The sequence below is a fragment of the Achromobacter sp. MYb9 genome (assembly GCF_002975275.1).
GTDB lineage: Bacteria > Pseudomonadota > Gammaproteobacteria > Burkholderiales > Burkholderiaceae_B > Achromobacter.
Genome location: NZ_PCOQ01000033.1, coordinates 1 through 55,187, shown reverse-complemented (window position 1 = coordinate 55,187; position 55,187 = coordinate 1). Strand labels below are relative to the sequence as shown.

General features: G+C 66.4%; 55 protein-coding genes (1 of these 55 running past the window's edge). 24 read left to right on the top strand and 31 right to left on the bottom strand.

Annotated features, from left to right (window positions below; all coding sequences use genetic code 11):
- From CQ050_RS28495 to CQ050_RS28420, 16 genes are all read right to left on the bottom strand, one after another.
- Nucleotides 1–476: the 5' portion of a class II aldolase/adducin family protein gene (locus tag CQ050_RS28495; protein WP_255410204.1), read on the bottom strand. The gene continues 298 nt to the left of window position 1, outside the view; the window shows 476 of its 774 coding nt (coding positions 1–476); it begins with the start codon at nucleotides 474–476; its stop codon lies off the left edge, out of view.
- Nucleotides 469–1,491: a tripartite tricarboxylate transporter substrate binding protein gene (locus CQ050_RS28490; RefSeq protein ID WP_105560188.1), complete on the bottom strand. Its 1,023-nt coding sequence runs from the start codon at nucleotides 1,489–1,491 to the stop codon at nucleotides 469–471. The genes CQ050_RS28495 and CQ050_RS28490 overlap by 8 nt, the downstream gene beginning before the upstream one ends.
- Nucleotides 1,492–1,710: 219 nt before the next feature.
- Nucleotides 1,711–3,210 carry an aldehyde dehydrogenase gene (locus CQ050_RS28485; protein ID WP_105560187.1) on the bottom strand — a complete coding sequence of 500 codons (1,500 nt, stop codon included), beginning with the start codon at nucleotides 3,208–3,210 and terminating at the stop codon, nucleotides 1,711–1,713.
- A complete protein-coding gene (locus tag CQ050_RS28480) occupies nucleotides 3,207–4,460 on the bottom strand; it encodes a Zn-dependent hydrolase (RefSeq protein ID WP_105560186.1) in 1,254 nt (417 codons plus the stop codon). Before CQ050_RS28480 ends, CQ050_RS28485 begins: the two co-directional genes overlap by 4 nt.
- 35 nt (nucleotides 4,461–4,495) lie before the next feature.
- Entirely contained in the window at nucleotides 4,496–6,208 is a 1,713-nt protein-coding gene (locus CQ050_RS28475; protein ID WP_105560185.1) for a thiamine pyrophosphate-binding protein, read from the bottom strand.
- Nucleotides 6,205–7,134 carry a CoA ester lyase gene (locus CQ050_RS28470; protein ID WP_105560184.1) on the bottom strand — a complete coding sequence of 310 codons (930 nt, stop codon included), beginning with the start codon at nucleotides 7,132–7,134 and terminating at the stop codon, nucleotides 6,205–6,207. The genes CQ050_RS28475 and CQ050_RS28470 overlap by 4 nt, the downstream gene beginning before the upstream one ends.
- Nucleotides 7,131–8,414 carry a TRAP transporter large permease gene (locus tag CQ050_RS28465; protein ID WP_105560183.1) on the bottom strand — a complete coding sequence of 428 codons (1,284 nt, stop codon included), beginning with the start codon at nucleotides 8,412–8,414 and terminating at the stop codon, nucleotides 7,131–7,133. Before CQ050_RS28465 ends, CQ050_RS28470 begins: the two co-directional genes overlap by 4 nt.
- A gap of 4 nt (nucleotides 8,415–8,418) precedes the next feature.
- Complete coding sequence (locus CQ050_RS28460; RefSeq protein WP_105560182.1) at nucleotides 8,419–8,898, bottom strand: TRAP transporter small permease; 480 nt, start codon at nucleotides 8,896–8,898, stop codon at nucleotides 8,419–8,421.
- Nucleotides 8,898–9,893, bottom strand: a complete 996-nt coding sequence (locus tag CQ050_RS28455) for a DctP family TRAP transporter solute-binding subunit (protein WP_105560198.1) — start codon at nucleotides 9,891–9,893, stop codon at nucleotides 8,898–8,900. The genes CQ050_RS28460 and CQ050_RS28455 overlap by 1 nt, the downstream gene beginning before the upstream one ends.
- Nucleotides 9,894–9,957: 64 nt before the next feature.
- A complete protein-coding gene (locus CQ050_RS28450; protein WP_105560181.1) occupies nucleotides 9,958–11,088 on the bottom strand; it encodes a YncE family protein in 1,131 nt (376 codons plus the stop codon).
- On the bottom strand, nucleotides 11,085–11,888 hold the full coding sequence (locus CQ050_RS28445) for an ATP-binding cassette domain-containing protein (protein WP_105560180.1): 804 nt from the start codon (nucleotides 11,886–11,888) through the stop codon (nucleotides 11,085–11,087). The genes CQ050_RS28450 and CQ050_RS28445 overlap by 4 nt, the downstream gene beginning before the upstream one ends.
- Nucleotides 11,885–12,883 (bottom strand): ABC transporter ATP-binding protein, encoded by a 999-nt coding sequence (locus CQ050_RS28440; protein WP_105560179.1) that lies wholly within the window; start codon nucleotides 12,881–12,883, stop codon nucleotides 11,885–11,887. Before CQ050_RS28440 ends, CQ050_RS28445 begins: the two co-directional genes overlap by 4 nt.
- A gap of 4 nt (nucleotides 12,884–12,887) precedes the next feature.
- A complete protein-coding gene (locus tag CQ050_RS28435; protein ID WP_105560178.1) occupies nucleotides 12,888–13,739 on the bottom strand; it encodes an ABC transporter permease in 852 nt (283 codons plus the stop codon).
- Nucleotides 13,736–14,653 (bottom strand): ABC transporter permease, encoded by a 918-nt coding sequence (locus tag CQ050_RS28430; protein ID WP_105560177.1) that lies wholly within the window; start codon nucleotides 14,651–14,653, stop codon nucleotides 13,736–13,738. The genes CQ050_RS28435 and CQ050_RS28430 overlap by 4 nt, the downstream gene beginning before the upstream one ends.
- A gap of 101 nt (nucleotides 14,654–14,754) precedes the next feature.
- Nucleotides 14,755–16,260: an ABC transporter substrate-binding protein gene (locus tag CQ050_RS28425; RefSeq protein WP_105560176.1), complete on the bottom strand. Its 1,506-nt coding sequence runs from the start codon at nucleotides 16,258–16,260 to the stop codon at nucleotides 14,755–14,757.
- Between the two features lie 221 nt (nucleotides 16,261–16,481).
- Nucleotides 16,482–17,213 carry a FadR/GntR family transcriptional regulator gene (locus CQ050_RS28420; RefSeq protein ID WP_105560175.1) on the bottom strand — a complete coding sequence of 244 codons (732 nt, stop codon included), beginning with the start codon at nucleotides 17,211–17,213 and terminating at the stop codon, nucleotides 16,482–16,484.
- 351 nt (nucleotides 17,214–17,564) lie between these two features.
- On the opposite strand from CQ050_RS28420, the gene CQ050_RS28415 reads away from it, so the two are divergent.
- Together CQ050_RS28415 and CQ050_RS28410 are read left to right on the top strand one after the other, a co-directional pair.
- Nucleotides 17,565–18,209, top strand: coding sequence for a TetR/AcrR family transcriptional regulator (locus CQ050_RS28415; protein ID WP_105560174.1), 645 nt, complete (start codon nucleotides 17,565–17,567; stop codon nucleotides 18,207–18,209).
- 40 nt (nucleotides 18,210–18,249) lie between these two features.
- The gene (locus CQ050_RS28410; RefSeq protein ID WP_105560173.1) at nucleotides 18,250–18,717 is read left to right on the top strand and encodes a ketosteroid isomerase; all 468 of its coding nucleotides are present in this window, start codon (nucleotides 18,250–18,252) and stop codon (nucleotides 18,715–18,717) included.
- An 86-nt stretch (nucleotides 18,718–18,803) separates the two neighbouring features.
- On the opposite strand, the gene CQ050_RS28405 is transcribed toward CQ050_RS28410, so the two are convergent.
- Nucleotides 18,804–19,772: an alpha/beta hydrolase gene (locus CQ050_RS28405; protein ID WP_105560172.1), complete on the bottom strand. Its 969-nt coding sequence runs from the start codon at nucleotides 19,770–19,772 to the stop codon at nucleotides 18,804–18,806.
- Nucleotides 19,773–19,955: 183 nt separating this feature from the next.
- Between CQ050_RS28405 and CQ050_RS28400 the strand changes: the two genes are divergently transcribed.
- A complete protein-coding gene (locus CQ050_RS28400) occupies nucleotides 19,956–20,537 on the top strand; it encodes a DUF4202 domain-containing protein (protein ID WP_105560197.1) in 582 nt (193 codons plus the stop codon).
- A 91-nt stretch (nucleotides 20,538–20,628) separates the two neighbouring features.
- On the opposite strand, the gene CQ050_RS28395 is transcribed toward CQ050_RS28400, so the two are convergent.
- The 6 genes from CQ050_RS28395 to CQ050_RS28370 all read right to left on the bottom strand — a co-directional run bounded on the left by CQ050_RS28395 (nucleotide 20,629) and on the right by CQ050_RS28370 (nucleotide 26,778).
- Entirely contained in the window at nucleotides 20,629–21,417 is a 789-nt protein-coding gene (locus CQ050_RS28395) for a ProQ/FinO family protein (protein ID WP_105560171.1), read from the bottom strand.
- A gap of 82 nt (nucleotides 21,418–21,499) precedes the next feature.
- Nucleotides 21,500–22,966, bottom strand: a complete 1,467-nt coding sequence (locus tag CQ050_RS28390; RefSeq protein ID WP_105560170.1) for a hypothetical protein — start codon at nucleotides 22,964–22,966, stop codon at nucleotides 21,500–21,502.
- A gap of 10 nt (nucleotides 22,967–22,976) precedes the next feature.
- On the bottom strand, nucleotides 22,977–24,119 hold the full coding sequence (locus CQ050_RS28385) for a metallophosphoesterase (protein WP_105560169.1): 1,143 nt from the start codon (nucleotides 24,117–24,119) through the stop codon (nucleotides 22,977–22,979).
- Between the two features lie 186 nt (nucleotides 24,120–24,305).
- Nucleotides 24,306–24,503 (bottom strand): hypothetical protein, encoded by a 198-nt coding sequence (locus CQ050_RS31040; RefSeq protein ID WP_199196954.1) that lies wholly within the window; start codon nucleotides 24,501–24,503, stop codon nucleotides 24,306–24,308.
- 17 nt (nucleotides 24,504–24,520) lie between these two features.
- Nucleotides 24,521–25,510, bottom strand: coding sequence for a tripartite tricarboxylate transporter substrate binding protein (locus tag CQ050_RS28375; protein WP_105560168.1), 990 nt, complete (start codon nucleotides 25,508–25,510; stop codon nucleotides 24,521–24,523).
- Nucleotides 25,511–25,539: 29 nt separating this feature from the next.
- Nucleotides 25,540–26,778, bottom strand: a complete 1,239-nt coding sequence (locus CQ050_RS28370; RefSeq protein WP_105560167.1) for a CaiB/BaiF CoA-transferase family protein — start codon at nucleotides 26,776–26,778, stop codon at nucleotides 25,540–25,542.
- Nucleotides 26,779–26,985: 207 nt separating this feature from the next.
- Between CQ050_RS28370 and CQ050_RS28365 the strand changes: the two genes are divergently transcribed.
- The 6 genes from CQ050_RS28365 to CQ050_RS28340 all read left to right on the top strand — a co-directional run bounded on the left by CQ050_RS28365 (nucleotide 26,986) and on the right by CQ050_RS28340 (nucleotide 32,373).
- Nucleotides 26,986–28,203 carry an MFS transporter gene (locus CQ050_RS28365; RefSeq protein ID WP_105560166.1) on the top strand — a complete coding sequence of 406 codons (1,218 nt, stop codon included), beginning with the start codon at nucleotides 26,986–26,988 and terminating at the stop codon, nucleotides 28,201–28,203.
- A gap of 123 nt (nucleotides 28,204–28,326) precedes the next feature.
- The gene (locus CQ050_RS28360; protein WP_105560165.1) at nucleotides 28,327–29,097 is read left to right on the top strand and encodes an ABC transporter ATP-binding protein; all 771 of its coding nucleotides are present in this window, start codon (nucleotides 28,327–28,329) and stop codon (nucleotides 29,095–29,097) included.
- Nucleotides 29,098–29,161: 64 nt separating this feature from the next.
- On the top strand, nucleotides 29,162–30,160 hold the full coding sequence (locus CQ050_RS28355) for an ABC transporter substrate-binding protein (protein WP_105560164.1): 999 nt from the start codon (nucleotides 29,162–29,164) through the stop codon (nucleotides 30,158–30,160).
- Complete coding sequence (locus tag CQ050_RS28350; RefSeq protein ID WP_105560163.1) at nucleotides 30,157–30,930, top strand: ABC transporter permease; 774 nt, start codon at nucleotides 30,157–30,159, stop codon at nucleotides 30,928–30,930. Before CQ050_RS28355 ends, CQ050_RS28350 begins: the two co-directional genes overlap by 4 nt.
- Nucleotides 30,931–30,945: 15 nt before the next feature.
- A complete protein-coding gene (locus CQ050_RS28345) occupies nucleotides 30,946–31,752 on the top strand; it encodes a transporter substrate-binding domain-containing protein (RefSeq protein ID WP_105560162.1) in 807 nt (268 codons plus the stop codon).
- A 33-nt stretch (nucleotides 31,753–31,785) separates the two neighbouring features.
- Nucleotides 31,786–32,373, top strand: a complete 588-nt coding sequence (locus tag CQ050_RS28340; protein ID WP_105560196.1) for a YigZ family protein — start codon at nucleotides 31,786–31,788, stop codon at nucleotides 32,371–32,373.
- Between the two features lie 60 nt (nucleotides 32,374–32,433).
- On the opposite strand, the gene CQ050_RS28335 is transcribed toward CQ050_RS28340, so the two are convergent.
- The 3 genes from CQ050_RS28335 to CQ050_RS28325 form a co-directional block, all read right to left on the bottom strand.
- The gene (locus CQ050_RS28335; RefSeq protein WP_006222300.1) at nucleotides 32,434–32,808 is read right to left on the bottom strand and encodes a co-chaperone YbbN; all 375 of its coding nucleotides are present in this window, start codon (nucleotides 32,806–32,808) and stop codon (nucleotides 32,434–32,436) included.
- Between the two features lie 258 nt (nucleotides 32,809–33,066).
- Nucleotides 33,067–34,089 carry an LLM class flavin-dependent oxidoreductase gene (locus CQ050_RS28330; protein WP_105560161.1) on the bottom strand — a complete coding sequence of 341 codons (1,023 nt, stop codon included), beginning with the start codon at nucleotides 34,087–34,089 and terminating at the stop codon, nucleotides 33,067–33,069.
- Nucleotides 34,090–34,341: 252 nt separating this feature from the next.
- Nucleotides 34,342–35,634 carry an NCS2 family permease gene (locus CQ050_RS28325; protein WP_105560160.1) on the bottom strand — a complete coding sequence of 431 codons (1,293 nt, stop codon included), beginning with the start codon at nucleotides 35,632–35,634 and terminating at the stop codon, nucleotides 34,342–34,344.
- A 110-nt stretch (nucleotides 35,635–35,744) separates the two neighbouring features.
- Here CQ050_RS28325 and tsaD point away from each other — a divergent pair, with 110 nt between their 5' ends.
- Nucleotides 35,745–36,779, top strand: coding sequence for a tRNA (adenosine(37)-N6)-threonylcarbamoyltransferase complex transferase subunit TsaD (gene tsaD / locus CQ050_RS28320; RefSeq protein WP_105560159.1), 1,035 nt, complete (start codon nucleotides 35,745–35,747; stop codon nucleotides 36,777–36,779).
- Between the two features lie 41 nt (nucleotides 36,780–36,820).
- Here tsaD and plsY read toward each other — a convergent pair whose 3' ends face one another.
- Nucleotides 36,821–37,462: a glycerol-3-phosphate 1-O-acyltransferase PlsY gene (plsY, locus tag CQ050_RS28315; RefSeq protein ID WP_105560158.1), complete on the bottom strand. Its 642-nt coding sequence runs from the start codon at nucleotides 37,460–37,462 to the stop codon at nucleotides 36,821–36,823.
- Between the two features lie 190 nt (nucleotides 37,463–37,652).
- Here plsY and surE point away from each other — a divergent pair, with 190 nt between their 5' ends.
- From surE to CQ050_RS28285, 6 genes are all read left to right on the top strand, one after another.
- Entirely contained in the window at nucleotides 37,653–38,411 is a 759-nt protein-coding gene (surE, locus tag CQ050_RS28310) for a 5'/3'-nucleotidase SurE (RefSeq protein WP_105560157.1), read from the top strand.
- Nucleotides 38,396–39,220 (top strand): protein-L-isoaspartate(D-aspartate) O-methyltransferase, encoded by an 825-nt coding sequence (locus tag CQ050_RS28305; RefSeq protein ID WP_233214350.1) that lies wholly within the window; start codon nucleotides 38,396–38,398, stop codon nucleotides 39,218–39,220. The genes surE and CQ050_RS28305 overlap by 16 nt, the downstream gene beginning before the upstream one ends.
- A 17-nt stretch (nucleotides 39,221–39,237) precedes the next feature.
- Nucleotides 39,238–40,098, top strand: coding sequence for a peptidoglycan DD-metalloendopeptidase family protein (locus tag CQ050_RS28300; protein WP_105560156.1), 861 nt, complete (start codon nucleotides 39,238–39,240; stop codon nucleotides 40,096–40,098).
- On the top strand, nucleotides 40,095–40,874 hold the full coding sequence (locus CQ050_RS28295; RefSeq protein ID WP_105560155.1) for a 3'-5' exonuclease: 780 nt from the start codon (nucleotides 40,095–40,097) through the stop codon (nucleotides 40,872–40,874). The genes CQ050_RS28300 and CQ050_RS28295 overlap by 4 nt, the downstream gene beginning before the upstream one ends.
- Nucleotides 40,875–41,040: 166 nt before the next feature.
- A complete protein-coding gene (locus CQ050_RS28290) occupies nucleotides 41,041–41,667 on the top strand; it encodes a hypothetical protein (RefSeq protein ID WP_105560154.1) in 627 nt (208 codons plus the stop codon).
- Between the two features lie 379 nt (nucleotides 41,668–42,046).
- A complete protein-coding gene (locus CQ050_RS28285) occupies nucleotides 42,047–42,799 on the top strand; it encodes a TorF family putative porin (protein ID WP_105560153.1) in 753 nt (250 codons plus the stop codon).
- 93 nt (nucleotides 42,800–42,892) lie between these two features.
- Here CQ050_RS28285 and CQ050_RS28280 read toward each other — a convergent pair whose 3' ends face one another.
- Complete coding sequence (locus tag CQ050_RS28280; protein WP_105560152.1) at nucleotides 42,893–43,771, bottom strand: LysR family transcriptional regulator; 879 nt, start codon at nucleotides 43,769–43,771, stop codon at nucleotides 42,893–42,895.
- A gap of 98 nt (nucleotides 43,772–43,869) precedes the next feature.
- On the opposite strand from CQ050_RS28280, the gene CQ050_RS28275 reads away from it, so the two are divergent.
- The 5 genes from CQ050_RS28275 (at nucleotide 43,870) to rlmD (ending at nucleotide 49,754) form a co-directional block, all read left to right on the top strand.
- Entirely contained in the window at nucleotides 43,870–45,423 is a 1,554-nt protein-coding gene (locus tag CQ050_RS28275) for an MFS transporter (protein ID WP_105560151.1), read from the top strand.
- A 105-nt stretch (nucleotides 45,424–45,528) separates the two neighbouring features.
- Nucleotides 45,529–45,876: an Imm51 family immunity protein gene (locus tag CQ050_RS28270; protein WP_233214348.1), complete on the top strand. Its 348-nt coding sequence runs from the start codon at nucleotides 45,529–45,531 to the stop codon at nucleotides 45,874–45,876.
- 41 nt (nucleotides 45,877–45,917) lie between these two features.
- On the top strand, nucleotides 45,918–46,826 hold the full coding sequence (locus CQ050_RS28265) for a LysR substrate-binding domain-containing protein (RefSeq protein WP_233214346.1): 909 nt from the start codon (nucleotides 45,918–45,920) through the stop codon (nucleotides 46,824–46,826).
- Between the two features lie 97 nt (nucleotides 46,827–46,923).
- Nucleotides 46,924–48,105 carry an MFS transporter gene (locus CQ050_RS28260; RefSeq protein WP_105560149.1) on the top strand — a complete coding sequence of 394 codons (1,182 nt, stop codon included), beginning with the start codon at nucleotides 46,924–46,926 and terminating at the stop codon, nucleotides 48,103–48,105.
- 95 nt (nucleotides 48,106–48,200) lie between these two features.
- Nucleotides 48,201–49,754, top strand: coding sequence for a 23S rRNA (uracil(1939)-C(5))-methyltransferase RlmD (gene rlmD, locus CQ050_RS28255; RefSeq protein ID WP_105560148.1), 1,554 nt, complete (start codon nucleotides 48,201–48,203; stop codon nucleotides 49,752–49,754).
- A gap of 60 nt (nucleotides 49,755–49,814) precedes the next feature.
- Here rlmD and cueR read toward each other — a convergent pair whose 3' ends face one another.
- Nucleotides 49,815–50,207 (bottom strand): Cu(I)-responsive transcriptional regulator, encoded by a 393-nt coding sequence (gene cueR, locus CQ050_RS28250; protein WP_105560147.1) that lies wholly within the window; start codon nucleotides 50,205–50,207, stop codon nucleotides 49,815–49,817.
- A gap of 202 nt (nucleotides 50,208–50,409) precedes the next feature.
- Between cueR and CQ050_RS28245 the strand changes: the two genes are divergently transcribed.
- The 3 genes from CQ050_RS28245 to CQ050_RS28235 all read left to right on the top strand — a co-directional run bounded on the left by CQ050_RS28245 (nucleotide 50,410) and on the right by CQ050_RS28235 (nucleotide 53,178).
- On the top strand, nucleotides 50,410–50,610 hold the full coding sequence (locus CQ050_RS28245) for a heavy-metal-associated domain-containing protein (protein WP_105560146.1): 201 nt from the start codon (nucleotides 50,410–50,412) through the stop codon (nucleotides 50,608–50,610).
- Between the two features lie 170 nt (nucleotides 50,611–50,780).
- The gene (locus CQ050_RS28240) at nucleotides 50,781–51,509 is read left to right on the top strand and encodes a glutathione peroxidase (protein WP_105560145.1); all 729 of its coding nucleotides are present in this window, start codon (nucleotides 50,781–50,783) and stop codon (nucleotides 51,507–51,509) included.
- A gap of 232 nt (nucleotides 51,510–51,741) precedes the next feature.
- Complete coding sequence (locus CQ050_RS28235; protein ID WP_105560144.1) at nucleotides 51,742–53,178, top strand: dihydrolipoyl dehydrogenase; 1,437 nt, start codon at nucleotides 51,742–51,744, stop codon at nucleotides 53,176–53,178.
- Between the two features lie 77 nt (nucleotides 53,179–53,255).
- On the opposite strand, the gene CQ050_RS28230 is transcribed toward CQ050_RS28235, so the two are convergent.
- Both CQ050_RS28230 and ugpQ read right to left on the bottom strand, forming a co-directional pair.
- Nucleotides 53,256–54,146 (bottom strand): 23S rRNA (adenine(2030)-N(6))-methyltransferase RlmJ, encoded by an 891-nt coding sequence (locus tag CQ050_RS28230; RefSeq protein WP_105560143.1) that lies wholly within the window; start codon nucleotides 54,144–54,146, stop codon nucleotides 53,256–53,258.
- 13 nt (nucleotides 54,147–54,159) lie between these two features.
- Complete coding sequence (gene ugpQ / locus CQ050_RS28225) at nucleotides 54,160–54,909, bottom strand: glycerophosphodiester phosphodiesterase (protein ID WP_105560142.1); 750 nt, start codon at nucleotides 54,907–54,909, stop codon at nucleotides 54,160–54,162.
- Between the last annotated feature and the right edge of the window lie 278 nt (nucleotides 54,910–55,187).

Sequence of the window (55,187 nt, the reverse complement as noted above, 5' to 3'; positions counted from 1 at the left end):
CGTTCGCTGAGGTCGATGGCCACGCTTTCGTAGTCGTGATACGGAATCTTGGCGAAGCGCATGGCGGTCTGGGTCAGCGGCAGCAGGCCGCATTTCAGGGCCGATACCGCCATGCCGGCGCGGGTGTGCGTGTGGATCACGCATCCCACGTCCGGCCGGGCGCCATGCACCGCGCTGTGGATGACATAGCCCGCGGCGTTGATGCCGTAGCCGGTGGACGACGGCGCCAGGATATTGCCGGCCAGATCGATCTTCACCAGGCTGGACGCGGTGATTTCGTCATACATCATGCCGTACGGGTTGATCAGCAGGTGATCGTCCGTGCCGGGAATGCGCGCGGTGATGTGGTTATAGATCAGGTCGCTCATGCCGAAATGCGACACCAATCGGTAGCAGGCGGCCAATTGGACGCGGGTGTCGCGTTCCTGCGGGCTCATGTCGGGGCGGGCTTGCATGGTGGTGTCCTGTTCAGTCATTGGCTTTGACCTTGAATTCGCTGACGATGGCGCCCCAGGCGTCGTATTCGGACTTCATCATGGCGCCGAAGGCGGCGGGCGTGGGCGTGGTGCGCACCTGGGCGCCCAGCTCACCCAGCTTGTCGCGCACCGCGGTGTCGGCCAGCACGGCGTTCATCTCGCGGGCCAGCCGTTCCTGGATGGCGGGCGGGATGCCGGCGGGTGCGATCAGGCCCAGCCAGGCACCCATGTCGAATCCCGGGAAGCCTTGTTCGGCCACGGTCGGCACGTCCGGCAGCATGGCCACGCGTTCCGGCGTGCTGACCGCCAGCGCTTTCAGCCGTCCCGACTTGACCATGGCCAGCGAGGACACCATCGTGTCGAAGGTTGCGGTGGTGCGGCCGCCGACGATGTCGGTCTGGCCCTGGCTGCTGCCCTTGTACGGCACGTGGACCATGGTTGCGCCGGCCTTGGACAACAGCACGGCCGTGACCAGATGGCTGGTCGTGCCCATGCCGGTGGTGGCGTAGGTCAGCTGACCGGGCTTGGCCTTCGCCGCCGCCAGGAAGCCCTTCAAGTCTCGGGCGGGGTTGTCGGGGCTGACGACGAACAGGTACGGCAGCCAGGTGATCAGGCCGATAGGCGCGAAGTCCTTGCGGGCGTCGTAGTTCAGGTTGGGATAGACGTGCGGGTTGATGGCCTGGGGCGCCGAGGCGCCGATCATCAGGGTGTATCCGTCGGGCTTGGCGCGGGCGCCCAGGCCCGCGGCGATCGAGCCACCCGCGCCCGGCTTGTTTTCCACGATGAACTGCTGACCCATGCGCTGGGCCAGCCGCTCGCTCAGCATCCTGGCAACGGTGTCGGTCGCGGTGCCGGGCGGGAAACCGACCAGGATGGTGACCGGTTTGGCGGGATACGGGGCGTCCTGCGCCAGTGCCGCGGCACCGGTGGCCCACAGCGGGGCAGCCATTGCCAGCGCCAACGCGGCGGCTAGCCGGCGGCGCCGGGCAAAGGCAAGGGCGGGGGGATTGCGCATGGTTGTCTCCTGTCATGTTTTTCATGGCGGGAGCGCGCTGGCGCCGGCCCGCATCGGGGCGGGCTCCTCAACCTGCCCCGATGCCGTCCAAGGTGGCACAAGGGGCAGGCGGGTTCAATGCCCCGGGCGGCCAAGCAGATAGCGCGAAACGGCATGGCGCGACCGGCCGGGCGCATTCGGCCCGGGCGAGTCTCGTCCGCCTGCCGGGGCGGGGCAGCCTTAGACCGTCAGGCTGATCCAGGTGGTCTTCAGGTCTGAATACTTGTCCAGGGCATGCAGGGATTTGTCGCGGCCGAAGCCTGACTGCTTGACGCCGCCGAAAGGCACCGTGATGTCGCCGTCGGCGTAGCAGTTGACCCAGACGAGGCCGGCGCGCAGGCGGCGCGACAGCCGGTGCGCGCGCGACAGGTTCGACGTCCACAGGCCGGCGCCCAGTCCATAGACCGAATCGTTGGCCAGGCGGACGGCGTCGTCTTCGGTAGCGAAGCGCTGGGCCGCCAGCACCGGCCCGAAGATCTCTTCGCGGACCAGCGCGGAGTCCTGATTGGCGCAATCGAAGATGGTGGGTTCGATGTAGTAGCCGCCCGTCGCGGTGCGAGCCTGCTTGCCGCCCATGCGCAGGCTGGCGCCATCGGCCTGGCCGGCTGCAATGCGGGCCAGCACGCCTTGCATCTGGCGTTCGTCCACCATCGCGCCCATGGCGGTGGCGGGGTCCAGCGGATCGCCGGGCTGCAGGCTGGCGGCGTAGGCGGCCACCTTGTCCATGAACGCGTCGTAGATGCCGTCCTGCACATACAGGCGCGAGCCCGCGATGCAGACCTCGCCCTGGTTCGAGAAGATGGCCAGGGCCGCGGCCTGCGCGGCGCGGTCCAGGTCGGGGCAGTCGTCGAACACGATGTGGGGCGACTTGCCGCCGCATTCCAGCCACACGCGCTTCAGGTTCGATTCGCCGGAGTACGTCATGAACCGCTTGCCGGTGGCGGTGGATCCGGTGAACGCCACGCAGTCCACGTCCGGGTGCAGGCCCAGCGCCTGGCCGGCCACCGCGCCCAATCCGGGCACGACGCTGAAGACGCCAGCGGGAATGCCGGCTTCCTCGGCCAGCGCCGCCAGCCGGATGGACGACAGCGAGGCCTGTTCGGCCGGCTTCAGGATGACGCTGTTGCCGGCGGCGAGCGCGGGCGCGACCTTCCAGGCGGCCATCATCAGCGGGTAGTTCCACGGCACCACGGCGGCCACCACGCCCAGCGGTTCGCGCGTGATGGTGGCCAGGGCATCGGGGCCGGTCGGCGCGATCTCGTCGTAGATCTTGTCGATGGCTTCGGCGTACCAGGCGTAGCAGCGCGCCGTCTCGGGCACGTCGAATGCCAGCGCGTCGCGGATGGGCTTGCCCATGTCCAGCGTTTCCAGCAGCGCCAGTTCTTCGGTGTGCTGGTTGATCAGGGCGGCCAGGCGCAGCAGGCGTTCCTTGCGCTGACGCGGCGCAAGCGCGCTCCAGACGCCGGCGTCGAAGGCGCGGCGCGCGGCCTGCACGGCGCGGTCGACGTCGGCCTGGCCGCAGGCGGCCACATCGGTCAGTTTGCGGCCGTCAATGGGGCTGGACGCGGTGAACGTCGCGCCATCGGCGGCGTCGCAATAGGCGCCGTCGATGTAGGCCTGGCCATTGAAGCGCAGGGCTTCGGCGCGGGCATGCCAGGTGGTGGAATCGTGGTGGCTCATGCGGGGGCTCCCGTGGGGTTGGCGCGCGCGACCATGGCGTCCAGCAGCACGTTGCAGCCGGCTTCCAGGTCCGAGGGCTTGGCGTCTTCGATTTCGTTGTGGCTCACGCCGTCCTTGCAGGGCACGAAGATCATGGCGGTGGGCGTGACGCTGGCCATGTAGACCGCGTCATGGCCCGCGCCCGTCACGATGTCCATGGCGGCCACGCCACGGCGGACGGCGCCGTCGCGCACTTTGCCGATCAGGTCCGGGTCGAACGGCGTGGGTGGGAAGTACTGCACTTGCTTGACGTCCACCGTCACGCCGTGGCGTTCGGCCACGTCCGTGCAGGCCGCCAGCCAGCGGGCATCCATCTGCGTCAGCGTGGCTTCGTCTTCATGGCGAAGGTCAACCGTGAAGCGCACCTGGCCGGGGATGACGTTACGCGAACCGGGGTGCGCGTGGATCTCGCCGACGGTGCCACGGCCATGGGGCTGGTTGTCGTTGGCGATGCCGATGACCGATTGCAGCAAGAACGTGGCGGCGTATAGCGCGTCACGGCGGATCGGCATGGGCGTCGGGCCCGCGTGCATTTCCATGCCAGTCACGACGACGTCGTACCAGCGCACCCCCAGCGAGCCCGTCACCACGCCGACCACCTTGTCTTCGTGCTCCAGGATCGGGCCTTGTTCGATATGTGCCTCGAAGTAGGCGCCCACCGGTCGGCCGCCGACCGGATCCGGGCCGGCGTAGCCGATGGCGGCCAGCTCGTCGGCCACCGACTTGCCGTCATGGTCGCGGGCGTTCAGCGCGGTTTCCAACGGGAATTTTCCCGCGAATACGCCGGAACCCATCATCACGGGCAGGAAGCGCGAGCCTTCCTCATTGGTCCAGATGGCCACTTCCAGCGGCGCCTCGGTAACGACGCCATGGTCGTTCAGGGTCCGCATGACTTCCAGCCCGGCCAGCACGCCGTAGCAGCCGTCGAACCTGCCGCCGGTGGGCTGGGTGTCGATGTGGCTGCCGGTCATGACGGGCGGCAGGCCGTTGTCGCGGCCGGCGCGGCGCGCGAAGATATTGCCCACCTGGTCCACGCGCAGCGTCATGCCCGCGTCGCGCATCCACCCGGTGACCAGGTCGCGTCCCTGGCCGTCCAGGGCCGTCAGCGCCAGCCGGCAGTTGCCGCCCTTGGGCGTGGCGCCGATTTTGGCCAGGTCCATCAGCGACTGCCACAGCCGCTGCCCGTTGATTGATATCGTGGTCATCGTCATTGTTCCTGTGTCATGTTCCTGTGTATGTTCCCGTATCAATGCCCGGCCCGCGCGATGCGCGCCTGGGCGGCTTCGCGGATGCCCATGAGCGTTTCGCCCGGTGCGATCCCGTCGGCGTCGTAGCGGATTTCAAGCAGCGCGGGCATGCTGTGTTCCTGGGCAAAGGCCAGCGCGCGCTCGAAGGCTGGGCCGAATTCCGCGGTCCGCTCGACGGCTTCGCCATAGCCGCCGTAGCCCCGGATGATCTGCGTGAAGTCGGGGTTCTGGAAGCCCAGGGCGATCGTGCGCGCCGGGAATTCGCGTTCCTGGTGCGCGCGGATGGTGCCCCAGATGCCGTTGTTGAACACCAGCACCACCACGCCCAGCTTGTACTGCAGCGCCACGCCCAGTTCCTGCATGTTCATCTGGAAGCAGCCGTCGCCCGCGTAGCAGACGACGGTGCGCTGGCGGTCTTCCAGCTTGGCCGAAATGGCGGCGGGCAGGCCGTAGCCCATCGAGCCGACCGTCGGGGTCAGGCTGGTGCCGGGGCCGGTGTAGCGGCGGTAGCGATGCGGGTACAGCGCATAGTTGCCCGCGCCCACGGTGATGCAGGCATCGGGCGGCACGTGCGCGTCGACATAGGCGGCGGCCGCGTCCAGGCTCATGGGGCCGGGCGAGGGCAGCGGCGCCAGGCTGTCCACCAGTTCCTGATGCGCGGCGCGCACGGCGTCGCCGCGCGGCGTGGCGTGGCCCGGGGCCAGCGTGGCCACGCTGGCGGCAAAGCTGGCCACGTCGGCCACGATGGCTTGCGTGGGCGAGAACACGCGGCCCAGTTCGGCGGCGTCGGGGTAGACGTGGATCAGCTGCTGGCGCGGCAGCGGGCTTTCAATGACGGTATAGCCTTCGGTGGTGGCCTCGCCCAGTCGCGTGCCCACGGCCAGCACCAGGTCGGCGTCGCGCAGCCGTTGGCGCAGCGCGGGCGTCATGGCCCAGCCGACGTGTCCGGCGGCGTTGGGATGGCGCTGGTCGAAGCACTCCAGGCGACGCCACGCCGTGCCCACCGGCAGTTCGAAGCGTTCGGCGAAGCCGGCGATCTGGTCAATGGCGGTCTGGTGCCAGCCGTTGCCGCCCAGCAGCAGGAAGGGGCGTTCGGCCGCATCCAGCAGTTGCGTCATGCGCGCCAGGTCGGCGGCGCCGGGGTGGCTGTGCACGCGCGGATAGCGCGGCAGGTCGGCCACGTGGGCGGTGCCCCACAACGTGTCTTCGGGCAGGGCCAGCACGACCGGGCCGGGACGGCCGCTGGTGGCGACGGCGAACGCGCGGGAAATGTACTCGGGGATGCGGTCGGTGCGGTCGATCTGCGCGACCCACTTGGCCATCTGGCCGAACATGCGTCGGTAGTCGATTTCCTGGAAGGCTTCGCGCTCCATGAAGTCGTTGCCGACCTGGCCGACGAACAGGATCATCGGCGTGGAGTCCTGGTAGGCGGTGTGCACGCCAATGCTGGCGTTGGTGGCGCCCGGACCGCGGGTCACGAAGCAGATGCCGGGCTCGCCGGTCAGCTTGCCGTAGGCTTCGGCCATATAGGCCGCGCCGCTTTCCTGGCGGCAGACAATGGGCTCGATGGCATCGGTGTGCTCGTTCAGCGCATCGATGCAGGGCAGATAGCTTTCGCCGGGAATCATGAAGACGCGGCGCGCGCCGTGGATGCGCAATTGCTGCATCAAGATCTGACCGCCATTGCGTTCGGGTAATGCGGCTGACGTCATGCGGAGTCTCCTTGTTGCGGGACGGCCTGCGCCTGGCGCTCGGCGGCCCATCGTTCGAATTGGTCATGGCGCGCCAGCAGGCGGCGCGCGGTGTTGTAAGTCGGGGAATCAATACGCTCGGCGTCGTGGCGGCCGGCCCGCTGGGCCTCGAAGCGGGTCACGCAGTCGCGGGCCGCGGCAACGTCGGCGGTATTGGGCGTGAAGACCGCATGGATCAGCGGGACCTGTTCGGCCACCGTCGCGCATTTCGATTTCAGGCCCAGGCGGCGCGCCCAGCGCAGGTCGGTCTCCAGCGCGGGCAGGTCGCGGTAGTTGAACGGGCAGTCGATCGGGAGGCAGCCGGCGGCCGTGCAGTCCACCAGGAAGCGGGCGCGCACGGCGTGCAGTTCGATGCCGTCCTTGCCGCGCTCCGCGCCCAGGCTGGCGGTCAGGTCCTCGGCCGCCAGCAGGCAGGCGGACACGCGCGGGCTGGCGGTCAGGATGTCATGGGCGCGCACCAGTCCCAGCGCCGACTCCAGCGTGGGCACGATTTCGGTGCTGCCCGGCGGCAGGCCCAGCGTGGCTTCCAGCGCGGTGATGGCTTCGTCCAGCGCAATGATCTGCGCGGCACTTTCGGCATGCGGCAGGAACACCGCGTCCGGTGCGCCGGGCATCACGCCGCGCAGGTCGGCCAGGCCGTCGTCTTCCAGCTTGTTGATGCGCACGGCGGCCACCACGCCCCGGGCGCGGCAGTCGGCGAACAGCGCGGCAATGCGCGGACGCGCCGCCGGGCGCTCGGCCGGCGCGGTGAATTCTTCCAGGTCGGCGACCAGGGCGTCGGCGCCGCTGGCCAGGCCCGCGGCCTGGGCGGCCGCGTCCAGGCCGGGCACGAACATCCAGCTGCGGCGCAGGGCGGCGGGGCGGCGGTGATAGGCGGAATGGGTCATTGCACGTGCCTCGGCAGGAACAGCACCAGTTCGGGAACAAAGGTCAGCAGCAGCATGACCGCGGTCATCGCCAACATCATCCACGACAGCGGGCGCAGCGTCTGCATCATGTTGATGCCGCCGATCTTGCAGGCGGCCATCAGGTCGACCCCCACGGGCGGCGTGTTGGCGCCGATGGCCATGTTGATGGACAGCAGGATGCCGAAGTGCACCGGATCGATGTTGTAGTGCGCCAGCACGGGCATGACGACGGGGGCCACGATGATGATGACCGGGATCGCCTCCATGAATGTGCCCAGCAGCAGCAACACCACCGTCAGCACCAGCAGCACGGCCGTCTTGCTGTCGGTCCACTCCACCAGCAGGGTGGACAGCGCCTGCGGCACCTGTTCGGCCACCAGCACCCAGGCGAACAGACCGGACGCGCCGATAAGCAGCAGGATGGACGCGCTGCTTTCGCCGGTGGACTTGAGGTTGCTCCACAGCGACTTCACGCTTAGCGTGCGGTACCAGAAAAAGCCGATCAGCAACGCGTAGACGATGGCGCTGGAGGCGGCTTCGGTGGCCGTGAAGACGCCGAATCGGATGCCGCCGATGATCAGCACGGGCACCATCAGGGCGGGCAGGGCGTCGATGGCGGCGGCGCGCAGTTCGCCCCACGAGAAGGGCTGGCCGCCGGCCCAGTTGTGCTTGCGCGACTGCCAGATGGCCACGCCAATCAGCGACAGGCCCAGCAGGATGCCCGGGATGATGCCCGCCACGAACAGCTTGCCCACCGAGGTGTCGGTGATGGTGCCGTAGACGATCAGCACGATGCTGGGCGGGATGATGGTGGACGTGGCGCCGGCGCTGCCGACCAGGGCGCAGGAAAAGCCCTTGTCGTAACCGCTGCGCGCCATGGCGGGCAGCAACAGGCTGCCGATGGCCACCACGTCCGCCACACCGGAACCCGACAGCGCGCCGAACATCAGGCAGGCCAGTACCGCCACGACGGCCAGGCCGCCCTTGATGTCGCCCACGATGGCGGCGCACAGACGCACGATGCGCTGGGTCAGCCCCGCGCTGTTCATGAGTTGCGCCGCCAGGATGAAGAGCGGAATCGCCAGCAAGGTGAAGCTGTCCAGCCCCACGACATACTGCTGCGCCGCCACCATCAGGGGGGCGGCATCGTAAACCGCCAGGTAGGCCAGGCAGGACAGCACCAGGCCGAAAGCGATGGGCATGTCGATCAGTACCGTGATCGTGAACACGCCCATCAGGAAGAGAGCACCCGAAGACATCTTGTTAATCCTTTGCCGCGGCGGGAGCGGGCGAGAACAGTTGCGCCAGATGCACCACGATGGTGACGGCGCAGGCGAACGGCAGCGCCAGGTAGACCGTGCCGGCGGACACGTCCAGCGCGGGCAACGTCTGGTCCTTCGTCAGCTCGGCCAACTGCCAGCCGGCGTAGCCCAGCGCGACCAGTCCGGCAATGACCAGCACCTGATTGACGCGTTCAAACACATTCAGCACGCGCGGACTGCGCACGACGAAGGGCAGCAGGCCGGCCATCAGGTGCGACCGTTCGTAGCTGCAGGCGACGCCGCCGATGAAGGCGGACCACACCAGGACCAGGCGCGGCAGTTCTTCGGCCCAATGGGGCGTGGAGTGGGTAACGAAGCGGGCAAACACCACATAGGTGATCAGGATCGCCAGCAAGGCCACCGCCAACGCGGCGAAGGCCTTGCTGATGCCCGACAGGATGGCGGACAGTCGGTTCAGCATTACCGGGCCTCGCGGTACTTCTGCACGATGGCCATCAGCTCAGGGCCGTAGGTGACCGAATAGGTCTTCCACACGGGCTGGACGGCGGCGGCGAATGCGGCTTTGTCCACCTCGTTGACCTGCATGCCTTTCTCTTTCAGCTGCGCCACGAACTGCTGGTCGCCATCGGTGATCATCTTGCGCTGGGCGTCGCGCCACTTGTCGGCGGCGGCCTGCACGATCTTCTTGTCGTCGGCAGAGATGCGGTTCCACACCGGCTTGGAGACGATCAGGTTGGCGGGACCCCAGACGTGGCCGGTCAACGACAGGTATTTCTGCACTTCGAAGAACGACGAGGTATAGATGATGGACAGCGGGTTTTCCTGCGCATCGAATACCTTCTGCTGCAACGCCGAATACAGTTCGCCAAACGCCAGCGGGGCCGGGTTGGCGCCCAGCGCGGTGAAGGTGTCCAGGCGCATCTTGTCTGGCGTCACGCGCGTCTTCAACCCATTCAGGTCGGCGGGCTTGGCGACGGGGCCGCGGTTGTTGGTGACGTGGCGAAAACCGTTTTCCCACCAGGAAATGATGGTCAGGTTCTTCTTGTCGGCCAGCTTGGCCAGCGCCTCGCCCAGATCGCCGTCATAGGCCTTGTAGGCTTGCTGCGAGCTGGACCACGTGTAGGGCAGTTCCACCACGCCGAACTTGGGCTCGATCGGTTGCAGCGAGCCCGAGCCAATGATGGCCGCGCCCTGGCTGCCGATCTGCAGGCCTTCCAGCATGGTTTTTTCGTTGCCCAGCTGGCCGCTGGGGAACAGGATGAAGTTGACGCGGCCGGCGGTCTTTTCCTTGACCTCGGCGGCGAAGCCTTCGGCGGCCTTGTTCCAGCTGTGGCTGGGGGCCAGCACGTGGCCCAGCTTGATGTCCAGGGCGTGGGCGGACAGCGGCGCCAGGCCCGCCATGGCGAATACGGCGCCGGCCAGCAGGACGTTGGATTTCTTGAATGTTTGGATCATGGTGGGGTTCCAGATGCGAAAAGGGATGGATGGATAGGACATCGAAGGCAGGGTGCGGCCCCGCTCAGTAGGATTGCCCCCGCATGGATGCGGGGTGGCCGGGCAAAGGAATGCGCGTGCCGGTATCGGTCAGGCCGTTGTCTCCGACGGCCAGCACCTGCAGCGTGGCATCCAGGAAATTGCCGACATACAGATAGCGGCTGTCGGGGCTGAAGGCCACGCCCTCCGGCAGCGCGCCGACGTCGATGGCGTTGACCCGCGCGACGCGCCGGCCGTCGATGCGCAACAGCACGATCTGGCCGCGGGGATGGTGGAACCATGCCGACGCCGGGTTGTTGGACCCCTGCACGATGGCCACGGCGGCATGCCGGCCGTCGGGGCTGATGGCGATGCCTTCCGGGCCGTCTTCCACCATCAGGCGGTCAATGACGCGGGGCGGCGTGGCCGACAGGTCAACCACGCTGACGGAGTCCGCATGGCCATCGGACGCCGTGGGGCTGCCCATGTCCACCACCAGCGCCAGCGTGCCGTCTGGCGACACGACCAGGTTGAACGGCACGAGGCCGGTGGTCAGATCGTCGGCAGGGTCATGCGTGACGCGGGGCGAGGGGCCGTCTTCGTCGATGTGCAGGACGCCCAGCCGATGCGTGTCGGTCTTGACGACGAAGGCGCGGCGGCCGTCGGCGGAAAACGAGACCGCGACCACGGGCGTGCCCACGTCGACCTCGCCGCAGGATTCGACGCGGCCATCGGCAATCTTCAACACCGACACGGAACGGCCGGCCTTGTTGGCCACCAGGGCCAGCGTTCCCGCGCGGTTGATGGACAGGCCGGACGGCTGCACGCCGATCTGCAGTGTTTGCGTCAATGCGGGCGGGTTTGCGCGCAGGTCGATCACGTGCAGGTCGCGGCCGGGCGTCGGCTGCCAGCCCGCGCCGTCGTCTTGTGCCGGCCACGCCATGGAATCGGCAACCAACGCCAGGCGCTGGTCGGGCGTGACGGCCAGGTTGACGGGCGGGCCGAACAGCGAGTTGGGCAGCGGGAAGGTCGCGACGCATGCCGGCGCGGCAGGATTGGCGGCGGCATCGAAGATGCTGAGGGTGTCGCGCCCAGGGGCCAGGAAACGGATCTGGCCATCGTCCCAGGTGACTTTCTCGTCGTTGCCGACCAGCAGGAAGTGGGGCGCCGGCTTCATGCCGCCCGCTCCTGGGCCTGCGGCACGGCCAGCGTCGCGCCGATCAGTTGCCGCGTATAGGGATGGACGGGCGAAAAATACACACTGTCCGCGTCGCCGCGTTCGACCACCCGGCCGCCCTGCAGCACGACGATCTGGTCCGCGATGTGCTGCACGACGGCCAGGTTGTGACTGATGAACAGGTAGCCCAGGCCGCGTTCGCGCTGCAATGCCATCAGCAGGTTCAGGATCTGGGCCTGCACCGATACGTCCAGCGCCGATGTGGGTTCGTCGCAGATCAGCAGTTGGGGTTCCAGCATCAGTGCGCGGGCGATGGCCACGCGCTGGCGCTGGCCGCCGGACAATTCCCGCGGATAACGCGCCGCGAAGGCCGGAACCAGCCCTACGGCGTCCATCATCCGGCGCACCGAAGCCGCCTGCGTCGTGGCGTCGCCCATGCCGTGCACGCGCAATGGCGCGGTCAGGATTTCGTTGATGGTGCGGCGCGGATTCAGCGACGAGTACGGGTCCTGGAACACCATCTGGATACGGCGAGCGCGGGCACGCGCCGGCATTGCCGCCAGCGGTTGGCCGTCCAGCAGCGCCTGGCCCTGCGTTGGGGCCAACAGGCCCAGCATCAGTTTGGCGATGGTGGATTTGCCGCTGCCGGATTCTCCCACCAGGCCGATGGTCTGGCCGGCGGGCACATGCAGGTCGATGTCGTGCAGGATGCGCGGCGCGGGCCGGCGCGAGAAAAGACTGGCGCGCCCGTACTGGAAACACAGGCCGTTCAGGCTGATGCTGGCGGAGGTCGGATTCATGCCGGGGCTCCTGGGCGCATGGCGCCGGGTTTGACGCAAAGGCAGCGGTGTCCGCCTTGCACGCGGGCGGCGACCGGCTGCGCGCAACGCGCCTCCGCCACCGGGCAACGTTCACGGAAGGCACAGCCGTGGATGGCCGTGTCCAGCGACGGCACCGCGCCCGCGATGGTGGGCAGATCGGTGCGGGGCGCGGTGCGGCCGGGCTGCGGAATGCAATTCAGCAGCATGGCGGTGTAGGGGTGGCGGGGTTGTCCCAGCACCTCCTGGACGCTGCCGCCTTCGACGATGTCGCCCGCGTACATGACGATGACGTGGTCGGCGATGCGCGCCACCAGCCCCATATCGTGCGAGATGAACACCATTCCCAAGCCGAATTCCGCCTGGATGTCGCGCAACAGATCCAGCAGTTCGGCTTGCACCGTTACGTCCAGCGCGGTGGTGGGCTCGTCGGCAATCAGCAATTCGGGGCCGCACATCAGGGCCATCGCAATCATCACGCGCTGGCGCAGGCCGCCCGACAACTCGAACGGGTACTGCTTCATGCGGTCTTGCGGGTTTGCGATGCCGACGCGGCGCAGCAGGTATTCGGCGCGTTCGGCGGCCTGGCGGCGGCTGACGGGCTGGTGCCGGCGCAGCACGTCGATCAGCTGCGTGCCGATCGGAAACACCGGATTCAGCGACGTCATCGGATCCTGGAAGATCATGGCGATGCGCGCCCCGCGCAACGCCGCCAGCTGGCGAGGCGTCAGGGCGGACAGGTCCTGGCCGGCGAATTCCAGCTTCGCCACGCGGCGGCGCGCGGCCGCGGGCAGCAAGTCCAGCAGCGCCAGCGCGGTCAGCGACTTGCCGCAGCCCGATTCGCCGACGATGCACAGGGTCTTGCCGCGTTCCAGGCTGAAGTCCACCGCGCGCACGACGTGTTTGACGTGCGTGGCGGCGTGGATGTCGATGTGCAGGCCCTGGACCTGCAGGAGAGGGGGGTGGGTGGCGGTCATGACGTCAGCCCTTTTTCATTTGGATGGCGCGCAGCGTCTCGCCCGCGCGGTTCACGCACAGGACCAGCACGAACAGCACGATGCTGGGAATGACCACGAGCGACGGCTGGAACAGCATGTTCTCTTTGCCCTCGGCGATCATCAGCCCCAGCGATGGCATCGGGGCCGGCACGCCCAGGCCCAGGAACGACAGCGAGGCCTCCAGCGTGATCGCCATGGCGGCGTCCACGGTGCCGATGATGAGCAGGTTGCCCACCAGGTTCGGCAAGATGTCGCGCCAGATGATCTGCAGATGCGTGCAGCCTTGCAGGCGGGACGCCGTGACGAACTCGGCGTTGCGCAATCCGGCCGCCATGGTGCGCGCAACCAGCGCATAGCGTTCCCACAGCAGCAGGCCCAGCACCAGCATCACGACGGTCAACGAGGCGCCCACCACCGACACCACGGCCAGCGCCACCAGGATGATGGGCAGCGCGAGGCGGGCGGTGATAAGGAACGACACGACGCGGTCGACGGCGCCGCCGAAGTAGCCCGCGACCACGCCGAGCGTCGTGCCGATCAGGCCGCCCATCAGCGCGACGGACAGGCCGATCAAGGCCGATACGCGCACGCCGTACAGCGCGCGTGCCAGCACGTCGCGGCCCAGCTGATCGGTGCCCAGAACGTGGTTCCAGTCGCCGCCCTCGGCCCACACGGGCTCCTGCAACCGTGCCAGCAGGTCTTGCGAATACGGGTCGTGCGCAATCAGGTAGGGGCCGACCAGGCCGGCCAGCACCAGCAGGGCCAGCACGGCCAGGCCGATGCGGCGTTCGCCGCGCGGCACGGCGGGCAGGGAAGAAGACAGGATAGTGCTCATGAGGCGGCTCGCACGCGGGGATCCAGCCAACCGTTGATCAGGTCGGCGGCCAGGGTCAGGACGATGTAGATCAGCGCAAAGATCAGGATCAGCGCCTGCATCGTGGGAAAGTCGCCGCGCAGGATGGACGTCCAGGCCAGCAGCCCGGCGCCGTTGATCGCGAAGACGGTTTCGATGACGACAGAACCGGCCAGCAGGGTGCCCATCTGGGCAGCCGCCAGCGACACCAGGGGGCGCAGGGCGTTGCGCAGCGCGTACTTGAGCACGACGCTGGCGCCGCCCAGGCCCATGGCGCGGGCGGTGCGGATGTAGTCGGTGGCCAGCACCGTCTCCATCTCGGATTTCATCAGGCGCAGCATCGCGGGCATGGCAAAAAGCCCCAGCGCCACGACGGGCATCACGTAGTGTTTCCAGCTGTCGAAGCCAGAGGCAGGCAGCCATTGGTTGCGCACGCTGAACACGATGATCAGCAGGAAAGCCAGGCAGAACGGCGGCATGGCCTGCGCGCAGGCCGACAGCAGCATGGTCGCGCGGTCGATCAGCGAGCCTTTGCGCAGTCCGGCCAGCACGCCCAGCGGAATCGCCAGCAACAGCGCGAACGCCATCGCGGCCAGGCCCAGCTTGGCGGTGGCGGGGAAGTGCTGGCCCAGCAATTCGGCCACGGGACGGCTGAAGTACAGGCTATCGCCGAAATCACCGCGCACGACGCCCGAAAGCCAACGGCCGTACTGCACCAGAATCGGGTCGCTGAAGCCGTGCTGCTGCGACAGCCGGGCGGCGTCGGCGGCGCTGCCTTCACCGGCCAGGCGCGCGGCCGGGTTGCCGGAGGCGAACACCAGCGAAAAGCTGATCAGCGACACGAACACCACCAGCAAGGCGGCAACCAGCAAGCGGCGGAACAGGAATGCAATCATGGGTCAACCTCTGTCGCGATGCACCCGCGCGCGCCGCCCCGCCGGGACGCCGAAGCGCCCCGGCCGGAACAGGCATTGCGCCGGCGCGGCGGCCGTCCGGATCAGTTCCAGGTGGCCTTGTAGAAGCGCGGGAATTCGTCGCCGTCTACCGAAAAGTTCAGGTCTTTGGCCTGCACGGCGTTCAGCGAGTGATTCCACAGCGGCACCCAGTACGCCTGATCCGCCACGATCTTCTGGGCCGCCGCGTAGTTCTTGGCGCGCAGGTCGCGGTCTACCGACGTGTCGGCCGCTTCCAGGTACTTGATGACTTCGGGGTTGCGGGCCTGGTCGTCCGGACCGCCGCGGAAGAAGTTGCTGGTCGACAGCGCCGCGTCGGCGATGCCGTAAGAGCCCCAGTTGGACGACAGCATGGCGATCTTGCCGTCGCGCCAGTTGGTCATGGCGGTGCCGTACTGCTGTTCAACCAGGTTCAGCTTGATGCCGGCCTGCGCCATCTGGGCGGCGGCCGCGTCCAGGATGCTGCGCGGCGGCGCCGAGATCACCAGGTCCAGCGTGATGCCGTTGGGATAGCCGGCGGACGCCAGCAACTGCTTGGCCCGGGCGGGGTCGAACTTATAGGTCTGCACGTCGGCGGCGCAGCCGAACTGGGCCGGGTTGCATGCCGCGTTGATGACTTTGGATGCGCCGCCCACCAGCGCGCGACGGATCGCTTCGCGGTCGATGGCGTAGTTGATGGCCTGGCGGACTTCCTGCTTGGCCAGCGGGGACTTGCCGTCGTCGAAACGCGGATTCAGCGAGATATAGCTGATGCGCATGATGCTGCTGCTCTTGACCGTGACCGACGGCGTCTTCTCCATGCGGCGGGCCACGTCCGGCGGCACGCGCCAGATCCAGTCCAGGCCGCCGGACAGCAATTCCGCGTACTGGGTGTTGGCGTCGGGCAGCACGCGCACCACCAGCTTCTTCACGGCGGGTTTGGCGCCGAAGTAGTCGTCGAAGCGCTCATAGACGTAGCGGCTGCCCGGTTGGCTGTCGGTCAGGCGGTAGGGGCCGGTGCCGATCGGCTTGGCGCCCATGTCGGACTGGTTGGCCTCGTAGTACTTGCGCGGGTAGATCGGCAGGTTCTCGGACAGCATTTCCAGCGCCAGCGGGTAGGGCGTCTTCATCTTGATGCGCACGGTGTCGTCGCCCACTTTTTCCGCGCGGGCGATCCATGCGACCTGGTTCTGGAAGCGTGCCTTGTAGCCATCGGAAGACACCAGGTTCAGCGTGTACAGCACGTCGTCGATGGTCAGCAGCGACCCGTCGTGGAACTTCACGTCGCGGCGGATGGGCAGTTCGATGGTGGTGTCGTCCACGAACTTGTAGCCCGTGGCGATGGCCGGGCCGAATTCGCCCGTGTCCTGGTTCTTTTGCAGCAACCCCGAGAAGACCATGCGCGCCAGCGCCAGGCCGGGACGGTCCGATTCCTTGTACGCGTCCAGCGTGGCCGGCGCCGCGTCGAAGGCGATGTTGAGGGAGTTGTCAGCCTTATTGGCCTGGGCGGCGTGGGCGCCTAGCGCCAATAGCGCCGCGCTCACTAGCTTCACGGTACGGGTCAGCTGCATGTTTTCACCTTGAGATGTTTTAAGTATTTGACGTACGGGTACTGCGTGTACCGCGGTAATGCGGGTCTTGATGGACTGCGGAATCTTGTCGTGCCGCGCAACATCGCAGGCAAGCCGCTCCCCTTGCCGCAGGCGGCGCATTTCGCGCCGGCGGTGCACGCACGGTCGGTAGGGAGAGAGAGAGGCCTGAGGCGCAGGCGGCGGGTTAACGGGTCATCGAATCATCGGATCCCAGCGTTGCCGAAGTCTTCCCGCAAACGCGCCAGGATGCCGACCAGGTGGTCGTGCATGGCATGGCGCGCGCGGATGGGATCGCGGTCGACGATGGCCGCGAGGATGCGTTCATGTTCTTTCTGCGCTTCGCTCCACACTTTGGTGGTCACGAAGTGCTCTTCCAGCCGGTGGAAGACCGGGCTGAGCGTGCTGAGATGCCAGATGTGCGAGATGGCCGCGGCCAGTGCGGCATTGCCGCAGGCTGCGCCGATGGCGCTATGGAAGGCGCGGTCGTGCACGCTGGGCGATTCGGTCAGCGACATGCCTTCATGCGCCACGCGGATCGCCGCGATCTGCGCGGGCGACGCCTTTTGCGCGGCCAGCGCGGCGCATTCCGGTTCGATCAGCAGGCGCGTTTCCAGCAGATCGAAGGGGCCGATGTCGGTGGCTTCGACGCTGTCCGCCGCAGGGGGCAAGGGGGCGTCCTGGTAGCCGCCATCTTCGCGCGGCGGGCAGACGAACACGCCAGTGCCGACGCGCACGTCCACATACCCCTCGATTTCCAGCGCGATCAACGCTTCCCGCACCGACGCGCGGCTGACTTGCAACTGTTCCGCCAACTCTCGTTCGGCGGGCAATCTGCCACCGGCGGGGAAGTCGCCCGCCTTGATGCGCGCGGCGATCTGGTCGGCGATCATGCGGTAAAGGCGGGTCGAGGCTACGGCCTGAAGGGAAGTCATTGTGGCGGGGGAAGGAGTGTTTGGGGGGTAGAGCGTAATAGGTCCGGGGCGGCTATGTCTTGCGCGGGATCGAAGGACAGCGGAAATGCGGTTCAGGGGTCTGATGGTCCAGTGGTCAGGCCACTGGACGAAATGTACCGGACGGAATTCGCCTTGGGAATCGGGAACGGCCCGTTTTCCGCCGTTTTCAGGGAAAACCACTAGGGTGAGGCCGCGGGCGGGGATCACGCGGCCCGGACCGGGGCGGCGTGTCCCCGCGGAACCGATCCGAGGGCGCGCAAGGGGCACGATAGACGCGGGTGGGCCTGCGTCCCCTACACTTGGCGTCTTTATCCGTTCGCCGATTCGCCCATGACTTCACCTCGCGTCAAAGCGCCCCTGCCGGCCTCCCAGCCGCGTCCGCCTCGGACCAAGCCCGCCGAGGTGCGTTTGGAGGAATTGATGGCCGCCGCCGAAAAGCTGTTCCTGGCTAACGGCGTGGAGGCCACCACCATCAGCAGCATCGTGGAAGAGGCCCAGGTCGCCAAGGGCACGTTCTACCACTACTTCCCGGCCAAGACCGACATGCTGGCGGCGCTGGCCGCCCGCTACACGCGCCAGTATCTGGACGCGCTGGAGCGCGCCGTGGCCGCCTGCGAGGACGACGATTGGACGGGCAAGCTGCAAGCCTGGATCCACGCCAGCATCCAGACCTACGTGGATACCTACCGCACGCATGACATCGTCTACGGCAACCATCACCATCACGACCGCCAGAACCGCGACAAGAACGCCATCCTGGACCAATTGCTGGGGATCTTGCAGGGCGGGAAGGCGGCAGGCGCCTGGTCGTTGCCGCAGCCCAGGATCACCGCTTTGCTGATCTATTCGGGCGTGCATGGCGTCAGCGACGATGCCATCGCGGCCCGGTTGGAAGACTGTACGGCGTTCGCGCATCGTGTCTCGGAAGACTGTCTGCGCATGCTCGGCGGACCGGCGCCTGCACGCCGTCGCTAGTGCTCATTGGCTTTGTTGCCGCATCGAAAGGAGATACCCCATGTCCGTGCAAGCCCTGGTTCCTGTCGACCCCGTTGACGCCGCTGCCGTGCGCGCCTGGTTCAAGGAACTGTCCGACCACGTGCAAGCCGTGGATTACGCGGCGGCCCGCCACCTGTTCGCCGACGATTTCGTCGCCTTCGGCACGTATACGAATTTCGTCAGTGGCCGCGACCATGCGGAAAAGACGCAGTGGCGCAACGTCTGGTTCACGATCGACGACTTCGTGTGGCGGCTGGACGATGTGCAGAATTTCGTGTCGCCCGACCGGCTGTTCGCCGTGGGCATGGCGGTGTGGGATTCGACCGGTTACCACCCGGACGGCAAGCCGTTCGAGCGCGTTGGCCGCGCCACCGTGTCGTTCGCGCGGGAAGCCGTGGGCGAACCCTGGGTCGCCACCCATACGCACATGTCGCTGTTCCGCGATACGCCCAGCGTGTCGCACGGCAACAAGCCGGCGCGCAGCTGACGGCGGCTGTTGGCCGGCGTTGCCGCCGACGCAAAAAGGCCCCATCGGATCGGAATCTCGTGAGGCCTTTGGCGGAGGGTGTTCTGCTACGCCGCCAGATTGCGTTTCAGCGCCTGGACGAGGTCGGCCCGGGCTTCTTGCGCCTGGGGCAGCAGGCGCGTCATGCCGATGAAGCTGTGCGGCACGCCCGAGTACACAATGAAGTTCGGGGCGGCGCCAGCGGCGAACAGCTTGTTGGCCAGGTCCAGCGTGTCGTCCAGCAAGGGGTCCAGGGCGGCGGCTTGCAGAATCAGCGGAGGCAGGCCAGCCACGTCCGCGTGCAGCGGCGCAACGCCGGGATCGGTCAGTTGGGCGGCGTCGGTCACGTACTGGCGCCAGAACCAGTCCAGTTTTTCCGTGGACAGCCCGAAGCGCCCGTCGCCAAATGACTCGTGCGAGGCCGTGTCGCGGCGGGCCGACAACATGCCGTAGATGACCACGCCGGTCTTGATGAATGCGTCGCCTTCGTCGCGCAGCCGCTGCAACGCAGCCAGCGTCAGATTGCCACCGGCCGATTCGCCGCCGACCGACAGGCGCTTGGCGTCCAGGCCCAGGGATGGCGCCTGGTCACGCAGCCAGCGCAGTGCGCCCAGGACTTGTTCCAGCGCCACGGGGTAGCGGGCTTCAGGCGACAGCGCGTAAGACAGGCCGGCGGTCACAATGCCGGCGTCGGCCGCGATTTCTCGCTTCCAGCGGTCCAGCGTGTCCAGGTCGCCGTGCGCGAAGCCGCCGCCGTGCAGGTGCAGATACAGCGGCAGCGGTGCGTCCGAGGCGCCTTCCGGGTAGTACAGGCGCAACGTCGCGGGCACCGGCAAATGGTCCAGCCGATGTTCGACCACGCGGCCCACGGGCGGAGCGGGTTGGCTCAGCCATTGCTGATACGCGCGGCTTTGCTCGCGGGTTTCGGCTAGCGGCGTGGTCAGCACGTTGGGCGTGCCCACGCCGTGCTGCTTGGCCAGTGCTTGCGCGGCCAGCACGTCGGCGGCCAGGGTAGGGGTGAAGGTGGCGTTGCTCATATAAATTCCAGTGCTCGCATGCCGTCAGTATGACGCGCTTCGCGGCGCCCGGCCAAATAAGGGCGGGGCATATTGATCCCGCTTCGCCGCGATGCGCCGGCCATCCCGGCGCTATGATGATTTCCTTTCGGGATGCACACCGGACTTCCGCCGGCCACCGGCGCCTTCTTGGATACGCTACGCATGAATGACCGTCTACAACAGGCGCTGCTTCGGTTCGACCAGTACAACAGCGCCGACCCCAATCTGTTTTCGTGGCAGGGCGAAACCTGTCCCCAAGAATTGTTCCTGGCGCAAAAGCTGCATGAATGGGTGCTGAAATTGGCGCCGGATGCGTCCGAGCCGCTGATCCTGGCCTCTCGTTGCCAGCATATCGGACGCTGGGAGATCACCAGAAAGTCCTACCCTGAAGGGCGTATCGGCTACCTGACGTGGCGCAAGGCGCTGGCGCGCCATCACGCGGGCATCGCGGAAGACATCCTGCGCGATACGGGCTATCCCCAAGACGTGATCGACCGCGTGACGGCGATCGTCATGAAGCAGGGCATCAAGCAGGATGCCGATGTGCAGACGATGGAAAACGCCTTGTGCCTGGTGTTTCTGCAATACCAGTACGAAGATTTCCATCCCGCTCACGGCGAGAAGATCGTAGATATTCTGAAGAAGTCGCTGCTGAAGATGGACGCGGCCGGCCACAAGTGGGCGCTGACGCTGCCGTATTCGCCGGCAGGAATGGCGCATATCGAAAAGGCGCTGGCGGGCTGACGCGTCGTCGGCCGCGCAAGTGCAAACCCGGCCTGCGGCGTAGGCCGCAGGCCGGGTTGCTTGTTGCCATCAATGCCGCCTGGCGGCGGTATTACACAGGCGTGTCGGAAGCGGGCTTGCCGGATGCCGGGGCATCGGCGGGGGCATCAACCGGGGCATCGTTCGATGCGTCAGCCGATGCGTCAGCCGCGGGCGCTTCGGTGGCGGCCGGCGTGGCAGCGGCGGGTGCCGTCGTATCGGTAGCCGTCGTATCGGCAACCGCTCCATCAGCGACCTTGGCAACCGCCTCGTCGGCGGCAGGCACTCCGGCGGCCGGCGCTCCGGCAGCGGCAGCGGCTTCCGCCTTCTTGGCCTTGTTGCGCGCGGCGGCGTTCTTGGAGGCGCTGCGCGAAGCCATGCGCTTGGCGTGCTTGGCTTCGTTGGCCGTCACGGCGCCCGAGGGCTCGCCATTCAGGTCCACGCGCGGCGCGTCTTCCACCATGCAGGTCCAGTAGCGGCGGCCATCACACCAGGTCTTGACCGCTTCCTTGATCTGCGCCTCGTCCAGCTGCAGAGCCTGCGCGAGTTGCACCAGGTCCGCCAGCACGCCCAGCTTCAGCGGAAGCTTGGGAGCGGGGTTCTTGGGGAACGCCTTGGGGAAGTGGCGTTGCAGACGCGAAATCGCAACCACGACCGGGTCCACGGGCGTCTCGCGTTCGCGGCGTTCCGCGCGCTGCGGCCGTTGGCCCTTGTCGCCGCCCTGCGGGCGCGCGCCTTTATCGCCGCCTTGCGGACGCGGGCCCTTGCCGGCGCCTTGCGACGAACGGGGGCCCTTGCCGCCGCCCTGCGGACGCGATTCCTTCTTGGGGGCCGGCTCTTCAGGCGCTTGCTTGGTAATCAATGCCCGGATCGCGGCTAACTGTTCTAGTCCCATGTGCTACACAAAAAAAAGGTTGAGGCCGTGAGCATCAGCGCTCCGGCGGCTATCCCGACACTACGACAAGCAGCGCCAGGGACAAAAGAATGCCGAACGCGGCCAAGGCGAACGGCAGTAGTAGAACATACACGCTGCGTTCTTGCCCTGGTCCGTGAGCCAGGCCGGCCGCGATCGACATTCTTACCGGTGAAAAAATGCCCATCGCCGTGCCCGATACGTGTAACAGCGCAGCCGCTGCCGGCACGTTCAGGCCCGCTTGAACCGCTAATGATAGCTGGGACGGCATGAACAGGCTGTTCGGCGCGTTGCCGCTGTTTGCCAATATACCGAACGCGCCGGCCAGCACGGGAGTGATCAGGATGGTCCAGTCCTGGAAGGTGGCGAACAAGCCGTCCGCATACGCCTGCGAGATGCCGGCGCCCGCCAGCACTTCGGCCATCATGGCGAACAGGAATACGGACATGACGGCGTGGCGACCCGTTTTCCAGGATGCGCGCGCCTGCGTGGCCAGCGCGCCGGGTTCGCGGCGCCAGGCGGCCATGGCAAGCGCGCCCGCGACCAGCCAGCTGCCGGCATGCAGGAACGGCAGCCAGGCGGGCAGGTCCGCGAAAGGCTGGAAGTCGGCCAGCGTGCCCAACGCGCGGTTGACGGCAGGGATCAGGCGTGTGGCCACCAGGCAGGCGATCACCAGAATGTACGGCAAGGCGCGGCGTGCCGCGGCCAGCGCTTGTGGGCGGTTGGGGCGGCGGTCCAGCAGGAAGCGCAGCACGATCAACGGGCCGTAGGCGGCCAGCAATGCCGTTTCCGGACCCAGCAAGGCGGTTGCGGCCGTCAGCAGGCCCAGGCTGGCCGCCATCCAGGCGGCTTCCCGGCGGTGTTCGGCGGCGTCGGCGCGCAGGCCCGCGTGGCGGGCCGTGCGCCAGAACAACAGCATCCACACGGCCATCAGCAGCGCCACCGCCACCATGCTGTACAACGCCAGCTCCGGGGCCGGCACGCGCGCATACGCGGACGCCAGCAACGTGCCGCTACCCATTGCCCCCCAGGGGATCAGGGTCTGGCTCAGCAAGGCGAACACCATGATGTCGCGCGGTTTCAAGCCTAGCGGGCGAATCAGCAGCACGGTGCCCAGCATGCCCACGCCGAAGCCGGTGGCGGACTCGGCGAACGGTCCGATCAGGAAACAGGCGAAGAACAGGCGCCGGCGGCGGGCCAGCGGGTCGTTCAGCCCGGCCTGGCCTTGCGCGGCCGGTGCGGGCGCGTTCCCTTGCGACGCCATTTGCCAGAACAACAGCCCGCCCAGGATGTAAGGGGTGATGATCCAGCCGATCCACAGGCCGCGCTCAAGCGTCACGGCCAGTTGCGCGCCGCTGAACGGCGCGGGCGCCGCGTAGAGCGCGATGGGGACGGCGGCAAACAGCCCCAGCACGGCGGCAATAGTGGTGTTGACCCGCCCGCTGGCGATGGCGGCGATCACGGTCAGGGCGGGCAGGGACCACAGGAGGTACATCATGTTGGCGAGTTTATTGCGGCGCGGATGCCGCAGGCGAACGCAGCACGATCTGCGTGATTTCCGAGGGGCGGCCCAAGCGGATCGGGAAGCCGGGCCACAGGCCGGTGCCGTTGCTGACATACAGGCTCATGGCGCCTACCTGGTACTGCCCGGAAACATAGCCTTCATTGGCCAGTTGCGTCAGCAGGTGCGGGCCCAGGATTTGTCCCCCGTGGGTGTGGCCGGACAATTGCAGGCCCGCGCCGGCTTGGGCGTTCAGCGCCGCGCCGGCGGGGCGGTGGCTCAAAAGGATGACCGGATCATTCGCTTGCACGCCGGCCAGCGCCTGCTTTACGTCGGGCATGGGCTGGTCGTAGGCCCCCGCCATCCTGTCGGTGACGCCGGCCAGCACCAGGCGCTTGCCGTTCGGCGTCAGCGTGACGTGGTCGTTCAACAGCAGGCGCAGGCCCAGCTTGTCGAATGCAGGCAGCCAACGCTGGTATTCGGCGTAGTACTCGTGGTTGCCGGGGATTGCGTAGACGCCGTGGCGGGCGCGCAGCGCTTGCAGCGGCAACACGTCGGCGACGCGGGCGGCGGTCGTGCCGTCGACCAGATCGCCCGTGATGACCAGCAGGTCCGGGTTCAGGGCGTTTGTCTTCTTGACGACGGCGTCGATCCAGGGCGCTTCCAGCAGACGGCTGGCGTGCAGGTCGGTCAGTTGCACCACGCGGAAACCGTCCAGCTCGGGCGGCAGCTTCGGCAAGACGATTTCAAGCGTCTTCACGTCTGGCACGCGCACCGCCTGCCACACGCCAATGGCCGCCAAGGCCACCGCCAGCACGGCGGCGACCTGGCGCCAGCGGGCCGCAGCCCACAGCCGGCGGCCACGCTCGCGCGATACCGCGTAGACGGCCAGGCCGCCCACGTCGCGGGCAAGCAGCAGCATGGCCAGCAGGAGCAGGCTGCCGAACAGCCAGCCCAGCGCCATCAGCAGCGTGGCCGGAATTTCAGGCGACGCCATGCTGCCGAAGAAATTGCGCGTCACCAGATGGTGTTCGGCCACCGCCAGCAGCAGGACGGAAAGCAGCGCTTTGACAGGCTTGGAAACGGACAGCGGCAGGACGAAACGCCAGATGACATAGAGACTGATCAGTCCGGTGAAAACATGAAACACGCGGGAATTCCTACTGAAAGCGGCGGGGAACCGGGGCTGGCGCCATGGCGTCCAGGGCCAGGCCGAAGGCGAGCGTCATTATGACGATCTGGCGCTGACGGCGCCGGGTACCCCGACCGCCCGTAGGGACAAAGCGGCGGTTTGCCGGCCGCTGTCATCAGCCGGAAGCCGGTGTTCCGCGTGGTGTCAGTCCCATTGGTAACGGGCGGGTTGCTTGTCCACGAAGCGGCGCGCGGCCTCGCGATGGAAGGCGCTGTCGCGGCCTTCGAATCCGTCGCGGCCTTCCGCCAGCGCCCGCGAGATCGATTTGATGTCTCCGTCCGCGCAGAAGTGGCCGCCCGAGCCGGTCAGCACGACCGCCTTCACGGTATCGTCGTCGCGCACCTCTCGCAGCGCGCGGGTTATTGCGCTTTCAGGCCCAGGTCTCGGGCGACGGGCAGCCAGCGGTCGCGTTCGGCTTGCACGAACGCGGCAAACACGCCGGCGTCGCCCGGCATGGGCACCGCGCCGATGGCGGTCAGCTTGCGCTGCAGGTCCGCTTGCGCGAGCGCGCGATTGACGTCCTGGTTCATGCGTTGCACTGTCGCGGCGGGGGTGCCGGCCGGCGCCACCAGGCCGAACCAGGCGCTGGCGTCGATGCCCGGATAGCCCAGCTCGGCGGCGGTGGGCACGTCGGGCAGGCCGGCGAAGCGCTTGTCGTCCAGCACGGCGAATGGCCGGATCTTGCCGGCCTGAGCCTGCGCCATGCACGAAGGCAGGGCGTCGAACATCATGTCGGTGCTGCCGCCCATCAAGCCGACGATGGCTGGCGCGCTGCCCTGGTAAGGCACGTGCGTGACCTGGAACCCGAGTTTGCTGACGGCGTGCTCGCCGGCCAGATAGGTGATGTTGCCCGTGCCGGCCGACCCCATCGTCAGCTTGCCCGGCGCCTGCCGGCCCAGCGCAATCAGTGTTTTGACGTCCGACGCCGGCAGATCGTGGCGCACCACCAGCAGCAGCGGCGATTTGGCCATGCCGGACACGGGTACGAAGTCGCGGGCGGGGTCGTAGGTCATCTTGGCGTACAGGGCCTGGTTGACCACCAGCGGGGCATTGGAGCCGACGAAGAAGGTTCTGCCGTCCGGCTTGGCGCGCGCCACGTGATCGGCGGCGATCATGCCCGCCGCGCCCGGCTTGTTCTCGATGATGATGGGCGCGCCGCCGGCCTTGCTCATTTCCTGGGCCACCAATCGGGCGATCTGGTCGGCGGCGCCGCCCGGCGGGTAGGGCACGACGAACCTGACGGGGGCGTCCTGGGCGGCGGACGGCGCGGACACCAAGGCGGCCAGCAAGGCAGGCAACAGGGTGTGTCGCAAGAAAGCGCCGCGCGCGGCGGCCGTGAAAATGCGCATGGTGTTGTCTCCGGTAGGGGCGGTGGCGTTCAGACGACGCCTCGGGCTTTCAACTCGGCAATGCGCAAGGGGCAGAGGCCCAACCGGTCGCGCAGCACGTCGTCGGTGTGCTGACCCAGTTCGGGCGCTGCGTGCGCGTAGCGCATGGGCGTGGCGCTCATGCGGATGGGATTGGCGACGGCGGGCGTCGGTACGCCGGAGGCATGCGGCAATGACAACTGCATGCCGCGATGGCGCACGTGCGGATCCTGGAACACCTGCTCGATGTCGTAGATCGGGCCGCAGGGCACGCCGGCGGTCTGCAGGACGTCGACCCATTCCCGCATCGGCCGCGCCAGCATGGCCTGCGCGATAGGCGGAATCAGCGTGGCGCGGTTCCGGTTGCGCTGGGCGGCCGTGGCATAGCGTTCGTCGGCGGCAAGCTCGGGTCGCCCGATCGCGGCGCAAAACGCGCGGTATTGACCGTCATTGCCCACCGCCACGATCACCGAGCCTTCGCGGCAAGCAAACACCTGGTAGGGCACCATATTGGAATGGGCATTGCCCATGCGCTGCGGCACGTTGCCCGACAGGAAATAGTTGATGGCCTGATACGACGAGATCGTCACCACGCAGTCCAGCAGCGCCATGTCGATATGCTGGCCTTCGCCGCTGATGTGGCGATGCTCCAGCGCCGCCAGGATCGCCGTGCTGGTGTAGACGCCAGTCAGCAGGTCGGTGATCGCGATGCCGGACTTCATCGGTTCGCGGTCGGGTTCTCCGGTGATGCTCATCAGGCCGCCCATGCCCTGAAACACGAAGTCGTAGCCGGGCAGGGGAGCATAGGGGCCGTCCTGGCCGAAGCCGGTGACCGAGCAATAGACCAGGCGCGGGTTGATCTCGCGCAGGCTGGCATAGTCCAGGCCGTAACGCGCCAGCGTGCCCACCTTGTAGTTCTCGACCAGCACATCCGAATCCCGCGCCAGATCGCGGATCAACGCCTGCCCCTCGGGGGTGGCAAGGTCCACCGTTACCGAACGCTTGCCCCGGTTGGCGCTTAGAAAATAGGACGAGTCCCGGGTTTCTTCGCCGTCGGCGCCGACCAGGAATGGCGGGCCCCAGGCCCGCGTGTCGTCGCCCGCCTGCGGCCGTTCGATCTTGATGACGTCGGCGCCCATGTCAGCCAGCGTCTGGGTGGCCCAAGGGCCGGCCAGCACGCGCGTCAAGTCCAGCACTTTCAGATGGGATAGCGCGCCGCGCGGCGCGGCGGCGTTGTTGTCTCGTTCCATATCGCTCCGATCGGGGTGGGCCCCGTTATGTGTCGGTTCACGGTAATAAGCCCCGGGGGCCCCGTCCAATATCGTTTTCGGCGGCTGTGATTCGAGTTGCGTATCGCCAGCGGCACGGCGCCGCAGGCGTTCAGCCCGATGCAATATGGCGTGCGCTATCATCCGGGTAAACCCTGGTGCAAAGCACCTGCCCCCTCTGTCCGATTCATGTCCCCCACACCCCACACCACGCCCGAGGGTCAGCCCATCGGGACGTTCGCGTTGACCGCGCGGATCGTTTCCATCGCCGTCTTCACCTTCATCTGCTACCTGGCCATCGGCTTGCCGCTGGCCGTATTGCCGGGCTACGTGCATGGCAATCTGGGCTACGGGTCCGTGCTGGCCGGCCTGGCCATCAGCGTGCAATACGTGGCGACGCTGCTCAGCCGTTCGCACGCGGGCCGCATGGCCGACACCGTGGGCCCCAAGCAGACGGTGGTGATCGGCATGATCGCGTGCGCAGCCAGCGGGGTCTTCCTGCTGCTGGCCTATGCTTTCGAACGCAGCGCCTGGCTCAGTCTGACGGCCATCATCGTCAGCCGCCTGGCGCTGGGATTCGGCGAAAGCTGGGTGGGCACGGGGTCGGCTACCTGGGCGATCGCCCGCGTCGGCCCGTTGCACACCGCCCGCGTCATCTCGTGGAACGGCATCTGCACCTATGGCGGCCTGGCGCTCGGCGCGCCCTTGGGCGTCCACCTGCAAAGGGAATGGAGCATGGGCGCGCTGGGCGGCATGGTGCTGCTGCTGGGCCTGGCCGGGCTGGGGATGGCGGTGTCGCGCGCCGCCGTGGCCATCGTCGGCGGCCACCGCATGGCGTTCAAGAGCGTGGTGATGCGTGTGTTCCCGCATGGCATGGCGCTGGGGTTGGGCTCGGTGGGGTTCGGCACGCTGGCGGCCTTCGTGGCGCTGTACTACGCCAGCTTTTCATGGGACGGCGCGGCGCACGCGCTCAGCGCCTTCGGCGGCGCATTCATCGGCGTGCGTCTATTGTTTGCCGGGACCATCACGCGATTCGGCGGTTTCCGGGTGGCGCAGGTGTCGTTCCTGGTGGAGGCGGCCGGGCTGTTGCTGCTATGGCTGGCGCCCAATCCCGTGGCCGCGCTGCTGGGCGCGGCGCTGACCGGCTGCGGCTTCGCGCTGGTGTTCCCGGCGATCGGCGTCGAAGCGGTGGCGCGGGTGCCAGCCGGCAGCCGCGGCGCGGCGCTGGGCGCGTATTCCGCGTTCCTGGACCTGGCATTGGGGGTAACCGGGCCAGTCGCCGGCTACATCTCCAGCGGTTACGGTTATCCGTCCATCTTCCTGGCGGCCGCGGTGGCCGTGCTGGCGGGTTTCATGATCGCCTTCGGCCTGCAACGGCATGCCATGCGTCCGCAAGCGTCCAGGTAACAGGCGCTATCCCAGTTCCCACATAACCAAAAGAAGTTAAGACATTCAATATTGATCGTTTGAATTCATATAACGAATTGTTAGATTAGGCCTCGTTCTCCACGCGCGCCCACGATTCGTTCCATGAACCTCACCTTCGATCACGTCCACAAGCACTTCGGCGACCTGCCCGTCGTGGATGGCTTTACCAGTGAAATCAAGGCCGGCGAGCTGGTCGCGCTGGTCGGCCCGTCGGGCTGCGGCAAATCCACGTTGCTGCATCTGGCGGCCGGGCTGGAAAAGCCCACGCAGGGCAGCGTGCTGGCCGATGGCCAGGCCGTCGGCGGCCCGCACCCCAGCCGCACGCTGGTGTTCCAGGAACACGCGCTGTATCCCTGGCTGACCCTGGAAGACAACGTGGCGCTGGCGCTGGAATTCCAGAACACGCCCAAGAAGCGCGCTCGCGAGGCCGCCCGCCATTGGCTGGCGCGCGTCAGCCTGGGCGGCTTCGAACACTATTACCCGCACCAGGTATCGGGCGGCATGCGCCAACGGGCCGCGCTGGCGCGCGCCTTCATCGCGCAGCCCAAGACGATGCTGATGGACGAGCCGTTCGGCGCGCTGGATGCCCTGACTCGCCTGAGCCTGCAAGATGTGCTGCGCCAGTTGATCGCCCAGGAAAAGCCCACGGTGCTGCTGGTCACGCACGACGTGGACGAAGCCTTGTTCCTGGCGGACCGCATCGTCGTCTTCAGCCCGCGTCCGGCACGCGTATTGCGCGAATTCAACCTCGCGCATCGCGAGAAAACGCACGATCTGTCGGGTCTGGCTGCTGAAAAGCGAGAAATCCTGCGACTGCTGGGCATCGCGGTGGACGGCTCGCAGGCGCACTCGGACCTGGCCCTGGCCGCCTGACCGGCATTCCCATTACAGGTGGCGCCGCAGCGCCGCCGACCTTGAATTCCCTGGAGCTCTCCTCATGAAATTGAAGCAATGGCTGACCTTGCCGCTGGCCGCGGCACTGCTGGCGGCGGCCCCCGCAATGGCGGCTGAAAAATTCCGCGTGGGTTACTTGCGCGTAATGGACGACGCGCAGGCGATCGTGGCGCAAGAGGGCGGTTTCTACAAGAATGCGGGCCTGGATTCGGAACTGATCGAGTTCAAGTCCGGCACGGACCTGATCAAGGCGATCGTCGGTGGCCAACTCGATATCGGCGTGCTTGGCTTCACCAATGCGGTGGCCTGGGCCTCCAAAGGCGCCGACCTGAAAGTCGTGGGCGGCGCGCAGCAAGGCTATCACTCGTTGATCGTGCGCGACGATTCCGGCATCAAGGATATCGCTGGCCTGAAGGGCAAGACGCTGGCCTCGCAAGCCGAAGGCAGCACCGCCGACGTGGTACTGAAGGGCGTTGTGCTCAAGCAGGGCAACCTGTCCGCGGACGACGTCAATGTCATGGGCGTAAGCCCGGCGGTGGCGGTTCAATCGCTGGTGGGCAAGCGCGTGGATGCCGCCTTCCTGTTCGAACCTTACGACCGCATCGCGCAACTGGTCGCGCCGGTCAAGCAGATCTACGAAGTGGGCCAGGCCTGGCCGTTCCCGTGCATGGTCGTGATCACCTCGGGCGAAACGCTGGCCAAGCGCAAGGATGACGTCTGGAAGGCGCTGGACGCGCAGAACCAGGCCATTACGCTGCTGCAGAAAGAGCCCGCGCAGGCTTCCAAGCTCATCGCTTCGTACTTCATTGCCGAGCCTACGCTGAAGACCTTGCATCGCGGTGAACTGCCGCGCGAAACCGTCATTGCGGAAGCCATCAGCACGCAGGTATTCACGCCTAAGCTGACCAGCAAGGACACCGCGCGCATGCAGGAAATCGCCGATATCCTGCAAGCCCAGGGTTCGCTGAAGACCCGCGACGGCAAGCCGTATGACGTGTCCAGCATCGTCGACCTGTCCTGGCAAGAGGCGCGCAAACTTTGAGCTCGTCTACCCGAGTGACCGGCGCCCGCAAGCATCTTGCGGGCGTTTTGGGCGTCCTGTTCATTCTTGCCTTGTGGCAGTTGGCGGCCTTCGCGCTGCCTGACTTCCTGATGCCGGGCGTGCCTGCGGTCGTCGAACGCCTGTTCGAAGATCTGGGCAAGCAATCGTTCCACCAAAGCCTGTTGGGCACGCTGGGCCGGTTGGGCGCGGGCTACGGCCTGGCGCTGGCGGCGGGCATCGGCTTTGGCCTGGTGGCCGCGGTGCTGTTCTTCTTCCGCGAAGTGCTGCGCAGCGCCATCGTCATCCTGCAATCGATCCCATCGATTGCGTGGGTGCCGCTGTTCCTGATCGTGATGGGGTTCGGCAACACGCCCATCATCGTCGTGGTCGCGCTGTCGGCGTTCTTCCCGGCCGCGCTCAGCGTGATGAACGCAACCGAATCCGTGCAGCGCGTGCACGTATCCGCGGCGCGCGTCATGGGCGCCACGCGCTGGGGGCTCGTCAAGCGGGTGTATCTGCCGGCGGTGATGCCCGAGCTGATCACGGGGGCGCAATTGGCGTTCGGCAACGCCTGGCGTGCATTGATTTCGGCGGAAATGCTGATCGGCTTTGGCAAGGGCCTGGGTCGTTCGCTGGCCTATTCAGGCGAAATCGCCGACATGACCGGCGTTATGACCAATATCCTCGTCATTGCCGTGCTGGCCGCGCTGATTGATCAGTTCGTGCTTGAAAACCTCAAGCATCGCCTGCTGCGCTATCAGTACGTTTAAGCAACGGAGCCCAGCATGATTCGCCGGATTCGCCTTGCCGCCCTGACTGCCTGCCTGCTGTTCGCGGGCTTGGCCCAGGCACAAGACAGCGGGTTCGCCGCGGCCCATGCGCGCGGCGAATTGCGGGTGGGCGTACCGTATCTGGCGCCGCCGCCCGCAGCTGGCGCCAAGATCCGCACGCCGCACGGCCTGGACGCGCAGATGGCCGACAAGCTGGGCCAGCGCGTGGGCCTGCCGGTGCGCTTGCTGCAGGTGCCGGCCGGGCAGGCCGCCGCGGCGCTGGCCGCCGGCCAGGTGGACGTGGTGCTGGCCGACGCCGCGGACGATCAGCCGCAAACCGTGGCGGTGCAGGCCACCGGCTATGGCGGGCGCCCCAAGGCGCTGATCCGCAGCGACACGTCCTGGCGCAAGCCTGCCGACGTGCGGGGGCGTACCGTCTGCATGGCCGAAGCCGCAGCCGAAGCCCGGGGCTTGGCCGAAAGCTGGGGCGCGGTGGTGCGCACGTACCGGGTGCCGTCCGATGCGCTGGTAGCGGTACGCGAAGGCAGTTGCGATATCGGCCTGGTGGACGACACGGTCTGGGAACCCCTGGTGCGGTTCCCGGAGTGGAAGAAGTTCTCGTCCACGCTGGCCGCGGATGGCGTCCGGCGCCAACGCGTATGGCTGCTGCCCGCCAGCGACTCCGCCGGGCGTGCCTTGCTGGCGGAAGAAATGCGCGCCTGGGACCGCGCCGGCGCATGGAAGGCGATGGCGGCGAAATGGGCGCGTGACGTCGCGTTCGACGTTTACCTGGACCAGGAAGTGGCGGACTGCCACGGTTAGAACGGCGTCGCCCCAGCACTTACAATGCCGGGCATGACGCACACGTTGACCGCTCCCTGCTCGTATCAGGAAGACATCAAGAAAAGCCGCTTTGCCGCCTACGCCGCGCCCGTCTCGTCGGTGGACGAGGCGATGCGCTTTTTCGCTGAACACAGCGACGTCGAGGCCACCCATAACTGCTGGGCCTACCGCATCGGACAGGAATACCGCTTCAATGACGATGGCGAACCCGGCGGCACGGCGGGGCGTCCCATCCTTCAGGCGATCGAAGGGCAGGACATGGACCGCGTGGCCGTCCTGGTGGTGCGCTGGTACGGCGGCATCAAGCTGGGGGCGGGCGGACTGGTGCGGGCATACGGCGGATGCGCGGCGAATTGCCTGCGCCTGGGCGAACGGACCGAAATCGTGGACCTGGCCACCGTCACCTGCACGTGCGGCTTTGCCGAACTGGCGCTGCTGAAATCGCGGCTGGCGCAAGCCGGCGCGATCATCCAACAAGAAGATTTCAACGAAGACGGCGTGACGCTGTGCTTCGCGGTGCCTCGGACCGTAGCGGGCGACCTCGAGGTCACCGTGGCCAACATCACACGGGGGCGCTCGGCCTGGGAAGTGGTGTCGTGACCCGGCCGTGATGGCGTGCCAGAACGAGAAAGGGGCCCTTGATCGGGCCCCTTTGCATGGTTACGCGTTCTGGCTGTCTTGCGCCGCCGCGATTTCCTGGTGGACCTTTTCCATGTCCACTTCCTTGATCTTGGCAAGCAATTCGTTCAGCTGGCCACCCGACAACGCGCCGGGTTGCGAGAACAGCAGAACCTTCTCACGGAAGACCATCAGCGTGGGGATCGAACGGATGCCCAGGGCGCCGGCCAATTCCTGCTCTACGTCGGTGTTCACCTTGGCGAACGTGACGTCGGTGTGCTCCGTCGCGGCTTGCTCGAAGACGGGAGCAAAACCACGGCAGGGGCCGCACCAGGGAGCCCAGAAGTCGACGATCAGGGTGCCGTCGGGGGTGATGGCGTCCTGGAAGCTGTCTTTGGTGAGTTCAACAATACTCATTTTGGATCCTTGCCGCGGAACGCGGCGTAAAAAAGGCCTCCCCGCCGGGCACGCTTTGCATGCTTGCTGCCCCCAAGGCGGGCTTTTTTGCCTTGGGGCGGCCAGGCGGCAAAAAAAGGCGGTGTCAGAGACCCGGGGTATGCCTGCCCCGGGGCTGATTCGGCGACGCTTCGGGTGCCATGCGCTCTAAAGCAATAGTAGAGCCGCCGATGGCGGCGTCGCAATGGTTGGCGCTACGGAGAGCGCAGTCAGTGGCCGTCAGGCCGCAGTTTTTGTCGAGACGCCGGCATCGTTCTTCAACGACGCGACAATTTCGAAAGAGCGCAGGCGGTCGGTGATGTCGAAGAAGTCGGACACGATCATGACTTCGTCGGCCTCGGTTTCGGCCACCAGCGCTTCCAGCCGGCGCTTCACGGTGTCGGGGCCACCCACGATGGCAGCGCCCAGTCTTTGATTGACCGCTTCACGCTCCCATTCGTTCCATAGCCCGTCCATGCTGTCCACCGGCGGCTGCAACTGCAGGCGGTGGCCGCGCACCAGCGACAGGAATTTCAGCTGCTGGGTCGTGGCCTGGCGCTGTGCGGCCTCGTCGGATTCGGCCGCCACCACCGGCACGCCGATCATGGCGTAGGGCCGCGACAGCGTCGCCGACGGCTTGAACAGATGCCGGTACAGGCGCATCGCAGCCATGCCTTCGGGCGAAAAATGGCCCGCGAACGAGAACGGCAGGCCCAATTCGGCGGCCAGGCGGGCGCTGAAATCGCTTGAGCCCAACAGCCAGATCGGAATATCCAGGCCTTCGCCGGGGATGGCGCGCACCGGTTGATTGGGGCGCGAGGCGGCCAGGAAGCCGCGCAATTCTTCCACCAGCGCCGGAAACTCCAGGCCGCTGCGGGGCCCGCGCCGTAGCGCATGTTGCGTTGCACCATCGCTGCCGGGCGCGCGTCCCAGGCCCAGGTCGATACGGCCGGGGTACAGGGTTTCCAGTGTGCCGAACTGTTCGGCGATGATCAGCGGCGCATGGTTGGGCAGCATGATGCCGCCGGAACCCACGCGCAACGTGCTGGTGTGGCCCGCCACGTGGCCGATCAGCACGGCGGTGGCGCTGGAAGCCACGCCATTGATGTTGTGGTGTTCGGCCAGCCAGAAGCGCTTGTAGCCCAGGCGCTCGACGTGTTGGGCGACGGCCACCGTGTTGCGGAATGCATCGGCCGCGTCTCGGCCCTGCACAATAGGGGCCAGGTCCAGGACCGAAAACGGAATGCGCGCAAGCGTGCTCATGCGGACATCTCCGTACAGAGGGTGGAACAGGCCGGCAACGCGGCGTCAAAGCAGGTCAGGCGCAAGGTGAACTCCATATACCGTGATACATGGGGAGTGTATCGGCGAATTCAACCGGCCACGGCAGCAACCTTATGGCCGGGCGGGTTGTATTGGCAGGAGCTATCGCCGCCATTGAGAGGGCCCACGCCAACAAAAAGCCGCCACGGCAAGGCGCCGGGCGGCTTTTCGGGCTGGCAACGCCGGAACGGCTTATTCAGGGAAGAAGGCGTAGCGGATCACGAACAGCACCGCCACCAGCCAGGTGGCCGGATGCACGTCGCGGACCTTGCCGGTGGCCGTCTTCAGCACCACATAGCTGATGAAGCCGAAGGCGATGCCGTTGGCGATCGAATACGTGAACGGCATGACCAGGGCGGTCAGGGCGGCCGGCGTGGCCTCGGTGACTTCGTTCCAGTCGATGTCGATCAGCTCACGCATCATCAGGCCGGCCACGTAGAGCAGGGCGGGCGCGGTGGCGTAGGCGGGCACGGCGCCGGCCAGCGGCGAAATGAACAACGCGGCCAGGAACAGCAGCGCGACGACCAGCGCGGTCATGCCGGTGCGGCCGCCAGCCTGCACGCCGGACGCGCTTTCGACGAAGGCGGTGGTGCTGCTGGTACCCAGCGCGGAGCCGGCGACGATGGCGGTGCTGTCGGCGAACAGCGCGCGGCCCAGGCGGTTGGGGCGGCCTTCCGGCACCAGGCCGGCGCGTTTGGCCACGCCCACCAGCGTGCCCGTGGCGTCAAACACCTCGACCAGCACGAACACCAGGATCACGTGCACGAAACCGCTATGCAGCGCGCCCAGGATGTCCAGCTTGAGGAACGTGGGAGCCAGGCTCGGCGGGGCCGAAAAAATGCCCTTGAACTCGTTATAGCCCAGGGCCATCGACAGCACCGTGACGACGATGATGCCGATCAGGATCGCGCCGCGCACCCGCAGCGCATCCAGCGAGGCAATGATGAAGAAGCCCAGGATCGCGAACAGCGGGCCGTGGGTCGTCAGGTTGCCCAGAGAGACCTTGGTGGCCGGGTGGGCGACGACGATGCCGGCGCTGGATAGCGCGATAATGGCCAGGAACAACCCGATGCCCGCCGCGATGGCGCTGCGCAGCGAATGCGGAATGCCCTTCACCAGCCAGACCCGGATGCCCGAGATCGTCAGGATCAGGAAGATCACGCCCGAGATGAACACGGCGCCCAGCGCCTGCTCCCAGGTGTAGCCCATGGTCTTGACGACGGTGAAGGCGAAGAAAGCATTCAGGCCCATGCCCGGCGCCATCCCGATCGGCCAGTTGGCGACCAAGGCCATCACCAGCGACCCTAGCGCAGCCGCCAGGCACGTCGCGACGAACACGGCATCGCGGTCCATGCCGGTGGACGACAGGATGTCCGGGTTGACGAAGATGATGTATGACATCGTCAGGAAGGTCGTCAGACCGGCCACGATCTCGGTACGCGCGGTGGTCCCGTGTTCACGCAGCTTGAATAGCTTCTCCAGCATTCGAGTCCCCAGTGTGTTTGCAGGCTTGTAGGTTGTTGTGGGCGGGTGCCGGGTGGCCCCGCGTTTTCATAAACAGGCGTATTTTCGCATCAGTTGTAAACTCTGCCGCCATGATTATTCTCGGCTTTGAAAGCTCCTGCGACGAAACCGGTGTCGCAGCCGTCTGTACGGAACGGGGACTGCTCGCGCACGCGCTGCATACCCAGATCGCCATGCACCAGGAATATGGTGGCGTGGTGCCGGAACTCGCCTCGCGGGACCATATCCGCCGCGTCGTGCCCTTGACCCGCCAGGTGCTCGAAGAGGCCGGCCTGCAGATGTCCGACATCGGCGCCGTCGCCTACACCGCGGGCCCGGGGCTGGCAGGCGCGTTGCTGGTCGGCGCCAGCGTGGCGCAGTCGTTTGCCTGGTCGCGGCATTTGCCCGCCATCGGCATTCATCACCTGGAAGGCCACCTGCTATCGCCCATGTTGGCCGATCCGCGGCCTGATTTTCCGTTTGTGGCCTTGCTGGTATCCGGCGGCCATACGCAACTGATGCGCGTGGACGGGGTGGGCCGGTACGAGCTGCTGGGCGAAACGCTGGACGACGCCGCAGGCGAGGCCTTCGATAAATCGGCCAAGCTGATGGGGTTGGGCTATCCCGGCGGTCCGGCCCTGGCCAAGCTGGCGGGGCGCGGCGACGCGTCGCGCTTCGAGTTGCCGCGCCCGATGTTGCACAGCGGCGACCTGGATTTCAGTTTCAGCGGTTTGAAGACCGCCGTGCTGACCCGGGTCAAGGCGGCCGAGAAAGAAGGGGGGCTGGATGACCAGGCTCGCGCTGACCTCGCGGCCGCCACGCAGGGCGCGATCGTCGATGTGTTAGCGGCCAAGGCCATCAAGGCACTGAAGCAGACCGGCCTGCGCCGGCTGGTGGTGGCGGGCGGCGTCGGCGCGAACCAGCTGCTGCGCGCCAAACTGGCCAGTGCGCTGAAACCATTGCGCGCGCAGGCATATTTTCCGCCGCTGGAGCTGTGTACCGATAACGGCGCGATGATCGCCTTCGCGGCCGCCGAGCGGGTCAAGGCCGGCCTGGTGACGCTGGACCCCGATGCGCACAGCTTTACCGTCAAGCCGCGTTGGGACCTGGCGGACATCGCGCAATGAAAACGGGCGGCCTCGGCCGCCCGTTTCATCGTGAATCCGTCTTATTTTTTCTTGCCGCCGCCGATCTTGCTTTCCGTGCCCTGGATCAAGCGGGTGATGTTCGCGCGATGGCGATAGAACAGCAGCACGCCAATCACTGCCAGGGCCACGCCCATGGCCGGTTGCGCATGCCAGGCAAGTCCCGAGCCGAACACGTAATACACCGGGGCGAAAAACGCCGCCACCAGCGAGGCCAGCGAAGAATAGCGGAAGAAGACTGCGATGATCAGCCAGGTGGCCGCGGTGGCCAGGGCCAGCCAGGGCTGGATGGCCACCAGCACGCCCAGCGCCGTCGCCACGCCCTTGCCGCCCTTGAACCCCAGGAAAATGGGGTACAGATGCCCGACGAAGGCGGCCAGGGCCACCATGGCCAGGCCGGCGGGGGCGATGCCGGGGGCCAGCTTTTCGGCCAGCCAGATCGCGAACCATCCCTTTGCGGCGTCGCCCAGCAAGGTCAGCGCGGCCGCCGTCTTGTTGCCTGTGCGCAGCACATTGGTGGCGCCGGGGTTCTTGGACCCGTAGCTACGGGGGTCTTGCAGCCCCATCAACTTGCTGACGACGACCGCGAACGGCACGGAGCCGATCAGGTAGGCCAGCAGGATGAGCGCAGCGGTGAACACCAGGGAGGGTTCGGTAATCGCCATGGAAAGGGAGTCCGTTGTTGTCGTAATGGCGCGGATTCTACCGCGCCGGCCGCCGCCTCCGGCTACGGGTTATCGAGCGTGGCGCCGACGCCTCGCTGAACACGCGTCGGCAAGACCGACATACAGGGTGTGGCTGCGGACGGTACAATCCGACACGTCCACCCGCGTTTTATTTTCTTTCGGATGCACAATGCGAATTCTGGTTTCGAACGACGATGGTTACTCGGCCCCTGGGCTCGAAGCGCTGGTAGCAGCGCTGCAAGGCTTGGGCGATTTAACCGTCGTCGCGCCCGAGACCAACCATAGCGGCGCCTCCAACTCCCTGACGCTGAACCGGCCTTTGTCGGTGCGCACGGCGTCCAACGGCTTCATTGCCGTCAGCGGAACGCCTTCCGACTGCGTCCACGTGGCGCTGACGGGGCTGATGGACACGCGTCCGGACCTGGTCGTGTCCGGCATCAACAACGGCGCCAACATGGGCGACGACACCCTATATTCGGGCACGGTCGCCGCCGCCAGCGAAGGCTACCTGTTCGGCATCCCGTCCATCGCGTTCTCGCTGGCCGAAAAAGGCTGGGAGCACATCGATTCCGCCGCGCGCGCGGCCCGTCTCGTCGTCGAGCGGCATCTGGCCCAGCCCCTGGCAGCGCCCGTGTTGCTGAACGTCAACATCCCCAACCGGCGTTTCGAGGACCTTCACGGCTTCGAGGTCACGCGCCTGGGCAAGCGCCATCCGTCGCAGCCCGTGGTGCGCACCACCACGCCGTACGGCGACACCGTCTATTGGATCGGTCCGGTGGGCCTGGCCGCCGATGCCGCCCCGGGCACGGATTTCCACGCGGTGGAGCAGGGCACGGTGTCGGTCACGCCACTGCGCCTGGACCTGACCCAGCACAGCCAACTGGATGAAATCCGCACGTGGGCGGAGCCGCTATGCGCAAACGCATAAGCCAGCCCGACGTATCCCAGGCGGTGCCGGGCCGCCCCGGCCCGGTTCGCTACGACTCCGGCCGGCTAAGCCCCGGCGTCACGCCCGCCAATAGCAACACCCGTGTTTCCGCCGCCACGTTGCCGCGCCAGGCCCAAGCGCCCACGCCGGCGGCCGGTGGCAATCTGGGCTTAAACTCCGAACGCTTGCGCCAGGCGATGGTGCAGCGCCTGCGCGGCCAGGGCATCAGCGATGAGCGCGTGCTGAACGCCATGTCCGCCGTGCCGCGCCATCTCTTCGTCGACGAGGCCCTGGCCAGCCGCGCCTATGAAGATGCCGCTTTGCCCATCGGCCATTCGCAAACCATCTCGCAGCCTTGGGTGGTGGCGCGCATGATCGCCGCCGTGTGCGAAGACCGCACGCCGACCCGCGTGCTTGAAGTGGGAGCCGGTTGCGGCTACCAGGCGGCGGTGCTGGCGCAGTTCGTGCGCGAGGTCCATTCGATCGAACGCATCCGCGGACTCTACGAGCTTGCGCGCGAGCATCTGCGCGCCTTGCGGCTGACCACGCGCATTCGTCTGATCTACGGCGATGGCACCCTGGGCCTGCCCGGCGTGGCCCCGTTCGATGCTATCGTTGTGGCTGCCGCTGGCCTGGCTATTCCGCAGGCGCTGCTTACGCAGCTTGCGCCGGGTGGCCGCCTGATCGCTCCCGAAGGGGGCTCGAACCAGCGCCTGGTGCTGATCGAACGCACCGGCGCAGCCAGCTGGAAACGCACTGAATTAGAGGCCGTGCGCTTTGTGCCGCTACGCGCCGGAATACAATCTTGAGCAAACAGGAGAAACGTATGCTCAACGGGCAGTTGCAACTGACCGATATGACTAAGGGCGCGTCCATGACGCGCCTGCGCCGCCCGCTCTTCGTCGCGGGGGCGCTCAGCCTGGCCATCTTGGCCGGCTGCGCATCGAAAGGAACTCGTGCACCGGTGGTCGACATGACCGGCGGGCAACCCGCGCCATCGGCTCAGCCGGGTGGCAGCTATGTGGTGAAGCCGGGCGACACGCTCTACAAGATCGCCCGCGCCAACAACGTGGATATCGAAAGCGTCAAGCGCTGGAACAACCTCAGCGACCCCAACCAGATCTCGGTCGGCCAAGTGCTGAAGATGTCCGGCGGGTCGAGCGGCGGCACGCAAACGGCGCCTGTCGCCAGCGCCAAGCCGCAGCCGCGGCCGCTGGATCAGCCCGAAGCGCCCGTCGCATCGCTGCCGCCGCCGGACTCGTCAGCCACGCCGGCGCCCGCGCCAGTCGAGGTCAAGCCTTCGCCCCGTGCGGCGGATGCCGCCGTCATCAACTGGGCATGGCCCGCCAATGGCGCGATCGTCCAGACGTTCAACGCCAGCAGCAAGGGCATCGACATTTCGGGCGCCCTGGGCGACCCGATCACCGCTGCGGCGGACGGCCTGGTCAAGTACAGCGGTAACGGCGTGCGCGGCCTGGGCAACCTGATCATCGTTGAACACCAGAACGGCTTCATCACCGCTTATGCGCATAACCGCGCATTGCTGGTGAAGACCGGGCAGAACGTCAAGCGCGGCGCTAAGATCGCCGAACTTGGCCAGACCGACACGACGTCGCCGCGCCTGCATTTCGAGATCCGCCGCCAAGGCACGCCCGTCGACCCGATGCAGTACCTGCCCGCCAAATGACGCCCACCCTGGTATTCGACCTTGAAACCATCCCCGACGCCGATGGGCTGCGCAAGCTCAACGGCTGGGGCCCCGAGGTTCCAGACCAGGAAGTCGTCGAACGCGCGCTGACCGCGCGACGTGAAGCCGTCGGCCACGACTTCCTGCCGCTGCATCTGCACAAGGTCGCAGTGGTGGGGTGCGTGTTCCGCGACGATCAGGGGTTCCGCGTCAAGACGCTGGGCCAGCCCGATGATCCCGAAGCCGCCTTGTTGGCGGGGTTCTTCAAGACCATCGAACGCTACACGCCCAAGCTGGTGAGCTGGAACGGATCGGGTTTCGACCTGCCCGTCCTGCATTACCGCAGCCTGATTCTGGGCGTGCCCGCGCCGCGCTACTGGGACATGGGCGAAGAAGATCGCGACTTCAAGTTCAACAACTACATCGCCCGCTACCACACGCGCCACCTCGATTTGATGGACGTGCTGGCCAAGTACAACGGCCGCGCCAACGCGCCGCTGGACGACCTGGCCAAGCTGTGCGGCTTTCCCGGCAAGCTCGGGATGGACGGCAGCAAGGTCTGGGAGGCCTGGAGCACGGGCCGCGCCGACGAAGTCCGCGCCTATTGCGAGACCGACGTCGTCAACACCTGGCTGGTGTATTGCCGCTTCCGCTTCTTGCGCGGCGAACTCGACCGCACCGCCTACGACGCTGAAATCGCGCTGGTGCGCGATACGCTGTCCGCCAGCGATGCGGCGCACTGGAAGGAATACATGGCGGCCTGGGACGCGAACTGACGCGTCGCGCGGGTTTGGCATGGACGAAGCACGGGGCCTGGCAGGCCCCGTCTTCACGTCTGGCGAATGCGCAATCGACTGAAACATGGATGTCGGGGACGAAACGCGGTTGAAACCGGGCTGATCGCACAATGGCCTCGCTTTCTTCACTTTCAGGAGACACAACATGTCCCGATTCGCTATCCGCTCCAATTTGGCCGCTCTTGCATTTGTCGCCGCGACGGGCGGCCTGGTGGCCGGTTCCGTCATGGCGGCGCCGCCGCCTCCCGCCGACGGCGGTCCGGCAGCCATGCATCATGGTGAACGCGGCGAGTTTCACAAGGGCATGCGCGACGGCCTGTTCATTCCCGGCATCGGCCCGGTCTCCAAGGCTCAGCTTGATCAGTTGAAGCTGGACGACAAGCAGCAAGCCTTGTTCAAGACCGCTCAGGATGGCCAGCGCAGCCTGCACGAAGCCATGCGCGCGTCGGGCGGCAAGCGCCACGATCTGCTGAAGTCTCAGTTGGATAGCGGCAAGCTGGATCCGCGCGCCCTGATGGCGCAATCGGACCAGACGCGCGACCAGTTCCGTGCACAGGGCCAGCAAGTGCGCGACCAATGGCTGGCTGTCTGGGATAGCCTGAACGACACCCAGCGCGGCCAGGTGACCAAGCTGGTCAAGGACCGCGAAGCCAAGATGCAGGAACGTCACGCCAAGATGGAAGGCCGCCATGGCGGCAAGGGCAGGGGCGCGATGCCTGCGTCGCCGGCCGCGGGCGATGTCGCTCCGCCGCCGGCGCCGGCGGCCAACTAAGCCCGCCGACCCTGCTCGCCAACACGCGGCGCCCGACGGCGCCGCGGCCTGAAAGGCAAACCCCGGACGCGTCCTCGCGGTCCGGGGTTTTTTCTTTTCGACGTGCGCAAGCGCGACGACCATTCCGCGATGCCGCCCCAGTGTGGCGCGGATTCCCCAACTTGAGGCAAGGGCTGCGAGCCGCCTTGTGGCGCCTGCACGCTTGTGGTGCGTCTCGTGGGCGGGCCAGCGGGCAGATAGCGACTTGTCACCCGCCTGAAACCTGGCATGGACATTGCTTAGAGGAAAGGGAGCCGGTAACCACCGCTGCAAAGCCGGTCAGAGGGATGCGCCGCGCGGCCATCCTCCTCCTCGTTAAATCCGATCAGGACTCCGCACCATGAAGAAGACGTTGCTAGCCTTGCCTTTTGCGCTTGCCGCTTGTTTCGCCTCGACTGCCCAGGCCGAACCGACCGATCTGGGAGGCGGTTTCTCTCTTAGCGGTAACGCCACCATTGCCAGCGACTACCGGTTCCGCGGCTACTCGCAGACCGACTTCCGTCCGGCGGTGCAAGTGGGTATCGACCTGACCCACAGCTCCGGCTTCTACCTGGGCAATTGGAACTCGAACGTTTCCGACTTCGTCTTTACCGACGGCAATCTGGAAATGGACTTCTACGGCGGTTGGAAAGGCGACGTTGGCGGCGGATTCACGCTGGACGCCGGCGTGCTGCATTACTACTACCCGGGCTCCAGCTCTCCGAAGGGCGGCAACTACAACAACACCGACCTTTACCTGGGCGCCTCCTACGGCAACTACTCACTGAAGTACTCTTACACGCCCAGCGACTTCTTCAGCACGCCGGATAGCAAAGGCACCTGGTATCTGGATGGCACGGCCACCTTCGATCTGGGCGACGGTTGGGGGCTGCTGGGGCACTTGGGCTATCAGAAGCTGAAGAACCAATCGAACATGGACGGCGATTCGATCGGCCATTACGTCGACTACAAGCTCGGTGTGACCAAGGACCTGAAGGGCTGGGTGCTGGGCCTGGCGGCGGTGGGGGCCACCAAGGACAACTGGCTGCCCACCAAGTACGGCCACCCGTCGGGCCGGTTGGGTGCGGTCTTCTCGGTATCGCGCGCGTTCTAACGAAATCCGTGGCGGCGCCTTGAAACCGCGCCGGCTTTTGGGGGGATTGATGGAGACTGCCTGATGGGCAGTCCCCATCAATTCCCCTTTTTTTCAGCCTTGCGGCGTGGCTTGCCTGACGCTGCGGTGTTCTCGGTAGGCGGCTGCGATGGTCCGCAACGCGTCGCGTGACCGCGGGTCCGTCAGCGTCGAGTGCAGCATGACGCGGGACGACGGCAGGGCGGGCAGTGAAAACCGCTCGCCGACTTCGATGGTGTCCGCCGGGGCCAGACGGCAGGCCAGGGCGCCGATCGCCAAGCCGGCCGAGACGGCGGCCATCACGGCGTAGCCGCCGCCGACAAAGACCTCTTTCCATGCGATATCGCTTCGATCCAGGGCCTGGATCGCCGTATTGCGGACCTGGCAGCAGGGCATCAAGGCCGCCATTCTGAGCGGGTCGCCCGTGCGCCATTCAAAGCCTGGCGCGGCGAACCAGCCGAAATGCTCGGGCCCGAGGTCTTCGCCGTCGCGGCGGTCGTCCTCCTGGCCGACGATCACGGCCTCCAGATCGCCGTTGTCGAAGGCATCCAGCAACGCGTGCGAATTGTCCAGCCGGACTTCAATGCTCAACGCCGGATCGCGCTCATGCAGCCGGGCCAGCAAGGTCGGGGTTTCGGGCCCGGCCATATGGGAGGCGATGCCCAGCCTGAAATGGCGCCGTTCGGTGTCCAACGACGCCAGTGCGCGGTCGTGCGCGGCCAGGAACTCGCGCGCTCCGTTGACGAATATCGCGCCTTGCGCGGAAAGGCGCACCAGCCGCGGCGTGCGCTCGATCAGCTTGTGGCCCAAGCGTGCTTCAAGGCGCTTGAGCTTGACGCTAATCGCGCCTTGGGTGGTACCCAGCGCGTCGGCCGCTTTAGTGAAGCTTCGAAATTCCGCGATGCTCACAAAGGCCTGGACGGCGTCCACATCCAGCGTAGATCTACTCATCATCTATCCGAAATTGATATTACTGATATATCCAAGCATAGCATTGCGGAATAGATCGTTGCCTTCTACCATGCGTGCACCGTAAGCCTGGACGTTGACCTATGACCGCCGTATCTTCACGCCGGGGCAAGCTTGCCCTGGCCGCTATCTGCCTTTCCGCCTTGATGCTGGGCCTGGAAATATCCAGCGTGCCGCCGGTCCTGTCGACGATCGAGCAGGCCATGGGAGCCAGCTTCCGCCAGCTCCAGTGGGTGATGGCCGCCTACACCATCGCGATGACGACCATTCTGATGGCGACCGGAACGCTGGCCGACCGCTACGGACGCAAACGCCTGTTCATGATCGGCATCGTGGCCTTCGGCGTGACGTCGCTGGTGTGCGGACTGACCGGCGACATCCGGGTGTTGATCGTGGCGCGCTTTCTCCAGGGCCTTAGCGCCGCGATGATGCTGATTTGCCAGGTCGCGATCCTGTCCAGCCAGTTCCGCGACGGGCGCGAGAGGGGCGCGGCGTTTTCCTGGTGGGGCATCATCTTCGGCGTCGGGCTGGGCTTCGGTCCGATCGTGGGCGGCGCGATTCTGGCGTTGACGAGCTGGGAATGGGTTTTCCTGGTTCACGGCGCATTGGCGGTGGTCACGTTCGCCCTGACCTATGCGGCGGTGGAGGAATCGCGCGATTCCCAGGTGCGGCCGCTGGACGTCGCGGGCATCCTGACGCTTTCCGTCGCGGTGTTCTGTCTGGTGCTGTTCGTCACGCAAGGCCCGGTGTTGGGCTTCGGGAGCCCGGTGGCGCTGGGCATCATCGGCTTGTCGCTGGCCAGTTTCATCGGGTTCGTCGTCGCCGAAAAAACCAACCGCCATCCGATGATCGACTTCACGGTGTTCCGCAACCGCAACTTCTCCGGGGCACTGGCGGGCTCGGTCGGGATGAATCTCAGCTTTTGGCCCTTCATCATCTATCTGCCGATCTACTTCCACGGCGGTCTGGGCTACGACAGCGTGCAGACCGGGGTCGCGCTGCTGGCGTACACCTTGCCCACGCTCGTCATGCCGCCCGTCGGCGAGAAATTGTCCTTGCGGTATCACCCGGGGTTCGTGATCCCCGCCGGCTTAAGCCTCATCGGCGCAGGCTTTCTTTTGATGGCGCTGGGGAGCCATTCCTTGCAACCGGGCTGGTGGATCCTGCCAGGCTGCATCATCGCCGGGGTCGGCCTTGGGCTGACGAACACGCCGGTGGCGAACACGATCACGGCCGCGGTCTCGTCCGAGCGGGCAGGGATGGCCTCCGGAACCGACATGAGCGCAAGAATGACGTCGCTGGCCTTCAGCATCGCCTTGATGGGGGTGGTGCTGGTCGAGGGCGTCGCGACGCACCTGTCAGAAGCGCTGGCCGTGGCGGACGGCGACGCGCTGCGCCAGTTCGCGGAAAAGATCTCCGCCGGCGACATGGCAGCGCTGGACCGGCAGGCGCTGTTGCCGCAGGCGGACGTGGCGGCCGGCACCCTGCAAGCCGCGCTGTTGTCCGGATTCGGATGGGTCATGGCTTACGGCGCCGGCAGCGCGTTGATTCTGGCTGCGATCAGCCTGCTGTTGTTTTCCCCCTGGAAGGCCCGCGAAGCGCCCGATTCGTCCCTCACGTTGCGTGAAATCCGATAATTGCCTTTAATGGTCGCGCCATCGGCGTCGCGCAAAGGTATATTTGCGCGGTGTCGACGCTTGTCGCCGTCGTGGCGGCAGGCTATTCAAGGAGCTTTGAGCGCAGTGACCATCGATTTCGAAGAATCAATAAAGCCTTTTTCCTGGATGGAATACGAGGGCAGCTTTTCAGTCATCCTCACCGTTGGGGAATACAAGGAAGAGGTCTTTCGCCGCCGCAGGCAAGAGGGTTTTGTGGGTTCGGGCTACGACTGGACGTCATTGGCGCTGGTCTTCCTGAATGAGAAAAAGCCCGAGCTCGCTGAACAGATTGATTTTGATCCCGAAGCGGACACGTTCTGCGCCTATTCTTCCGACAGCGAAGCCCTGAAGACTTTCATTGTCGGCTTCAAGGCCGCGTGCGAGGACTGGAGACTGATCCAGGATCTGTTCTCGCGGGCGGAGCTGGACTGAACCCGGGCGGCGGCGGTGGTGTCCCGATGATCGAAACGCGCTTGTTGCGGCAATTTATCGCCGTCGCCGAAACGCTGCATTTCAATCGGGCTGCCGAGCGCCTGCACATGGCGCAACCGCCGCTCAGCCAGGCCATCCGCCGGCTGGAAAGCGAGATCGGCGCCACGCTGTTTGAACGCACCAACCGCAGCGTGGCATTGACGCCGGCGGGCGCCGCGTTTTTGGAATCCGCGCGGCGCATGCTGGAGTCGCTTGAAGAAGGCGTGGCGCACACGCGCCGAGTGGCCCAGGGGATGGCGGGGCACCTGACGCTGACCTTCATCAACATCGCGCCTTATGCCCTGCTGCTGCGCGCATTGCGCGATTTCCGTGCGGCCTACCCGGCGGTCGCGTTCACCTTGCAAGAGGCCACGACGCATGAACAGGTGCAGGCCCTGGAAGCCGGTCGCGCGGACATCGGCTTTATGCGCGCGCCCGGGGCCACCACGCCCAGCTTGCGGTTCAAGACTTTGTTGCGCGAACCCATACAAGTGGCGCTGCCCGCCGGACACGCCCTGGCAGCCCAGGCGGCCGTGCCACTTGCCGTGCTGAAAGACGAACCTTTCGTGGCGTCACCTCGGCGCCTGGGGCAGGGCTTTCACGACCAGTTGATCCAGCTATGCCAGACGGCGGGCTTCGTGCCCCGCGTGGTGCAAGAAGCGCGGCAACTGCAGACGGTGGCGGCGTTGGTCGCGGCCGGTTTCGGCGTGGCGCTGCTGCCTGCGTCGCTGGCCCAGACCGGCTGCGGGGATATTGTCTTCCGGCCCCTCACTGCTGACGCGCCCGCGCCCTTGCAATCCCTGGACCTGCTGATCGGCTGGAATCCCGAGCGGGCATCGCCTGTTCTTGATCGCCTGGTCGATGCCGTGCTGCAGACGTTCGGCGTCGCGGACGACGACGCCACGAATTAAGATGTTTGGCGTCTTATTAAGCGATAAATAATATATTTTACGGGCCTGCGCAGGCCTTCTAAGCTCGGCATCCATTCTTGTCGAGTCCAAGCCTGCCATGCCCGTCTCCGTCTATATCTTCTCCGTATGCACCTTCGCATTCGGCTTGTCTGAATTCGTGGTTGCCGGTCTGGTGTCGGCGATGGCCGACGGCTTGCACGCCAAGATCGAAGCGGCCGGGACCGCGATTGCCGCCTACGCGTTGGGCGCCGCCATCGGCGCGCCGCTCATTCCCGCGCTGGTCGCCCATTGGCGCGACCGCCGCACCTTGGCGTGGTCCATGGCCGTGCTGGCGGCGGGCAGCGCCCTGATGAGCGTCGCGGGCACGTTGCCCGCGCTGCTGGCCGTGCGGTTCGTGGTGGGGTTGGCCCATGGCGCCTTCATGGCGGTCGCGTCCGACGCTGCCACGCGGCTGGTGGACGAGGCGCGGGCCGGACGGGCCGTTGCCGTCGTGTGGATCGGATTGACGCTGGCGCTTGCGTTAGGCGTGCCGCTGGGCACTTTCCTGGGCAGTCTCTGGTCCTGGCGCGCGGTATTCGCGGCCATCGGCGTGCTGGCCCTGGCGGGGTTGGCGGGGCTGCTGTGGTGCATGCCGGCCAGGGAAGCGCCTGGCATTCGCGCAGCGGGCCCGGCCGGCATGGGCGCGGGCCTGAGCGCCATCGGCCACCCCCGGATGCTGATCGCCGCTGGCGTAGGCGCGCTGGTCAGCGTGGCGACATTCAGTTTCTTTACCTTCGTGTCGCCGTATCTGCTTCAGGTGACCGGGGCGGACGTGACGCGGCTGAGCGCGGCCATGCTGTTGTTCGGCGCGTTCTCCATCGCGGGCAATTTGCTGGGCGGCTTTCTGGTCGACAAAATGGACGCGGACCGTGCGGCGCTGCTGGCGGCCGGCGGGCTGACGGCGACGTTGCTGGGGCTGTACGGGTTTCGGCAATCCAGTTGGGCGGTCGTCATGCTGGCGGGCGCGTTAGGGTTGGTGTTCTTCTGCATCGTGACGGTGCTGACGCTTCGGCTGCTGAAGCTGGCGCAGCGCCACGTGCCCCAATCCACGGCGGTGGCGGCGGGCCTGAACATCGCGTCGTTCAATCTGGGGACGGCGGTGGGCGGCGGCCTGGGCAGCCTGACGATCGCCTGGGCAGGGTTGCCGGCCTTGCCGCTGGCCGGCGCCGCGGCGGCGGTGGCCGCCATGGCGGCGTTGTGGCTGCAATCGGAGAAGGCGTCGGACCGCTTGGCGGCGTGAGTCGTGGGTCGGCCGGGCGCCGCCGAAGACCATTTTCCCGAAACCCCGGAGTCCTTCTACAATATTGGGTTGCGTGTAATTCTGGACTGCGTGAGATGTCAGACGTTTTAAGTATCGAGTCCCTGGACCTGGAAGCCAGGGGGATCGCCCGTCGCGACGGGAAAGTGGTGTTCGTGGAAGGGGCCCTGCCGGGCGAACGGGTCACCACCGTTACGCTGCGCCGCAAGCCGTCCTACGAAATCGCCCGCGTGGACGAGGTCATGCGTCCTTCGTCGCAGCGGGTCGCGCCGCGCTGCCCCCATTTTGGCGTCTGTGGCGGCTGTGCCATGCAGCACCTGGAGCCCAGCACCCAGGTGGCCATCAAGCAGCGTTCGCTTGAAGATACTTTCTGGCATGTCGGCAAGCTGCGTCCGGCGCTGATCCTGCCGCCGCTGCAAGGCCCGACCTGGGGCTACCGCTACCGCGCGCGCCTGTCGGTGCGGGTCGTGCCGAAGAAGGGTGGCGTGCTGGTGGGTTTCCACGAGCGCAAAAGCAGCTATGTGGCGGACATGCGTGAATGCCATGTGCTGCCGCGCCACGTCAGCGATTTGTTGATGCCGCTGCGCGCGATGATCGCGTCCATGTCGGCGCCCGACCGCATGCCGCAGATCGAAGTGTCGCTGGGGGAGGGCGTGACGGCGCTGGTGCTGCGTCATCTGCTGCCGCTGACCGACGGCGACATTGCCATCCTGCGTACCTTCGCCGCCCAGCACAACGTGCAATGGTGGCTGCAGTCCAAGGGCCCCGAAACCGTCCATCCGATGGAGCGCGAACACGGCGACACGCTGGCCTACACCATGCCGGAATTCGGTTTGCGCATGCCGTACCGGCCTACCGATTTCACCCAGGTCAACCACGCCATCAACCGCGCGATGGTTTCGCGCGCGCTGAAGCTGCTGGACGTGCAGCCGACCGATCGCGTGGCCGACCTGTTCTGCGGGCTGGGTAACTTCACCTTGCCGCTGGCCACGCAAGGGCGCGAAGCGGTGGGCGTGGAAGGCAGCAAGACGCTGACCGATCGCGCGTTCGACGCCGCCTCGCGGCACGGCTTGGGCGACCGCACCAGCTTCGCCACGCTCAACCTGTTCGAGGTGGACGCGCATTGGCTGCGCAGCCTGGGCTACTTCGACCGCATGCTGATCGACCCGCCGCGCGAAGGGGCGCACGCGGTGTCGCAAGCCTTGTCGGAACTCTCTGCCGAGGAACGGCCGCGGCGCATCGTCTACGTTTCCTGTAATCCGGCCACGCTCGCGCGCGATGCGGCCATCCTGGTACATGAAGGCGGCTATGTGCTGAAGAGCGCCGGCGTCATCAACATGTTCCCGCATACGGGCCACGTCGAATCGATTGCGGTATTTGAATCGCTGGACGCCGCGGGCGTGCTGGAAGTAAAGGAACGTGCGCGTCTGCGCGCCATCCAGGCCGCGGCGGATGCCGTGGCGGCGGAAGCGGCCAAGGTTGCTGCCGCGGCAGAGAAGGCCGCGGCCAAACAGGCGGCGACCGATGCGTACCATGCCCGCGTCGCGGCGGAAGCCCAACAAGCGTCCGAAGGCGTGTCTGAAGACGTGTCCGAACAAGGTGGGCAAACCGCCGGGCAGGCCCTGGGCTGATTTCGGGCGGCAGGCCGGGCAGCGCCCGGCCCGCCAGGGCCCTCAGGCCCGCGCGCCTTATTAGTGCGAGCGTCCCAGATCTTCAAGGATCGGGCAGTCGGGGCGGCCGTCGCCATGGCAGTTGTTTGCCAGGTGCTTAAGCGTGCCGGCCATTTCGCGCAACGCCTCGGCCTTGCGCTCCAACTCTTCGACATGCCCCAGCGCAATGCGCTTGACGTCGGCGCTGGCGCGGCTGCGGTCCTTCCACAGCGCCAGCAACTCGTTCATCTGTTCCACTGAAAACCCGAGGTCCCGCGCGCGGCGCACAAACCGCAGCGTGTGCAGGTCGTGGTCGTTGTAGACGCGATAGCCCGCGTCCGTGCGCACCGCCGGGCCGATCAGACCGATGCTCTCGTAGTAGCGGATCATCTTGGCGGAAATGCCAGAGCTTTTCGATGCTTCTCCGATGTTCATGTCAGGTTCCTTGGGACAGGCTGGCACGGTGCGGACACGCGTGCGGGTCTTGATTCAAATTGGGAATCGCAGTGTTGACCTTCCCATTGTGGGAAGGTCAAGGGATATTCTACGCTTGACCTTACCATAGTGGGAATGTTTAAGCTGCGGTTCATGGTGTGCAAAAGCTTGCCCATCGCCCTGAAATTTCCGGAGAAAAACCATGAGCATCGAATTCCAAGTGCCCGACATGACCTGCGGCCATTGCGTGAAGACCATCACCGGCGCGGTCAGCGAAGCCGCCCCGGGCGCGACGGTGACGGTGGACCTGTCGACGCACCGCCTCACGATCACGGGCACCGACCAGGCGGACAAGCTCGAAGCCGCCATCCGCGACGCAGGCTACGCGCCCACGCGCCTCTGATGCCGTCCGCAGGAAGGCCGGGTATGATAGATCCGGCTTTCTTGTGGCGAGTTGTTGATTGTTAAAGTCTATCGATCAAGTTAATTTATTAAATTTGATTAATTGATAGCGAAGATTTATCATTCTTTCCATGGTGGTTAAACAAACCCCGCTACCCAAGGAGAGATTGAATGCTGCAAAACCGCGAAGGCCAACGTGTTCCGAACGTAACGTTCCCCGTCCGTGAGGACAACACGTGGAAGAAGGTCACGACCGACGATCTGTTCAAGAACAAGACGGTTGTCGTCTTCTCGCTTCCCGGCGCTTTCACGCCGACCTGCTCGTCGACCCACCTGCCGCGCTACAACGAACTGGCTCCCGCGTTCTTCAACGCCGGCGTGGACAGCATCGTCTGCGTGTCGGTCAACGACACCTTCGTCATGAACGAATGGGCGAAGGACCAGGAATCGGCCAACATCACGCTGCTGCCCGACGGCAACGGCGCATTCACCGACGGCATGGGCATGTTGGTCGACAAGAGCGACCTGGGCTTCGGCAAGCGCAGCTGGCGCTATTCGATGCTCGTGAAGGATGGCGTCGTCCAAAAGATGTTCATCGAACCGGAAAAGGAAGGCGACCCGTTTGAAGTGTCGGACGCCGACACGATGCTGGCGCACATTGCCCCGACGGCCAAGAAGCCCGACCAGGTGGTCGTGTTCTCCAAGCCCGGCTGCCCGTTCTGCGTGGAAGCCAAGGCTCTGCTGGAAGAAAAGGGCTACGCCCCGATCGAGATCCCGCTGGAAAACAAGGTCCGCGGCCGCGTGATCGGCGCCGTGTCCGGCAAGGGCACCGCTCCCCAGGTGTTCATCAACGGTTCGCTGATCGGCGGCCTGGAAGACCTGAAGGCGCACTTCGCCTAAAGCCTGCAAGCCGGGCAGGGGGAATGATTCCCCGCCCGGCGGGCCTGGCAGAGCGGTTGCCCCGCAACCGCTCTGCCGCGCCGGCACGAGCTTCCCTTCTTACGCACCCTTACCGCATTCCTTGCGCGGGCCCCTTGCGGGCGCCGCCGGACGGAACTCGTCCCGAGGATGCGCAACAAGGCGGAACTCGCCTTTGCAACCTTGCTACCCGCAACATGGGGGATACCCAGTCATGAAAACTCTGCACACCGATATCGCCGTCATTGGCGCCGGCACCGCCGGACTGGCCGCCTATCGCGCTGCCAAAGCAGCCGGCAAGCGCGCGCTGCTGATTGAAGGCGGCCCTTATGGCACGACCTGCGCCCGGGTGGGCTGCATGCCATCCAAACTGCTGATCGCCGCTGCCGAAGCCGCCCACGGCGCGGCCCATACGGAAGCGTTTGGCGTGCACGTCAGCGGGGAAATCTCGGTGGACGGCGTTGAAGTGATGGACCGCGTCAAGCGCGAACGCGATCGCTTCGTCGGCTTCGTCTTGGAAGGCGTCGAGAACATTCCGGCCGAAGACAAGCTGCGCGGCTATGCGCGCTTTGTCTCCGATACCGTGCTGCGGATAGACGACCACACCGAGGTCCATGCGGCGCGCGTGGTCATCGCGACGGGTTCGCGCCCGTCGGTTCCGCCGCCGTTCCGCGCGCTGGGCGACCGCTTGGTGGTGAACGACGACGTCTTCGCGTGGGACGACCTGCCGCGTCGCGTTGCCGTGTTCGGACCCGGCGTGATCGGTCTGGAACTGGGGCAGGCGCTGGCCCGGCTGGGGGTTGACGTGCGTGTGTTCGGCGTCAGCGGCAGCCTGGGCGGGATCAGCGACCCGCAGGTGCGGCTGAACGCCCGCAAGATATTCCAGCGCGAGTTTTACCTGGACCCGGACGCGCGCGTCCTGGAAACCACCCGCGTCGGCGACGAAGTGGAAGTGCGCTATGTCACGCTGGATAACAGCGAACGCACCGAACGCTTCGACTACGCGCTGGTCGCCACGGGCCGCCGCGCCAATGTGGATGGGCTGGGTCTTGAGAACACCTCGCTGGCACTGAATCCGCAGGGCGTCCCGCTGTTTGATCGCGAAACGATGCAGGCGGGCGATTCGACCATCTTCATCGCCGGCGACGCCAACGCCGACGCGCCCTTGTTGCACGAGGCCGCCGACGAAGGCCGCATCGCGGGTGAAAACGCCGCGCGCTTCCCGGACGTGCGCCAGGGCTTGCGCCGCGCGCCGCTTGCGGTGGTGTTCTCGGACCCGCAGATTGCGCTGGCAGGCCAAGGTTATGGGCGCCTGGTTCCGGGCACTTTCGTCATCGGTGAAGTGGATTTCAGCGACCAGGGGCGGTCGCGCGTGATGCTCAAGAACAAGGGCATGCTGCACGTGTACGCCGATATCGCCACCGGCCGCTTCCTGGGCGCGGAGATGGTTGGCCCCAGCGCCGAGCATATCGGCCACTTGCTGGCGTGGGCGGTGCAGCAGGAATTGACGGTGGCGCGCATGCTGGAAATGCCGTTCTACCACCCCGTCATCGAGGAAGGCTTGCGGACGGCCTTGCGGGATGCTGCTGCCAAGCTGGCCCGAGCCCAAGAGGCGCTTCGCAGCGAGGAATCGGAACGCGAAACGGCGTAACCCGGGCCGACTCCCGCCAATGAAATGGGCCGCGATATCGCGGCCCATTTTCTTTCTGCAGCGGCCTCGGGGGCGCGTCAGTCGTCCGATTGCTTCTTCGGAACCGGGAAGGGATTCTCGCGGTATTGCAGCGTGAAACCGGCGCGTTCGTCCTGGCCCAGTTCCCGCGCCAGATACGGCATGGCCTGCTTCAGGCCTTCATGCAAGGTCCAGGGCGGGTTGATCAGGAACATGCCGCTGCCATGCAGGCCATAGCCGTCGATGGTGGACTTCTTGACGGTCAACGTGGCGTGCAGCCAGCTCTTGACCTTCAGATTCTCGAAGTGGCGAGCCATTTCACTGGCTTCGCGGCGCTGCACCAGCGGATACCAGACGGCGATGGTGCCGGTGGCGAAGCGCTTGACGCATTCCTTCACGGTGATCAGCGTGCGGCGGTAGTCGTACTTGTCTTCGTACGACGGGTCGATCAGCACCATGCCGCGGCGCGTCGGTGGCGGCAGCAGGGCCTTGACGCCTTCAAAGCCGTCATCGCCGTAGATGGTGGTCTGGCGCTGCGCGGCGCGTCCCTGGTGTTCCAGGTTGACGACCAGCGTGTCGATCTCGGTCGGGTGCATTTCGAACAGGCGCAGGCGGTCCGACGGACGCATCACGTCCAGCGCCAGCCACGGCGAACCGGGGTAGCGCTTCAGACGGCCGTTGGTGTTGTAGTCGCGGACGCGGGCAACGTAGTCGGCCAGCAGCGGCGGCAAGTCCTTGGCCTCCCACAGGCGGCCGATACCGTCCACGAATTCCGAGGTCTTGTTCGCCCAGTCGCCTTCCAGGTTGTAGAGGCCTGCACCGGCGTGGGTGTCCACGACCCAATAGGGCGCGTCCTTTTTGTTGAAGTAATCCAGGGTGTGGACCAGGATGGCGTGCTTGAGCACGTCGGCGTGATTGCCGGCGTGAAAGGCGTGGCGGTAACTGAACACGGGGCGTTCTACCTCAGGCGGCCGGCCGGATCGCGGCCAGCTCGTCAGTGAAAATGCCGTCGATGCCCCAGTCCAGCAGCAAGCGGGCGCGTTCGGGGTCGTTGACGGTCCAGGCCGCGATCCGGTAGCCGGCGGCATGCACGGCGTCGATCAGTTCGCGGGTTGCGTCTTTCTGGTTGATGTTCAGCGCGACGCAGTCATATTTGGCCAGGCGTTCGCGCCAATCGGCGGGCACTTTTTCCACCAGCAGGGCACGCGGCAGTTCGCGCGCCACTTCCTGCGCGGCCTGCAGTGCTTCTTCGGCGAACGAGGACAGCAGCGGGGGCGTGCTGGCGCCTTGCCAAAGCTGCTTGCAGGCCAGCGCCACGGCCGCGCCGGTCTCGGCTTCGCGGCCCGGGCAGGGCTTGATTTCGACGTTGCTGGCGATGTGGTTGGCCACGGTGTAACGCGCCACGGCGGCAAAGGTGGGCAGCGGCTCGCCGGCGTAGGCGGCCGAGTGCCAACTGCCAAAGTCCAGTTGCGCCAGTTCCGCGTAGGACTTGGCGGCGGCCGGGCCATGACCATTGGAGGTGCGGTCGACGTCGTCGTCGTGCATCAGCACGAGCACATTGTCGCTGCTCAGCTTCACGTCGTATTCGAACATCGTGAAACCATGCTCGGCGCCCACGCGCATGGCAGCCAGCGTATTCTCCGGCGCCAAACGGCCGCCACCGCGGTGCGCGATGTAACGGGAATAGGGCCAGGACGGGAGTTTTGCGGTCATTGTTGGTGTTGCGTGTGCTTCTTATGGACAGGGTTGCAAGGATACTCCTTCTTGCCCCAATGACGCCCGGCCCGGGCCTCCCGAAGAACGGTCCTGCCCCCCAAAGAAAAGCCGCCGCCGCCGGGCCGCCCCAAGGCGGGGCAGCCCCCTCGGGGGGCAGCAAGCTCGCGCAGCGTGGGGGCCCTGGCCCAGCCGCGCCGCCGCCGGGCCGCCCCCAAGGCGGCGCAGCCCCCTCGGGGGGCAGCAAGCTCGCGCAGCGAGCGCAGCGTGGGGGCCCT

Bases quoted from the DNA above. Each gene is read 5' to 3' on its own strand.
- CQ050_RS28490 (WP_105560188.1), bottom strand. From the start codon at position 1,491: ATGCGCAATCCCCCCGCCCTTGCCTTTGCCCGGCGCCGCCGGCTAGCC.
- CQ050_RS28485 (WP_105560187.1), bottom strand. From the start codon at position 3,210: ATGAGCCACCACGATTCCACCACCTGGCATGCCCGCGCCGAAGCCCTG.
- CQ050_RS28480 (WP_105560186.1), bottom strand. From the start codon at position 4,460: ATGACGATGACCACGATATCAATCAACGGGCAGCGGCTGTGGCAGTCG.
- CQ050_RS28475 (WP_105560185.1), bottom strand. From the start codon at position 6,208: ATGACGTCAGCCGCATTACCCGAACGCAATGGCGGTCAGATCTTGATG.
- CQ050_RS28470 (WP_105560184.1), bottom strand. From the start codon at position 7,134: ATGACCCATTCCGCCTATCACCGCCGCCCCGCCGCCCTGCGCCGCAGC.
- CQ050_RS28465 (WP_105560183.1), bottom strand. From the start codon at position 8,414: ATGTCTTCGGGTGCTCTCTTCCTGATGGGCGTGTTCACGATCACGGTA.
- CQ050_RS28460 (WP_105560182.1), bottom strand. From the start codon at position 8,898: ATGCTGAACCGACTGTCCGCCATCCTGTCGGGCATCAGCAAGGCCTTC.
- CQ050_RS28455 (WP_105560198.1), bottom strand. From the start codon at position 9,893: ATGATCCAAACATTCAAGAAATCCAACGTCCTGCTGGCCGGCGCCGTA.
- CQ050_RS28450 (WP_105560181.1), bottom strand. From the start codon at position 11,088: ATGAAGCCGGCGCCCCACTTCCTGCTGGTCGGCAACGACGAGAAAGTC.
- CQ050_RS28445 (WP_105560180.1), bottom strand. From the start codon at position 11,888: ATGAATCCGACCTCCGCCAGCATCAGCCTGAACGGCCTGTGTTTCCAG.
- CQ050_RS28440 (WP_105560179.1), bottom strand. From the start codon at position 12,883: ATGACCGCCACCCACCCCCCTCTCCTGCAGGTCCAGGGCCTGCACATC.
- CQ050_RS28435 (WP_105560178.1), bottom strand. From the start codon at position 13,739: ATGAGCACTATCCTGTCTTCTTCCCTGCCCGCCGTGCCGCGCGGCGAA.
- CQ050_RS28430 (WP_105560177.1), bottom strand. From the start codon at position 14,653: ATGATTGCATTCCTGTTCCGCCGCTTGCTGGTTGCCGCCTTGCTGGTG.
- CQ050_RS28425 (WP_105560176.1), bottom strand. From the start codon at position 16,260: ATGCAGCTGACCCGTACCGTGAAGCTAGTGAGCGCGGCGCTATTGGCG.
- CQ050_RS28420 (WP_105560175.1), bottom strand. From the start codon at position 17,213: ATGACTTCCCTTCAGGCCGTAGCCTCGACCCGCCTTTACCGCATGATC.
- CQ050_RS28415 (WP_105560174.1), top strand. From the start codon at position 17,565: ATGACTTCACCTCGCGTCAAAGCGCCCCTGCCGGCCTCCCAGCCGCGT.
- CQ050_RS28410 (WP_105560173.1), top strand. From the start codon at position 18,250: ATGTCCGTGCAAGCCCTGGTTCCTGTCGACCCCGTTGACGCCGCTGCC.
- CQ050_RS28405 (WP_105560172.1), bottom strand. From the start codon at position 19,772: ATGAGCAACGCCACCTTCACCCCTACCCTGGCCGCCGACGTGCTGGCC.
- CQ050_RS28400 (WP_105560197.1), top strand. From the start codon at position 19,956: ATGAATGACCGTCTACAACAGGCGCTGCTTCGGTTCGACCAGTACAAC.
- CQ050_RS28390 (WP_105560170.1), bottom strand. From the start codon at position 22,966: ATGATGTACCTCCTGTGGTCCCTGCCCGCCCTGACCGTGATCGCCGCC.
- CQ050_RS28375 (WP_105560168.1), bottom strand. From the start codon at position 25,510: ATGCGCATTTTCACGGCCGCCGCGCGCGGCGCTTTCTTGCGACACACC.
- CQ050_RS28370 (WP_105560167.1), bottom strand. From the start codon at position 26,778: ATGGAACGAGACAACAACGCCGCCGCGCCGCGCGGCGCGCTATCCCAT.
- CQ050_RS28365 (WP_105560166.1), top strand. From the start codon at position 26,986: ATGTCCCCCACACCCCACACCACGCCCGAGGGTCAGCCCATCGGGACG.
- CQ050_RS28360 (WP_105560165.1), top strand. From the start codon at position 28,327: ATGAACCTCACCTTCGATCACGTCCACAAGCACTTCGGCGACCTGCCC.
- CQ050_RS28355 (WP_105560164.1), top strand. From the start codon at position 29,162: ATGAAATTGAAGCAATGGCTGACCTTGCCGCTGGCCGCGGCACTGCTG.
- CQ050_RS28345 (WP_105560162.1), top strand. From the start codon at position 30,946: ATGATTCGCCGGATTCGCCTTGCCGCCCTGACTGCCTGCCTGCTGTTC.
- CQ050_RS28340 (WP_105560196.1), top strand. From the start codon at position 31,786: ATGACGCACACGTTGACCGCTCCCTGCTCGTATCAGGAAGACATCAAG.
- CQ050_RS28335 (WP_006222300.1), bottom strand. From the start codon at position 32,808: ATGAGTATTGTTGAACTCACCAAAGACAGCTTCCAGGACGCCATCACC.
- CQ050_RS28330 (WP_105560161.1), bottom strand. From the start codon at position 34,089: ATGAGCACGCTTGCGCGCATTCCGTTTTCGGTCCTGGACCTGGCCCCT.
- CQ050_RS28325 (WP_105560160.1), bottom strand. From the start codon at position 35,634: ATGCTGGAGAAGCTATTCAAGCTGCGTGAACACGGGACCACCGCGCGT.
- tsaD (WP_105560159.1), top strand. From the start codon at position 35,745: ATGATTATTCTCGGCTTTGAAAGCTCCTGCGACGAAACCGGTGTCGCA.
- plsY (WP_105560158.1), bottom strand. From the start codon at position 37,462: ATGGCGATTACCGAACCCTCCCTGGTGTTCACCGCTGCGCTCATCCTG.
- surE (WP_105560157.1), top strand. From the start codon at position 37,653: ATGCGAATTCTGGTTTCGAACGACGATGGTTACTCGGCCCCTGGGCTC.
- CQ050_RS28305 (WP_233214350.1), top strand. From the start codon at position 38,396: ATGCGCAAACGCATAAGCCAGCCCGACGTATCCCAGGCGGTGCCGGGC.
- CQ050_RS28300 (WP_105560156.1), top strand. From the start codon at position 39,238: ATGCTCAACGGGCAGTTGCAACTGACCGATATGACTAAGGGCGCGTCC.
- CQ050_RS28295 (WP_105560155.1), top strand. From the start codon at position 40,095: ATGACGCCCACCCTGGTATTCGACCTTGAAACCATCCCCGACGCCGAT.
- CQ050_RS28290 (WP_105560154.1), top strand. From the start codon at position 41,041: ATGTCCCGATTCGCTATCCGCTCCAATTTGGCCGCTCTTGCATTTGTC.
- CQ050_RS28285 (WP_105560153.1), top strand. From the start codon at position 42,047: ATGAAGAAGACGTTGCTAGCCTTGCCTTTTGCGCTTGCCGCTTGTTTC.
- CQ050_RS28280 (WP_105560152.1), bottom strand. From the start codon at position 43,771: ATGATGAGTAGATCTACGCTGGATGTGGACGCCGTCCAGGCCTTTGTG.
- CQ050_RS28275 (WP_105560151.1), top strand. From the start codon at position 43,870: ATGACCGCCGTATCTTCACGCCGGGGCAAGCTTGCCCTGGCCGCTATC.
- CQ050_RS28260 (WP_105560149.1), top strand. From the start codon at position 46,924: ATGCCCGTCTCCGTCTATATCTTCTCCGTATGCACCTTCGCATTCGGC.
- rlmD (WP_105560148.1), top strand. From the start codon at position 48,201: ATGTCAGACGTTTTAAGTATCGAGTCCCTGGACCTGGAAGCCAGGGGG.
- cueR (WP_105560147.1), bottom strand. From the start codon at position 50,207: ATGAACATCGGAGAAGCATCGAAAAGCTCTGGCATTTCCGCCAAGATG.
- CQ050_RS28245 (WP_105560146.1), top strand. From the start codon at position 50,410: ATGAGCATCGAATTCCAAGTGCCCGACATGACCTGCGGCCATTGCGTG.
- CQ050_RS28240 (WP_105560145.1), top strand. From the start codon at position 50,781: ATGCTGCAAAACCGCGAAGGCCAACGTGTTCCGAACGTAACGTTCCCC.
- CQ050_RS28235 (WP_105560144.1), top strand. From the start codon at position 51,742: ATGAAAACTCTGCACACCGATATCGCCGTCATTGGCGCCGGCACCGCC.
- ugpQ (WP_105560142.1), bottom strand. From the start codon at position 54,909: ATGACCGCAAAACTCCCGTCCTGGCCCTATTCCCGTTACATCGCGCAC.